Source organism: Pedobacter ginsenosidimutans (assembly GCF_001442625.1).
In the GTDB taxonomy this organism is placed as follows: domain Bacteria; phylum Bacteroidota; class Bacteroidia; order Sphingobacteriales; family Sphingobacteriaceae; genus Pedobacter; species Pedobacter ginsenosidimutans.
Map to the genome: position 1 here is coordinate 57672 of NZ_LMZQ01000010.1, position 57671 is coordinate 115342.

A 57671-nucleotide genomic window follows, 5' to 3' on the forward strand; every position below is an offset into this window, starting at 1 on the left:
TGAAACAATAAATGCCAGGCAAAAAACAGCAAAAAGCGAGGTAGTGTAAGGTAATTCTTTATATAATGCAATTTGTTTAAAAAGGACGTCGATTACCCCAAAACCGACAAAAACCATAATGGGGTAGAGCAGGCTTCCTTTACTACCTTCTTCCTGACCAGATTTTCGAAGAAAAGTTAAAAAAATAGCCGCAAAACCGATCGCCAGGCCAACAATTTTCAGGTTATTAAAATCTTCTTTAAAGATAAAATAAGCCGCTAGTATCGGGATAAATAGTGACAAACGTTGTGCGATATCGGTTTTAACAATACCAAGGTTTTTTACCGATGCAGCAAGGAATAAAAATACCGATGGCAATAGGATAGCCAGGGCAATATAAATAGGCCATGGTGCGGTAGAGGTGATCAGTTTAACATCGGGCTTAAAAAAAAGAAAACATAAGCTTAATGCAGCAAAGTAATTAATGGTAACGGCTTGAATAATACTGATTTGGTACCGTTTTGCCAGCTTTAATAAAACAGCTACGGTAACACTACAGCAAATGCTTAAAATAATGTAGATCATTTATTTGATTTCGTTTAGATAGATAGAGAGTTTGTCATTTCCGATTTGTACTGTTTCCTGCAGATTTCCATTAATATTTGGAGAAGAAACCCCATCGCCCCAGCTGGTAGATGAAGTAAAAATACGTGCTTCATCCCATAGGTTAGTATTTAAAAATTGATTTAAAATATTGGCGCCACCCTCAATAATTACCGATTGTATATCCATCAGGTAAAGCTGAAAAGCGATTTTTTGCGCTAAATAAAAGTGCATATCTTCCATCTGGATATAATGGATATTTTCAATAACATCAGTTTTAACCTCATTAAAGATAATGGTTTTGGCTGCTGTATTGAAGATATGATTCGTTACTGGCACCTGAAGGTTCTTGTCTATTACCAAACGGATAGGGTTTTTGCCTATCCATTCTCGGGTGGTTAAATGTGGATTATCCATAATGGCAGTCTGTTTCCCGATCAGGATTGCATCTTCTTCGCCACGCCATTGATGCGCCAAACGTTTGGCCAAAACTCCGCTTATCCATTTCTGGTGACCATCTTTTGTTGCAAAATAACCATTCGCAGTTTCAGCCCACTTTAAGATGATATAAGGTCTTTGTTTTTGTATCCTGGTAAAAAACCTTCTGTTGAAATAGCGGCATTCATCATCCAAAATTCCACTCACCACTTCAATTCCTGCATTTCTGAGTTTTTCGATGCCTTTACCATCAACACCTGAAAAAGGGTCTCTATTGCCAATCACTACTTTCTTTAGCTGATGTCTTACCAATAAATCGGCACAGGGTGGTGTTTTGCCAAAATGGGCACATGGTTCTAAATTAACATAAGCAGTAGCCTGTTTCAAGAGATTTTCGGCCTCATTACCATGTTTATCAAAAACAGCTTTAACGGCATTGGGTTCGGCGTGCGATTTTCCATATTCCTGATGATATCCTTCTCCAATAATTTTGCCGTCTGCAACAATAACACAGCCAACCATTGGGTTCGGACTAACATTCCCTAAAGCTATGGCTGCTAGGTCAAGACAGCGTTTTATATAAAATTCATCGCTCATTAGGGCAAAAGTAGTAAAAAAAGAGTCATGGCCTTATCAAAAGAGAACCGTTATCATCCCAATTAAGTAATTTTGTAAATATGAAGATAGGAGAATTAGCGGCACATTACGAACTCGAACTTGAGCCTTTATACGATAGTAATGAAGCAAAAGCATTATTTAGTGTTGCTGCCGAGCAAGTTTTGGCTTTATCTTCAGCTAAACTGATCATGCAAAAGGATATCGATATCAGCTTTATCAATATGCAGAAGCTTTTGAGCATCCTTAACGATTTGCAGATCGGAAAACCCATTCAGCATATTTTGGAAGAAGCCCATTTTTATGGCGCAGTATTTAAAGTTAATGAACAAGTGCTTATCCCGAGGCCAGAAACAGAAGAACTGGTAGATTGGATCATTTCAGATAACAGTTCGCGGTTTTTAGTTAACACTAACTACAAAATCAGTATTCTTGATATTGGAACCGGCTCTGGATGCATTCCCATCACACTTAAAAAACATTTGCTAAAAGCTGAAGTATCTACATTGGATGTTTCTGCTAATGCGATTGCTGTAGCCAAAGAAAATGCAGAACGGATCAATGTGAAAATCAAATTTATTGAAGCAGATATTTTGACTTTCAAATCTGAAGAAAAATTTGATGTCATTGTAAGTAATCCTCCTTATATCAGGGATTTAGAGAAATCGGATATGCATAATAACGTATTGGTATACGAACCACATTTAGCATTGTTTGTTCGTGACGAAAACCCATTAATATTTTATAAAGCTATTGCTGATTTTGCAAGAACAAACTTAAAACCTAACGGGCAACTTTATTTCGAAATCAACGAATATTTAAGTAAAGAAATGATTGAAATGTTAGTTTCTAAAGGATTTATTGATATTAAGTTAAGGAAGGATATGCAAGGAAAAGACAGGATGGTAAGAGCAGGTATTTAAGATGTTTGAAGTCCGAGGCAGGAGGTCAGAAGATTTGTTGTTGAGTAGTAAAATACTCGACGTTTGTCCTCCTGAACTTGTTTCAGGATATATAATTAAAGGTGCTTTAGTCTTTCTGCTCTTCAACTCCTCGGATGAAACTGCGTAATTACCTCTCTTAAGTAATCTCTATCAATATGCGTATAAATTTCTGTGGTGGTAATACTCGAATGGCCAAGCATTTCCTGTACGGCGCGTAAGTCGGCCCCTCCTTCAATTAAATGTGTGGCAAAGGAATGCCTTAAAGTGTGTGGACTGATTGTTTTCTTTAGTCCTGTCGCTATGGCCAGGCTTTTAATCAGGTTAAAAATCGAAATACGTGAAAGTTTAGCGCCAAAACGGTTTAAAAAGATGAAATCTTCATGCCCTTTTTTAATGTTAGCATGCACACGTACTTGGTTGATGTAAATATCGAGCAGTTTTAAGGCTACGCTTCCAATGGGAACTAAACGTTCTTTATTTCCTTTTCCAATTACTTTTATAAATTCGATATGTGGGAACACATTTGAGATCCTTAGTTCGGTTAATTCTGTTACACGCAAGCCACAGCCGTATAACACTTCCATAATGGCTTTATTGCGCATGCCCTCAGGCTTTGAGGCATCTATGGCCGCAATAAGTTCATTAATCTCGTAAATGTTTAATGTGTCTGGTAATTTTCTGCTGAGTTTTGGTGCTTCAAGCAATGCTGTAGGATCATTTGAAATTACATCTTCGAGCATTAAATAGGCGAAGAAAGCTTTTAATCCCGATATTACCCGGGCCTGTGTACTGGCTTGCATACCCAGTTCATTCAACCAAGAGATAAAGGATTTTAGATCACTTATATTGACGTCAGTTAGTTTGGGTTCTTCGTTTAAAAATTGAAAATATTGGATCAATTTATCAATATCACCCAGATAGGCATCAACAGAATTACCAGATAACGACCGCTCTAGCTTTAGATATGATTTAAATCCTTTAATATATGACGGCCAAAGCATGCTTTTATTTGAGATTTTTTATAACATTGCAACGTTACAACATTATATTATGAAAATACAAATTATTAACGGACCAAACTTAAACTTATTAGGTGTACGCGAACCTTCTATTTACGGAAATACCAGTATCGAAGATTATATTAAAGAATTAAAAACGGTTTATCCGGATATCGAAATTGAATACTATCAAAGTAATGTTGAGGGCGAAATTATTAATAAACTGCATGAAGTTGGTTTTAGTTATGATGGGGTAGTGCTTAATGCAGGTGGTTATACCCATACTTCCGTTGCCATTGCTGATGCGATTGCAGCTATTAAAACTCCTGTGGTTGAGGTGCACATATCCAATATTTATGCCCGCGAAGAATATCGTCATGTTTCTTTAACCGGTAAAAACTGCCAAGGTGTTTTAACTGGATTTGGTATGAACGGTTATCGTTTGGCTATTGAAAGTTTGTTGATCTAGATTTCTTATAAATATGCTCAGAAATCTATTATTAATCGCTCTGTTATTTTGTTCTCTTTTTTCTTCTGCGCAAGATAATAATCCTAAGAAAAATGTACTCAACGAGCAATCGGTTGTGAGGGGAGAAGATGGCTTGGTTTATCCTTATCAAGTTTGGAAAAAGCTGATGGCCACCGGCAAATATGGATTACGCGATCGGAAAACAAAAACCGAAAGCGGAAAGCCAGAGTACGTAATTGTTGAGTTAACCGAATCCCAGAAGGTTGCCTACTTTGAAAGTATAACAAAGCCAACACCAAGCGATGTTTTTATGCTTGATCAGGTTTTTACAGGAGTAAAAGTTACGGATATGAACGGCCAAAAATTCGATCTAAGAAACTTGAATGGAAAGACATTGGTGCTAAATTTTTGGTTTACCGGCGGAAATACAGGAAAAATATTAATTCCCCAACTAAACGATCTTTTTGATGAATTTAAAGACAATAAAAATGTTGTTTTTTTATCAATCTGTAATAATGATAAAAATCAAATCAAAGATTTTTTAAAAGAAACTCCATTTAAATTTAACATTGTAGATGATGCACGTAATATAGCTGAAAAATATAATGTTAATCGCTATCCGACAACTGTTGTAATAGATAAAAATAATCAAGTAAAATTTAGTAGTGTAGGTGTTTCTTCGAGTACAGGCTATTGGATAAAAAAGGCCATTGAAGAATCGTTAGTACGCTAAGTTAACTTGGAAAAGTATTTAATCTTCTTAATAAAAAATGCCCAGACAACACTGTTGTTATACACTCCAGCATGTTGGCTATACGCTTTTTGAACGGCTTTCCGTTTTTTGTTCGTTTTTGAAAGCGATTTAAGGAAATGCCAGTGGCCTTTGCTCACCGCTATTGTAAATTTAGGTTTGCCGGTAAGCAAAAAGTGCCACCATGCAATAAAATCTATAAACATCCTGATTGTTATTCGGAAAATGGCATCACCTGCAGGTAGGTTTTTCTGCATGATGATGAGGTTGTTTCTGAAGTTGAGATAAGTTTTAAAAGGATTCTCCGTTTGCAGTGTTCCACCACCAACATGATAAACTTCGGCATCCGGACAGTACATAATCTTGTAATTGAGGTTCTTTAAACGCCAGCACAGATCTATCTCCTCCATATGAGCAAAAAGATCGGCATCTAAACCACCCGCTTCTTGCCAGCATTTGCTTTTAACAAAAAATGCAGCTCCGCTGGCCCAAAAAACTTCCGTTTTATCATTGTACTGGTCATTGTCAAACTCATATACATTAAACAGTCTGCCACGGCAGAAAGGAAAAGAATAGATGTCCAGATAACCTCCGGCAGCACCTGCATACTCAAATTGTTTCTTGTTTAACTGCCATTTAATTTTAGGTTGTGCTGCAGCAATCTGTACATCGCTTTCCATTAAATCAATTACGGGCTTTATCCAATTGGGGGTTACCTCTACATCCGAATTGAGCAGGATAAAATAATCAGCCTCAACACGTTCTAAAACCTTGTTATAGCCTCCTGCAAAACCGTAATTCTGGTCGTTTTGGATAATTTTAACGGTAGGAAAGTTTTCTTGTAAAAACAAAACTGAATCGTCGGTGGAGGCGTTATCTCCCACAACAATTTGCAGATTATCATATTCAGAAAGCAAAATTCCGGGTAAAAATTGCTTTAAATATGCTTTTCCATTCCAGTTTAAAATTACAACAGCTACTGATGGGTTCATTCTTTTTCTTATTCGGGTTTAAATTTCCAGCGTTTATGGCTCCAAAGCCAGTATTGAGGCTGTTCTTTAATAATATTTTCTAAAAACTTAAAGTGCAGATTCGTAATCGCAAACTCATCCATGTTAGCTGGATCGAGGCACATAGGTAAAACTTCTACATGGTAATAACCTTTTTTAACTACGCTAACTTTAAAATAGTATATTGGTCTTTTAGTAGATTTTGCAATTTTTTCTACTCCTAAAAGTGCAGCAGTTTGCTGGTGTAAAAAATCTACAAAATATTTGGTTTCTTCTCTGGTTGGTGATTGATCGCTTGCAAAACACAAAAGTGTAGGCTCATTTTTATAGGTGGCCATACCACGGAGCGTCTGTCTCATGGCTATGAAAACATTGCCATATTTTGTACGCATACAATCAAACCAGGTTTCAAAAATTTTGTTGTTGATGGGTTTATAAATCACCATGGTTTTGGCAGAAATACTAAGTCCTAAAGCTAAAGTGCCTAATTCCCAGTTACCATAGTGACCAGTACAGGCAAGTACACTTTCTCCAGTTTTAAAATGAGTTTCTAGTTGTTCTAAGCCCGTAAATTTTACCCGTTTTAAAGTTTCAGCCTTCGAAATGCTGGTCATTTTAATAATTTCGAAAATAAGTTCAGCCAGATAGCGGAAGAATTTTTTCTCAATAGTTTTAATTTCGGTGAGTGATTTCTCAGGAAAGGATTGTGTTAAATTCTGTCTGACAACTTTTTTTCTATAGCCTATTACATAATAAAGCAGATAATATAGTAATCTTGCAAAAAAAAAGAGCAAAGACAAAGGCAGCAGCGATAACAGGTATAAAAAAAATACGCTAACGTGCGCAATCCCTCTTTTAATCATTATTTTTAAAACGTTTCAACTACAAACATAAATTTTCAAATGCAGAATACAGCTATACTTCCATTATTTTATCTTCCACCAGTGGGCTATTTTAGTTTATTACAAAAGCTGGAGGTAGATTTTTTAATCGAAAAACATGAACATTTAGCTAAGCAAACTTACCGCAACAGGGCCAGTATTTATTCGCCAAACGGAAAACTCGATATTACCGTTCCTGTGGTTAAAGGTTCAAAAACACACACGCAAATGAAGGATGTGCGGATTAGCTATGATTTTAAATGGCAACGTTTACATTGGTTGAGCTTAGAAAGTTGCTATAGAAGTTCTGCCTATTTTGAGTTTTATGAAGATGAACTTTCGCGGTTTTACAATCAAAAATTTGAAACTAGTATCATTATCCGTAGCATTTATTGATAAATAACCGCCACTATTATGGCATCCGTAAGCTAAAGCGGCAAATAAAATTGCGATACTGTATATTATATTTTTCATGTTACTATTAAATTGTAATTGTTAAAAATTGTCATCCTGAGCTTGTCGAAGGACAAATGTTTTTTGTTTTCACCAATTAAAGGTCTTCGACAGGCTCAGACTGACAGCACCTCATTAAGCTAAAGATATCCTTTCTGCTCCCTCGAACGGGGACTGGATTCTTGTCCAAACTTTACACTCCGACTAGGGACTAACCTCCTCCCGCTCTTCCCTTAATATCATCGGTAGCTGTATTTCTAGACCGGGCCGATTTCACATTCTGGTTTCCGAAATTGTAGCTGATGCTGAAATTTGCCCTTCGGCTGGTGTAGCGGTTCACTACGTTCATATTGATGTTCTGATAAACCAGTTTCCCCTCCCAATGATTGGTAAGTAAAATATCATCCATATTTAAACGTAGTTTAAGCTTTTTATTCATTAAAGTTTTCTGGATTCCGGCATTTAAAGCGCCCTGATAAATGGTGGTTTGCTCTACACCCGAAACCCGTGGGGAGTTCAGCCATGCACTAATTTCGATACTAAAGTTTTGAGGTAAGGTAAAGGAATTGGAAGTAAAAACATTTACCGCAGCCTTTCCCGCACTGTATGTAGCACCTTCAATATTTCCATCATTAAATTTGCTGTAATAAACACTAACATTATTTTGAATATTCCACCATTTCGTAACCTTAACAGGAACATATAAATCGGCAGCGTAATTCTGGAAACGGCCTAAATTCTGGCGGATTACGCTGATTACCCGGGTAGCATCATCCTGTTTACTAATTTGCGTAATCATATCACGGGTATTCGAATAGCTCAGCGAAAAAGAAGCTTGTTTATAACTGTAACTGATCTGGTAATTATCAGTAAACTGAGGTTTCAGATAAGGATTTCCCTGATCAACCGCCAGAGGGTCCATGTAAAACACAAATGGATTAAGCTGTTGGTAATTCGGATGGTCTACCCTTCTGCCATAAGAGTAACGGATGTTATGGTTTTCACTGATCTTCTGATTAACAAAAACCGTTGGAAAAACAGATAGATAGTTCCGGTCTACTTCTTTCTGGTCGGTTACAGAAGTGCCATTAGAATGTGTGTGCTCCGCCCTTAAACCCACCTGAACCTGAAATACCTTCCATTCTTTAGAGAAACTACCATAAATGGCGTTGATATTTTCTTTATATACAAAGTTGTTCGATTTACCAAGATCATTTTGCCATACGCCAGATATCAACTGTTCAGAAATAAAATCGTTATTCGTAACTACATAACTGCTTTTTAACCCCGTTTCAATTTTCATCGTTTTAGAAATCGGCAAAGTGAAATCCGTTCTGGCGGCATACACGTTAATCTCCGCATCCGTATTATTTCTTAAACTGGTTTGGTTGGTTGGGTTGCCGTTTGCATTTAAATAATTGGCTAAAAAATTTTCATCTTTTTTATTGCTGAAACCCGAATAATCCACATCGAAAGTAAGGCTCTTCCCTTTTTTATCGAAATCGTGTTTAATGTTAAAGTTGGCTGTTAAATTACCCACAGGCGAACTCGAGTTGGCATCCTGTAAAATATAGCTGAGGTTCGAAGTTCCATTCTGCACCGCATTAATATTGGTATTGCTAAAATTGGTCAGTTTGGTGTTTACCGTATTGGCATCCAACATCACCCCGAAAACTGTTTTCTCAGAAGCATAATAATCTGCGCCTAGTTTCCCCTGAAAACCAACACCTTTATTTTTACGGTCGAAATTTTGCGTAAGTGAACTGGCCAAACCCTCAGATAAAGTGGTACGGGTTAAAAAGGTATTGTTAAACTGGGCTTTGCGTGCTACGGCACCATTTCCAAAAATGTTCCATTTACCTTGCCTGTGATTTAAGTTCAGGTTTACCGCGGCACGGAATAAATCGCTGGGCGAATCGGGCATAATGCCCTGCCCGGTATTAACAGAAACCGTACCATTGGTACCATAAGCTTTGTTGCGTTTTAGTCTGATGTTGATGATCCCGGCATTTCCGGCAGCGTCGTACCTGGCAGATGGATTGGTAATGAGTTCGATGGTAGAAATCTGATCGCTGCTCATATTGCTCAACAATGTGGTAACATCAGCACCCGATAGGAAATTCGATTTCCCATCGATCATCACCATCACACCACTTTTATTATTCAGTTTAATCTGGTCGTTTTGGCGGTCGATCTGCACGCCTGGGGCTTTCTCTAACACTTCTAAAGCCGTGCCTCCAGTTGCAATAATGCTATTTTCTACATTCAGTACCGTTTTATCGATCTGATGTTCAATAAAAGGTTTTTTGCCCTGAACGCTTACTTCTTTTAATTGTTTGCTTAAACTTTCGATACCAATGGTTGGCAATTTTAAATCACCATTGACTGAAAAGTGATCCGTCTTTTTACGCTTAAAACCAACGATCGAGATTGACAGCAGATACTCACCGTTTTTTAACTGGTCGATTGTAAAAGCGCCCTCGATATTGGTCGATACACTTTTAACCACCATGGTATCAGGATAGTTTAAAATCCGAACAATGGCAAACGACACCGGGACAGTCTTTTCATCGACGATTTTTCCCGTCAAAGTATTTAATTTTTGGGCAAAAGAAGCCCTACACGCTATTAAGCATGCAACTAGCGTAAGTAATATTTTCATGATTTCTTCTTTTTAGGCGTTCTATTTTTAATACTGAGACAAATCTGTTATTGCGAAACACAGACGACCCGGAACCTCTGCCTTCAAGCTTAGCCCCTGTGCTTTAGACTAAGGACTAAAAAATTAACCCCCGGCTCTTCCCTTAATATCATCTGCTGCTGTTTTCCGGTCTGGGTTTGATTTTAGATTTTGGTTGCCAAAACTATAACTGATATTGAAAGATACCCTTCTACTGATGTAATTATTCTGCACCCTTAAATTCACATTCTGATAATCGAGCGTTCCTTTCCAGTAGTTGGTTTGAAAAATATCATCAACATTTAACTTAAGTTTTAAAGCTTTGTTCAGAAAACTTTTCTGCACACCAATATTTAAAGCATACTGATAAATAGTGGTCCGTTCTAAACCCCTAACTTTTGGTGAGTTTAACCAGAAATTGGTTTCAAATGCCCAGTTATCGCCCAAAACAATCGAATTTACAGTATTAAAATTGTAGAATACTTTACTTAAAGCAAAGGGTGCGCCTTCTAAATTATCATCATTGAATTTATTATAAGAAACCCTAAAATTGTTTTGCAAATTCCACCATTTGGCAATGGTTACCGGAACAGACAAGCCCGCAGAGTAGTATTCCCCGCTGCCAATATTCCCTTGCCCAACAGTAACTATTCTGGTGCTATCGTTTTGTGCGGTTTTACTATCTAAAATTAAATCTTTTGTTTTAGCATAACTCAATGAAAAAAATAATCCGCTTTTATAATTGTAACTCACCTCAAAATTATTGGTAAACTGGGGTTTTAAGTATGGGTTTCCCTGTGCTATGGTATAAGGATCCATGTAAAAATTAAATGGATTTAACTGCTGGTAATTTGGTCGGTCTATCCGTCGGCCATAGGTGTAACGTAGATTACTACTTTCGGAAATTTTCTGATTAATAAAAACTGTTGGAAATAATGATAGATAATCTTGCTTTACCGATGTATTATTGGTTACCGATGTTCCGGTAGATTGGGTATACTCTGCCCGTAAACCAGCCTGAACTTGCCACTTACCCCAATCTTTCGATAAATTTGCATAAGCTGCATTTACGTTTTCTTTGTAAATAAAATTATTGCTTTGCCCTACAACATTTTGCCATTCATTATTTACCAATGCCAATGATAAAAAATCGTTATTTGTTTTAACATAAGCACTTTTCAGTCCTGTTTCTATCTTTGCAGTTTTTGAAATCGGCCAGGTAAAATCTATTTTTGCAGCATAAATATCAATCGCCGTTTTACTATTATTTTTAATCACTGTATTATTATAAACAGCACCTTTATCATCGTAAAAATTGGTATTAAAATTTTCCAGTCCTGAATAATCAAAGCCAGAATAATCGGCATCAAAGTTTAAACTTGCACCCTCTTTTTTAAAATCATGCCTGATATTAAAATTTGCACTATAATTTTTATTTGGGGTATTCGCATCAGAATATTGGATTAACGAATTATTACCGGCAACTCCATCCTTAATTTCGTTTATAAAGGTTTGAGAGAAATTATCCAATTTACGTGTACTGGTACTGCCATCGAACATAATTCCTATCGTTGTTTTTTCAGCTGCATAATAATCTGCACCTAATTTTGCGGCCAACCGCGATCCTGTATATATTTTTTGAAAATTCTGGTTAAACATACTCTGTAAACCATTGGCATTGGTGCTCCTTTCTAAAAATAAATTCGAAAAATTATTATTTTTTGAAGCATTTGCATTGGTGAAAAAATTCCACTTTTCTACACGGTGATTTAAATTGAAGTTAAGCTCCGATCCGTAAATATTGGTGGGTAAGTTAGCCCTTATTGCATTGCGATAGGTTGACGAGACATTTCCGTTGGTGCCAAATGCCTTATTCTTTTTTAGTTTGATGTTGATGATGCCCGCATTGCCGGCAGCATCATATTTAGCCGATGGATTGGTAATAATTTCGATAGTAGCAATCTGGCTGCTACTTAAGCCATTTAGATAAACCGTTAAATCGGCACTCGATAAAAAGTTGTTCTTCCCATCAATCATCACCATTACACCCGATTTATTGTTCAATAAAATCTGATCATTTTGCCTGTCTAACTGTACACCTGGTGCCTTCTCTAAAATTTCAAGCGCGGTACCGCCTGTTGCAATAATGCTGTTCTCTACATTCAGTACCATTTTATCGATCTGATGTTCAATAAAAGGTTTTTTGCCCTGAACGCTCACTTCTTTTAATTGTTTGCTTAAACTTTCGATCGTGATGGCAGGTAATTTCATGTCTTCGTTAAGCGAAAAACGGTTAGTTTTTTTACTTTTAAAACCCACTATAGAAATCGACAATACATACTCGCCGCTTTTCAACTGATCAATTGCAAATTCTCCTTCAATATTGGTCGATACGCTTTTAACCACTGTGGTATCAGGATAATGCAGCACCCTAACAACCGCAAACGATACCGGAACAGTCTTTTCATCAACAATTTTCCCTGTAAGTTTATTTAATTTTTGGGCAAAGGAAGCCCCACATGCCATAAAGCATGCAACTAGCGTAAATAATGTTTTCATGGCTTTTTTCTTATAGGTACTTTTATGATGTTTATCGGATCGTATTATTCAGGCGCTATACCCAATTCTTCCTTAACTTCCTTAATCCGGTTTGATACGGAGTCCTGATAAAGGGTATCATTAGGTTTATCTTGCTTCAAATGGTCTAAATCACGTAGCTCCTGCTCTAACTTTTCCTTTTTTAACGCCTCTTCTTTTAATTTTGCAACGCATTTCAAACCATCATCCGTCATAATCCATACACTAGAATCGTTGTGGTCGTTTTCGCTGTCATTACATTCCCAGGTCCAGTAATTATTAACATAGCGGTAAGCATCCTGCTTTAAAATTAATTTTGTACCCACCGGAATTTCAAGATTTAACCTTACTTCCTGGTTTCTCCAAATGGTTCCCTTTCTCAATTGAAACCGCGGACTAAAAATCAGTTCAGCATCTTTCACTACATAATTGTAGCTAATGTTCTGTGCATTTTGCAAGGCACTTTGAAAAGTTTTACCCTGCGATTCGTACTTCTGTGTTAAACGGGTAACACCGGTTTCACTTTTGTTAATATCAATGCGGATATGGTTCGGTGAAACAAAAGGTCCGTCTTCAAAATCATCAACTACAATCTGGTGGCGATTATTCGCATCAATGTGGTAAGCCACGCTATCTTCTTTGCTGAAATATTTACTTTTATCGATATTAATGGTATATACCGGATAAGCTTTCAGGTCGGTTGTTTGTGTTAACTCTGCATGTTGCTTAAATTCTGACGAAATCTTGGCTGCCTGATAACCCGTTACCGCTACACCAGCCAACCAGATAATTAACAAAGCGAAAGAAAGTGTTTTATTAATGGCCTGTTTGTTAAAAGCTACCCTGATCGAGAATAACACCAGGGCTAAAACCGGTACAAAGCAAACAATAAATACACCAAATAAAATCGCCCCCCTATTGCCTTCATTTATAATGGAAAAGGGAAAATATTCATAAATACTGGCATCCCAAAATCCCTGAAAAGCGGCCGTACCTATAATTAAAGTAATTAAAAAGAGTACACCAAACACAACGATAAAACCCGCAATTACTTTAAAAATAACCTTTCCGGTGCCCGAGATAAACCGGCCAAGCCATTCGAAAAACTCTCCGATAAAATTCCCTAAACGGGCAAATATAGGCTGAGCATGTTTATTTACTTCGCCCAAACGTTCCTTAACGGCCTGTAGCTCTTCATCTAAGTTCTTTTGGAAACCCTGAAGATTTGCCGGTTCGCCTTTCATTTCCATCCTTTCGATACGCGATTTGGCCTTTGGCATGATGATCCAGAGTATGGCATACACCAATAATCCAAATCCACCGGCAAAGCTGATCAGTAACGTAGCCAACCTGATCCATTTAGGATCGGCGTTTACATAATGTGCAATACCTGCACAAACACCGGCTACTACGCGGTCGTCCATATCGCGGTATAGTTTTTTCTCCTTGTATTGGTATTGATAGTTATTGTTGATCACAGGTTCTTCTTCACCTTCCTCTACCGTATCAAAATCCTGCACCTTGCCCATTTGCGCAATCACCGAATTTACGTTGGCCGAATCTACCACTTGTTTTTTCTGCTCTTCCAATTGCTCGGTTAACAGTTCGGCAATCCGGTTTTCGATATCCGTTACAATTTCAAGGTCATCTGCATGGTTGGCAAAATACTGTTTTACTTCGTTCAGGTAGGCCTTTAAGAGTTCGTAAGCACTTTCTTCAATATGAATAATCGTGTTCCCTATGTTTATGATGATGGTCTTTTCCATTTCCTTTTTAATATTTATGAATTGGCTCCTTTTTGTGAAATACCTACAGCATAAGCCAGCTCCTGCCAGGTTTGATCTAGTTGTGATAAAATACCCCGACCATCTTCGGTTAAGGTATAATATTTACGCGGTGGGCCTGAGGTAGACTCTACCCAGTTGTAGCTTAACAAACCGTTGTTTTTAAGCCTCGTTAATAATGGATATAATGTACCCTCAACCACCAATAGCTTTGCCGTCCTTAATTCGGCAATAATATCCGAAGCATATATTTCGCCCCGTGAGATGATTGATAAAACACAGTACTCCAGAATTCCCTTCCGCATTTGTGTTTGCGTATTTTCTGCTATCATAATACAAAGATATATGTTTTATATACTACCATGCAATACATAGTACTAAAATAAATTAAAGTAAAATCATAAAACACTGATTATCAGTTAAATAATTTTAAATAAAATTTTGTGTTTTGGAAACAATTCTGTAAAAGGTGGAAACTTTTAATACTTTTTAGAAAAGCAAGGCCTTGTAATGCTTCGGTTTATGCAGTCCTGCTGTTGCCCATAGTCCCGATTTATAATGCTTTAAAAACAAATATTTTGATAAAATCGGGAGCTATTTGGCGCCATCAGGTTTAAGGTGTAGAGGGTTGGCGTTACTATTAACGGTTTTTGGAATAATGCCAGAACAGTCCCTTGTAAATAAACCCGACAGAGCGGGTAGCCCGCATCCCGATTTTTCATCGGGAGAGGACTACAAGCGATGGCGGGACTGCAGCTCCCATGAAAAACAGGACGCAGATTTTCTAAAAAAAGAAATTTGTAGTAACTGTTATAGCTTTCCAAGATCCGCTTGCACACATGCCTATTCAGGCTTCTAGGAATTAAATATATAAATACTATAGATTTAATATATTTTAATAATTTTGCAGCGTCTTAACTTATTTTCATGAAAAAATCTATTGCCAGCATTGTTGCTGAGGCAAACGAAAGCGGCGAAGGAACGCTCAAAAGAACCTTAGGCCCCATTAATCTTATTTTAATTGGCGTAGGCTTAACGCTTGGTGCAGGTTTATTTTCAATTACAGGTTTGGCCGCAGCCAATCACTCTGGCCCGGCAGTTACCCTATCTTTTGTTATCGCGGCATTGGGCTGTGGTTTTGCAGCTTTGTGTTATGCTGAGTTTGCATCCATGATCCCTGTCGCAGGCAGTGCCTATACTTATTCTTATGCCACCATGGGCGAACTCTTCGCCTGGATTATAGGCTGGGATCTGGTATTGGAATATTCTGTGGGTTGTGCTACCGTAGCCATCAGCTGGTCGCAGTATTTAACCAGGTTTTTGGCCAGCTTGCATATTTATCTCCCTCCGCAATTAACCTTATCCCCTTTCGAAACCGCTAAACTTGCCGATGGCTCTACCGTTAATGGTATTGTTAATATCCCTGCAGCATTGGTGGTGGTATTAATGACAGCCATATTAATCCGTGGCACCAAAGGTTCTGCCATTGTAAATGGAATTATTGTATTTCTTAAAGTTGGTGTGGTATTGGTTTTTATTGCGCTGGGCTGGCAATATATCGATCCTGCAAACTACCACCCATACATCCCCGAAAATACCGGAACATTTGGTCAGTTTGGCTGGAGCGGTGTTTTACGTGGTGCTGGTTTAGTGTTTTTTGTATTTATCGGCTTCGATGCCGTAGCAGCTTCGGCACAGGAAACAAAGAATCCAGCGAGAGATTTACCAATTGGTATTATTGGATCATTAGTAGTTTGTACGGTTCTTTTTGGTTTGTTCGGGCATGTGATGACTGGTTTGGCCAATTATAAAGAATTTGCCAACAGTGGTGCCCCGGTAGCCATTGCCATCGAAAAAACACCTTATGCCTGGTTAAGTCAGGCTATTATTTTAGCTATCCTTATCGGTTATACTTCTGTAATTTTAATCGATTTAATGGCACAGTCGCGAATGTTCTACTCCATTAGTAAGGATGGCTTATTGCCAAAGATGTTTTCTGATGTACATACTAAATTTAAAACGCCGTACAAATCGAACATTATACTATGTGTATTTATTGGACTTTTTGCTGCATTTGTCCCCATGAATGTGGTAGGCGAAATGACAAGCATTGGTACCTTGTTGGCCTTTTTAATGGTTTGTGTTGGCATCCTGATCTTAAGAAAAACAAATCCCGAAGCTAAACGTCCATTTAAAGTTCCTTTTGTGCCCTTAATCCCTATTTTGGGCATTTTAACCTGTATTGCCATGATGATATTTTTACCATGGGAAACTTGGGTTAGGTTAGCGGTCTGGTTAATTATTGGTTTAGCCATTTACTTCTGGTACGGTAAAAAGAATAGCAAATTAAAAGCACAGCAAAACAAGGAAGAGCAATAGCTAAACTCATTACTATGCATATAACACGCTTAAGCTGTTTGATTTTCTATACAGCTTAAGCGGCTATTTATCACCCAATTGTATTTAAAAAAGAATAAATATCAGTCTAATAACAAAAAAGCAGAAGTTATTAACAATTCAACATTTTTTTAGGCTTTTGGCTTGGGATTTGTCTTAAGAAAATTAACCCTTTTAAACTCATTCCTATGCTTATTAAATTAGACACATCAGTTTTCAGGCTTTTCAGGCACAAAGCAGAAAGCGAAAAAAAAAGTATTACACCACTTACAAGAGCGCAATGGATTACTGCCGATAGAATCGTAATAGCAGCAATATTTATTGCAACAATTGTTGGCGCAATCTTATTTTAAATTTCCGATGGTTGATCAAAAATCTTCAGAAATCATTTCCTTGTTCATCACCACTGCGGCCATTGTTCCTGCAGCTGTAATGATAGATAGCGACCTGAACAAGGTTGCACAGTCTCCTGCGGCATAAACGCCTTTGGCAGTGCTTTGCTGCTGCTCATCTACTTTTATTGTTTTTAAATCTGTTAATTCAAAACCGAGCTGCTCGTTGAAGTTACAATGTTGTTCAACATCCGATTTAACATATATTGCTTTTAAGGCTATTTTTTTGCCATTTTTGAAAACAACATCTTCAAGATAACCATTATTGTGCAGTAGTTCAACAATTTCATCTTCTATAATGTTGATTGATTTGGATTTCAGTTTTTCAGTCTGCTCGGCGCTTAGCTGTGATTTACCGTTGGTTAAAATCGTTAGATCTTTATTCCAATGATTCAGGGTTTTGGCCATCTCAAATGTATGTTCGCCATTCATTAACAGGCCTATTTTTTTATTCTTCACCTCGTAACCATGGCAATAAGGACAATGTATAGCAGAAATAGCCCAGCACTCGGCCAAACCTTTAATATCAGGCAGCACATCTTTTAAACCTGTGGCCAACAATATTTTTCGTGTAGTAAAATTTTCGCCGTTTTCTACGCCAACATTAAAACCTCCATCTATTTGCCTGGCCGAAATCGCTTTCCCCTCTAAAAATCGAACTGTCAGATATTTCAGTACTTCTGCTTTAGCAGCTTTAGCAATATCGGCAGGCTTATCGCCATCGTGTGTTAAAAAATTATGAGAATGTGGGGTTTGCCTGTTGCATGGTTTACCGGCATCGATTACCAAAACATTTCTGGTCGCCCTACCCAAAGTTAATGCGGCAGATAAACCAGCATAACTTCCTCCTATTATAATTACATCAAAATCCATATCTAAATCTTTTAATACAAAGATCTGAAAGGAATCATTAAACGCAACAACATTGCATTAAATGAATGTCATTTTATTTTTCGGAAGATTGTTGCCTTAATAAAGCTTCCATAATATAGCCGTTCCTCAACAATCAGGTAATTGGCTTTGAAAAAGTAAGGGTTCATATCGATAAGCTGATTTGCTTCTACTATGCCCAATAATTTAAAAAAGCCGTACATCAATCTGAGCAACAACCATTTCCACCAGTTTCCATTGATTTTATTGAGTGAAAAATCGACCAAAAACCACAATCCATCTTTCTTTAAATACGCGTTTAATTGGTCGAATACTTTTACCGCGCGTTGTTCCTCAAAGTTATCAAACAGAAAGGGCGTTAAAATTACATCAAATACTACATCAGTTTTAAAATCCTCAATACCAATGTTTACAAATTCAACGTGGTTACTTTTATAATTTCGTTTCTGTGAAAGCGCAATCATTTTGGCAGATATTTCTACATAAACGATCTTTAATCCACCAGAATAAATCTTCGCGAGCTCTTCTAAGATCCACCCGGTTCCTCCACCTACAATTAATATAGTGTTACCCTCCTGAATATATGGAAGTTGATTGATCTGTGCATTTACCTGAGATTTAAAAAACACCAAACGGCTTAAAGTATCGTAATGACTGGCTATTTTATCGTAGTTGTTAAGCATAGTATCAAGTAACGAGAATCAGGTATCAAGATTGAACTTTTCAAATATAAAATTAGCTTTGGTTTTTATGCTTTAATCTTTCAGTTTAATGAACAAACTGCATTCCGATTATTCCGCATATCGCCTTAAATAAGATCAGTCCATCAATTACCATCAGATAATAAAGAATGTTTTTTCTTCGGTGCATGGAATAGGCCACGTAAATGGTGAGAATGAATGGTAACACATTAAATAAAACCTGTGGCAATCCAAAACCTTTGTAACTGGCAAATATGCCTAAAGAAACTAAACCTATAATCAGCAATGGAATCAGGATACTGAAAATTGTTCTGCGCAGGCCATAACGTACTACGAATGTTCTTAAATGTTTATTGGCATCGGTTGGGTAATCTTTAATATCAAAAATGATTGCGTTTACCGTACAGAACATCCAGTTTTTAATAAATAGCCAGGTCCACAATACAGAATCGTGGTAGCCAACTCCAGTTTCAATTTTAAGCATAATCAATGGCAGCACATTGGCACAACAGGCCCACACAAAACCGATTACAAAAGCTTTTAACCAGCCTGTATTGCGCAGATTAAATTTGAGAAAAGATCTGGGCAATAAACCATAATATAAGCCGCCAGCAGTGATGATGATTAATATTGCGATCCAATAACTGATCGGCAGGCCCATAATATGCTGAAAGTTTCGGTAAAGCAGGTTTATAGCCAACAGCATACAAATAATAAAAAGCACAGCCTGACTCCAGTTAATAAACTGTTTATGTTTGAAGTACCACTGGTTGCGCGGATTGGTTGCAGATGGTTTGGTAGAAACCTTATTATAAGCGTAGGTATAATAGATGGTTGGCGCCAGAAACAGCAACAGGTAGTAATTTAATGAATTAAGTGGCAGCCTTAGTTGGAAAGTAGCCTCGAGTGTTAGGGCAACAGCCAGAATACCCACGAAGTAGTTTCCAAAAAAAATGAACCTGATAATTTTACCGAACATTTGTCGCAATTTTTCAGCTGGCAATTTCGGATATATAATTGAATAAGGTAAACAAATAAAACATAAATTACCTTCTATTTAAACTTACGATCAACCACTTCTGTGGAGAAAATATACTTGAAGAGAAGTGATTTTCTGCTATCTTGAAACCAGTAAGAAAAACCAACAAAAATGATATTGATTGTAACACCACTTACACTCAGTCCAATAGAAAAATAATATGGAAGAACAAAAAGACAACTTAACTCCACCTGTAGACAACACTCCAAAGGTGACCGGAATTGGCGGCATTTTCTTTTTTTCCGATAATCCACAGGAAACGAAAGACTGGTATGCTAAAAATTTAGGATTTGAAATGAGTGCATGGGGTACTTCGAGTTTCGAATCCAGAAACCTCAATAATCCTGATGAGATCGAATCACTTCAATGGAGTCCGTTCAAAAAAGGGGATGAATATTTTTCGCCATCCAAAAAAGATTTCATGATTAACTATCGTGTACAAAACATTGAAGGACTCGTAAACAAACTCAAAGAAAACGGTGTAACCATACTCGATGAGGTTGCAACTTACGATTATGGGAAATTTATCCATATTATGGATGGAGAAGGCAATAAAATTGAGTTGTGGGAGCCTAAATAGCATTTTTTTGTCATTCTGAACGCAGTGAAGAATCTTTTTAAGATACTCAGGATCAAACATGATCAGTGCGCTATGTTAGGGATTCTTTACTGCGTTCAGAATGACAGCGCTCAATAAGTAGTTTTTATAGCAGATGCTGAAATAAATTCAGCATGACGACCGCATTATAGAAAGATTCTAAGAAGTCTTTATATTTCAGATAATTTGAACTTGATTTACAACAAAAAAGCCTCTCAATAAATTGAAAGGCTTTAGTTGTGGGAAATGATCCCGATCCGAATCGGGACGACCCTCCCGGTGTAAAGGAGTCCTTAAACCAGCTGAACTAATTTTCCTCAAGAGCATAAAAAAAGCCTCTCAAATAAATTGAAAGGCTTTTAGTTGTGGGAAATGAGGGGTTCGAACCCCCGACCCCCTCGGTGTAAACGAGGTGCTCTGAACCAGCTGAGCTAATTTCCCTTTGGTTTTCTTATCAAACTAACTCATCTTTTTAGATCCGACCCTCCCGACTGATAACGTCGGGATGCGCTGAACCAGCCGAGCTAATTTCCCATTCGGGTGTATTTCAAGTTTTTATAAAAAAGCCTTCCAGTTGTACTGAAAGGCTTGGTGGGAAATGAGGGGTTCGAACCCCCGACCCCCTCGGTGTAAACGAGGTGCTCTGAACCAGCTGAGCTAATTTCCCTTTTATAATTTTGTCAAACTTAATGTCCCATCCTCCGTTTGGGAATGCAAATATAGCGCTATAAAACTGTTCTGCAAATCTTTTTTTCTTTTTTTTCAACTTAGCAAAGTTTCGAGGATTTTGTGCGATTGTACCACCCCGAAGGACGCTGTGTGTAAGGTATAGAAAACCAATATCTTATCTAACAAAAATCGTCGCTGTGCATTGCTCATTTTTATTTCAGAAATTTTTTCGAGTGGTGTATTAAAAAGTAAAATAAACCCGATAGCATCTTCTAACAGGAGATAATTGGAGTGGATTGGCAATCTGGAAGTAAACTCACCCTCCTGCAGATCGAAATAAATCTGATCGTTTCTCCTTTTCTCATTAGGCGAGAAACCCAGAAAACGGGTAAGTTTTAATAAAAACGACAAATGAAAATTGGGATTGATCTCTTCAATTTCATCAAACCAGGCAATCGAATTAAAAATATAATCGAATAAACTCTCATCCGCTGATTGTTGCCTGATGCTTTTATACAGCACCTCATTTAAAAAAATAACGATACTGGTTTTAATCATATCGTAAGGGATGCTTTTAAAAACAGGCGTTTGCCGAACTTCAGATACCCTTTGGATATTGGTATTTGCTTTATGATAAACCACCATATCCAACAAATGGAGCGATTGCAGCATGTTCATCTTAATCTTCGCTTTTGGCTTTTTAACACCATTAATGAGATAAGACTGCATACCGAATTTATCGGTAAGCACCTGCACTACTACACTGCTTTCACTGTAATTGGTGGTCTTTAAAACAATGCCCCTAACTTTGTACAACATCCGATTAAAACAATTTTTTCAAAAGTATGTTATTTGTGCAAATTTAATTGCGCAAAAAGTAATCACGTTTTACAAATAAGATTAGTTTTGCCGTTAATATTATTATTAAACTAAGCTGCACATGTGGGTTAAGCTATCGAGATTTATTCTTCAGAACCGTATCGCAATCATCGTATTTTTTTTATTGGGCACAATTTTCATGGCTTATCAGGCCAAAAATGTAAAACTCTCCTACACAGGAAGTAAAATCCTGCCTGTTACCGATAGCGCATTCGTAAAATACAACGCCTTTAAAAAGACCTTTGGCGAAGATGGAAGTGTAATGGTGGTGGGAATACAATCGCCTGATATTTTTAAAAAAGAAGTTTACAACCAATGGGTCCAGCTTTCTAACGACATTCAGAAATTAAAAGGCATTAAACAGGTTTTATCATCAGGAAGGATTTTTCAACTGGAAAAAGATACTGTAAACCAAAAATTTGTTTTAAAGCCGCTCCCTGGTGGTTTGGTTAAAACCGATGGTGAGATGGATTCGATCAAGAACACCATTTATAGCAATCCTTTTTTCGAAGGCCTGGTTTACAACCGTCAGAATGCCACCTTAATGGCCATCACTTTTGATACCAAAATCTTAAATACTGCTGAACGTAACCCCATTTTAAAAGAAATTGAAGCAAAAGCCAAAGCTTTCCAGGCCGCAACAAAGATACAGGTGCATATTTCGGGTTTACCTTATATCCGTACCGCGGTAAGTAAATTGGTAAGTAACGAATTCGTATTGTTTTTGGGCTTATCTATTTTGGTTTCTGCGCTAATCTTATTGTTTTTCTTCAAGAAATTTTATGCCGTGTTCTTCCCTATTTTAGTGGTTGTGATGGGTGTGATCTGGAGTATCGGCACATTGGTACTATTTGGTTTCGAACTGACTATTTTAACAGGGTTGATTCCGCCGCTTATTGTGATCATCGGTATTCCAAACAGTATTTTGTTACTGAACAAATACCAGAATGAACTTAGAAAAGACGGCGATAAACAACGTGCCTTAAGCGTAACCATTGAAAGAATTGCCATTACCACGCTAATTGCAAACATTACCGCAGCCATTGGATTTGGTGTATTGTATTTTACAGGAAGTGAGTTATTGATGCAATTTGGCAGTGTAGCCTCTATAAACGTAATGATTACCTGGTTAATGTGTTTATGTTTAATCCCAATTATCTTCAGTTATTTGCCAGCGCCTAAACTTAAGGCACAAAACCACGTTGAAGAAGGATTTTTGCATAAATTATTAGTCAAAACCGATACGCTCGTGCAGCACAAAAGTGGGCTGATTTATATCGGAACGATTATCATATCCATCATTGCCTTTATCGGTGTGATGAAAATCAATGTTAATGGTTATGTGGTTGATGACCTGCCTAAAAACTCGGAGATTTTAACGGATTTAAAGTTCTTTGAGAAAAATTTTGAAGGTATTTTACCCTTGGAAGTAAGTGTAGATACGAAGAAAAAGAACGGAGTATTCAATTTAACCAATCTGAAAAGGATGGAAAAACTGGAGAAAATGATTTCTTCCTATCCGGAGTTTTCGCGTTCCATTTCAGTTAATATGGGCTTAAAATATGCTACTCAAGCCTTTTATAATAACGATTCTACGTTTTTTCGTTTGCCAGATAATTTAGAAAAGAACTTTATCCTGGCCTACATCGCCAATGGCGGCAAGGGAAATGCAAGTTTGCTAACCAATTTTATCAGCAAGGGTAATCAAAGTACAAGAATCAGTTTTCAAATGGCTGATGTTGGCTCAAAACGTTTAGACGCTATTATGGCCGAATTAAAACCGCGGATCGACAGTATTTTGCCTCCGTCTAAATTTGATGTAGAACTTACGGGATCGAGCATTATCTTTTCTAAAGGGACAGATTATATGTTAAAACATCTGGTTGAAAGTATTGCCCTCGCCATCGTATTGATCTCTCTTTTAAGGTTGGCACAATTTAAGAGTTTGGGCATTATGTTTATCTCCTTACTACCAAACATTGTTCCTTTAATTATTACCGCAGGGATTATGGGTTATTTTGGAATTTCCTTAAAACCTTCAACCATATTAATTTTTACCATAGCTTTTGGCTTGGCTTCCGATCAGACTATTTATTTCTTAACGCGTTACCAGCAGGAATTAAACCTGACCAATTTCAGCGTACCAAAAGTAATTACCGATACGATTACCGAAACAGGCGTGAGCATGACACACATCGCATTAATTTTATTCTTCGGCTTTGGAATTTTTACGGCATCCACTTTCGGAGGAACGGTAGTACTGGGCTTGCTCCTATCCATAACCCTGTTGGTAGCTTTAATTTTCAATTTAACTTTATTACCAGCCCTGGTATTATGGTTAGATCAAAAGAAAGTAAGGAAACCGGTATCTGATGAAGAATCGGCGAAAAACATTGGTGAGTTTGACCATTAATTGAGTTTGGAGTTTTCAGTTGGCCGTTTGGATTTTATATCCTATAAGGTTTTAAAAACCTTATAGGATTCTTATATTTATAAAAAATTGCCATGAAATATTTCGACAAATTTCATCCCGACAATTTTTACCATATCTATAATCACGCTGTAGGAGATGAGAATCTTTTTAGAAAGCATGATAATTTTGTTTTTTTCTTAAGCAGATATGATAAATACATATCCCCTATCGCTAAAACATTTAGCTATTGTTTAATGCCTAATCATTTTCATGTATTGATACAGGTGAGAGATGAAAAGGCAATCAGACTGCTATCAAAAAATGATGATGATGAATTTGATTTCCATAAATTTATTATGCAACAACTTAGCAATTTTCTAAATAGTTATGCCAAAGCATTCAACAAACAACACAATAGAAAAGGCGCTTTATTTTTAGACTTCACTCGAAGAAAAGAAATCAAGGATGAATTTTATTTCTCTAGGTTAATTAATTACATACACCAAAACCCAGTGCATCATGGCTTTTGCAAATCAGCATCGGAGTGGGATTATTCTTCTTACAACTCAATAATTTCGATCAATAAAAATTCAAAACTTGAAAGAAATGCTGTTTTTGATTGGTTTGGGGGAATTGAAGAGTTTATAGCATTTCATCAAAAAGAGGGGTCCATAGATTTAGACCTATAAGGTTTTAAAAACCTTATAGGTCTTTAGTATCTACAAAACAACCAAGCCCACATTCCAACCTAACCAACCTGTATATCTCGAATTGTTAAAGGAGAAATCTTTATGTTTTTCCTGCAACAATCCAAATTCACCAATTTTGGTGTTTTGTTTGGTATAATAAACATTAACGGATGGACCGCCTTGTATGGCCAGCCATTTATTGATCCTGATATTTATTGGCAGCTCAAATTTATTCAGCAGGTTGAGGTAATCCCAGCTCCCCTGGTAAACATACTGGCTACTTATTTCAGGGTTTAAGGAAACGCTTTTAAACAATTTCATTTCCTTTCCAAAACCCAGTCCACCGGTATATATCTTTTCAGCTGATTTTTTGTTCGTGCCAAACATTAACATATTGTATAAACGTTTGCTGCCACCTTTATAAGCTATATTAAAATTAGTGCTTTCATTGGTGCTGAAACTAAATTTATGATAACCTTTTAATGCAATATTGATGAGTCCAATTGAATAGCCATCATTTTCATTCGAAACATTTAATATCCCAACTTGGGCGCCTTTTAAGTTTTTGGCATAATTAATTGCGCCAATTTGCAATCCACTAGCAGTTTGTCCGGTAAAATTGGTAAGCACGGCCAGATTTATCCCACTGCTTTCTTTATTGATGTTGGCAATGCCACCAATCTGTATTCCGCTTGTTCTACCAGCTACTATGTTACCACCAACTCCAATCTGAACACCCTTCGTCTCTTTATTAACCAGATTTAACGCACCTGTTTGCCAACCCTTTAAGGTTCCGCCTATTGTATTAAGTCCTAATGAAAGTTGAATACCTTTCACATCTTGATTAACATGATTATAAATTCCACCTACTTGAAAACCCTCGAAACTCTTACCTACCCGGTTATAAGCCAAGGCAACCTCGGCCGCACGAACATCGCCGATTACATCATTAAAAAAACCAGCAATCTGCACTCCACGAACATTTCCACCAACCAGGTTAAAAGCTCCGGCAAACTGAAAATATTGGACATTACTCTTGTTGATATTGAAAATAAAACCAATTTCGCCTCCATCTACCCCTGCACTATAAGCGCCAATAACATTAAGCGAAAACTTGTTTACCACCTGACCGCTCAACGAACCATGAGAATTTAAACCTGGAATAAGCGAAAACTGAAAAGGGGCTTTTGAGATAAAACCACCGATATTGATCGACTGGATTTTTTGTTGTGCGGTAACCAAAGCATTACCAAGCCAGGTATTTTCTACATCACCCAAATTTCCGCCGATAAACCTTTCGCCTGAATTTTCTTTTCTATTGGTAATGTTCACTTCAGCCAAAAAATGGGTAACGGTAGACTTATAATTTTCTTTACTTACCGTTAGCGATATAGGTTGTGTAATATTTTTTAACCGCATCGAAAAATAACCGTTCCCATCTGATATTTCGGAAACCAAAAGGTTTCGTTCGTAAATACTGGCATCCTGGATTGGTTTATTGGTCTGTTTATCTACCACCTGGCCCGTAATGGTATAAAGTTCAGGATCGCCAACCGATTCGTTAACCAACAAAACCAGTTCGAGCGGTGCATACCTGATAATCACAAAATTACCTGATTGGCGGTATTCGAACCTATGATTTAATATTTTATCCAGTGTTTCGGCAATATTGAGGTTGTTTTCGCGGATGCTGATCAAACTATCAACCGGCAATATATTGCTGTTATAAGAAAACCTGAAGCCACCTTTCTCTTCTATCATCGCCAATACAGCACTCAATTTTTGTCGTTCGATATTGAGAGAAATATTTCTGGACAAATTCGATTGAGCCCGCACCAAGCAACAGAAAATAAAGAGAAAAAGGACAGTAATTTTGAGCGTACGCATTGGTTCTTATTTAAGTTTAATCGTATCCTGCCCGTATTCAACTCGTATTTTAAAAGTTTCAGCTATAACTGTCAGGATTTCTTTAAGCGATTCATCTTTAAAAGTTGTGCTTATAGGGAGTGTTTTTAATTCAGGATTTACAATAACGATATTGGATTTAAATTTTTGATTAAGTACGGCAACTAATTCACTAAGCGGGGTTCCATCACAAAGCAATTCATTCGAATAATAGTAATTGTACAATTTACCCTGATTTTCTCCTTTAGATAAATGCCGCTGATTTTGACTTACTTCTACTTTCTCTCCTGCAGTTAAACGCACACTGTCATTTCGATTGTTCACTTTAACGATTCCACTTTCTACAATTACGACAACAGCTGCCCCATCACTTTTCACATTAAATGCGGTGCCTACAACAGTTACCTGAACATCATTAACACTAATGATAAATGGTTTCGACTTATCGGCGCTGACTTTAAAAAAAGCTTCGCCCCTTAGTTTAACATCGCGGGTTTTATTAAAAAACCCGCCTATAAAAGATATAGAAGATTGTTTATTCAGTATAGCGGTAGATCCGTCAGGCAATACCTGCGTTAAAGTATTTTCGCCACTATTAACATTTATTTTATTGCCGATTAAATTATTGTAGAAAAATAAGCCGGCACTAAAAAATATAAATACCACAGCTACCCAACGTAAAATAAATGTATAGCTGATCGTTTTTTTTTCAGTTTCTAAACGAGCATTTAACCGATCTAAAGCCTGATGTTCGTCAATTTCGGGATCAATCTGCAGCTTGCTTTTCTCCAATATCGTTCTGAAATCTTCTAATTGTTTGAGGTGATTGGGGTTTGATTTTGCCCAGGCTTCAACCTGCTCACTTTCAGGCGCAGTAGCTTCCCCAAGCAAGTATTTTGCAAGCAGATCATCGTTAATATGTGTATAGTTTTTATCCATAAGCTTATTTCAATAAAATAAAAATGAGGATCAGAAAATCTACTACCCTAAGGCGCAAAATCTTTAAAGCCTTCCCCATCTGGTTTTCTACCGTTTTAATAGAAATATTTAGTGCATCGGCAATTTCCTGATATTTCATCTGGTCGAACCTGCTCAACTGAAATACATTTCTGCATTTTTCGGGCAGCTCGTTTATTGCCGAATGGATATTCTTTTCCAGTTCTGTTGCCATGATTTCTGTATTTAAGTTTCCTGTATCGTTTTTCACAGCATCGGCATAATGAACGTTAAAATTCGATCTCACTTTTTGATGTTTGAGGTAGTTTAAACTTTCGTTGTGCACCGAACGATAAAGAAACGGTTTTAAAAATCCATCTGTTTTAAGTTGCGCTCTTTTCGTCCAGATGCGCACAAACACATTCTGAACAATTTCTTCGGCATCATCTTTTTCTTTAATTATGGTAAAAGCATAGGCATGCAGGCTTTTGAAATGCTTTAAAAACACTTCGTCGAAAGCCTGTTTATTACCGCTTTTAATTAATCCAATAAGATTGGTGTCGTTACTTTCCATAAAGCTAAACCTGCAAGGTTTTTAAAACCTTACAGGTTTTAGTTTAAATCTATGTTGTTAAAATCGATTTCAATTTACGCCTAATTATAATTTCTTTTAAAAAGCCGGGGATAATTTTATCCAACATCACCAAAAAACGATTTGCAAAACCAGGTATAATTTCTTTCTTGCCTTTAAGCATACCATCCATGGCTGCTTTGGCAACATAATCGGCCTCTAAGATAGTAGCCTTGGCGAAACCTTTTAACTCATTATTCATCACTAACAGCTCGGGTTTCGTATTAATGCCACCAGGACTAAGTAAACTAATATGCACATTTGTACCGCTCAATTCGAGCTGCAAACAACGGGTAAAATAACCGATAAAAGATTTGGTTGCCCCATAAACCTGTTTTTTTGGAACGATAAAATGTCCGCCCAAACTGCCAACATTTAAAATATAGCTTGCCTCACTTTTATCGATATGGTTTAAAAATAACCGCGTAAGCAAAACCGTATTGGTAATGTTGAGGTCGATCTGTGTTCTGTAAAAATCGACATTTTTATCTTCAAACCAACTCCAGTTCCCTAAACCAGCATTATTGATCAAAACATTTACCTCGATCTTATTCGCCATTAATTTTTCGAAAATTTCGCTGGCGGAGGTATTTTTGGTCAAATCCATTTCGATGCAGAACACCTTACTGTTAAAGTTTACACGCAGGTAGTTTGCTAAATGTTCTAGTCCACTATTTGGTAGCGAAACCAATACCAAACCTAAACCACGTTTGGCCGATTCGATAGCGAAAGATTTCCCCAGGCCCTCGCTTGCACCTGTAATCAATACTGTTAATTGTTTCATTTTTATGTTTTTTATATACCGTCTCCGTATGTCGCAAAGTGATTCCTTTGGAATAACGGGGACGCAGGCTGTCGATTTTATCTACTTTTGAATCCCGCTACCCACATTACAAATGTGGTTCCCGATCATCCTCGTTGCAAACGAGGACGATAATTTTAACCTAATTAGATTTAAAGTGATTAATAGTTTTGCCTAAACCTATTGCAAAAGGCGTTATCCGATAATTTAGTTCGGCAATGGCTTTATTGCTCGAATATTGCTGATTACATTTCAACCTGTCAGCAAACTCTGGCAGAAAAAATGGGGTGAGGTTAAAAAGCTTCGATTTTAAAGCCTCCAGCAAACTGTAAGCCTTAATAATGCCTACCGGGATTTTATATAAACTTCTTTTTTTACCTGTGATCTGCCTTAATGTACCGAAAAAACTATTAAAAGAAACATCAACACCGCCCAAAATATACCGTTCGCCATTCCTGCCATTCTGCATGGCCGCAATATGCCCATCTACCACATCATCTACAAAAGCATAGTTGGCAATTGTTTTTCCATCGCCAGGAATAAAATGCCATGTACCTTTTATATAACCTGTAACCATTTTACTCACCGTATTACTATCCGTAATTGGTCCATCGCCATATACTCTTGATGGGTTTACTATTACCACTTCCAATCCCTTTTTTACAAATTCTTTCACCTCTAATTCAGCGAGGTATTTTGTGCGCTCATAGCTGATCGGGAAGCCGACTGCCCTTGGGTCGTTTTCTGAAACTGGCAGGTTTAGTGTTGGTCCCCACACCCCGCAAGTTGAGGTATGCACAACTTTTTCTACACCCAATTTTAATGCACAGCTGAGCACATTTCTAGTCCCGATTACATTCACATCGTAAAAATCCTGCTCATACCGGCACCACATTTTGGCCATGGCTGCAGTATGGTAAACCTGATAACAATCTTTCATTGCGTTTTCCAAACTTTCAGGTTCCAAAACATCGCCTTTTACAAACTGGATATTTCGGTGCTGAATAAGAAAGGGATGGTTAACATTTCTGCAAAGTGCTACTACATCATAGCCCATCTCTGCAAGGGTAAAACTTAACTTCCGGCCGATAAAGCCTGATGCACCCGTAACCAAAACCCTCAGGTATTTATTTGCTACTGTTTCCATATTAAACCCTCTCCATTCTAATGGTGTACAAGGAGTGATTTACAACTACCAGTTTACATATTCCGTTTTCGAAATGGTAGTCGTTATAATTCCCATCGGGAAGATTGATCCGGTACTGATGTGCCCCGTTTTTCTGAATGGGAATAAAACACTGAAAGTTGTCTGAGTAAATTTCGGGAATATTAACAGGCTCTTTGGTATACAAGAGCATCATATTATAACTGATGGGCTGATTTATTGTACTGATTTTATCGCCTGTTTTAAGCTGATAAACATTATTTACCCAACTTGTTTTCTTAGCCTCTTTTGCATTGCCATTCACTACCCGATTTACATTTGAGTTAAGGAGCCTGCCATTTTTAAAATGTGCTACATCTTCCGTTTCTACATCAATTTTGAAAACAAAACGGGTTTGTACTTTCGATGTTATTTTTAGATAAACATTATCGCCATCGTCTTTCTGCTGGAAATACATCTGACCGATTACTTCGCCATTACGCTTGATGTTAAATTTACTTTGCTGTGCAAAAGCTGATGAAAATGAACAGATAAGAAAGAGCAGCGAAGCAACACTTTTTGGATGGACTGGGTTTTTGGAAGAAAATGTTTTATAGGTTTTTGGAGCAAAATATTTCTTGCAGAGCCAAATAATTAATGCAGGAATCATAGTTATCTCTATTTGTTATTTAGAGCTAATACAACTCACAAGAAATTTACCCCTATGTGGATTTTATTTTTTTCATGGCCTTGGGTTTAAACCCAAAGGCTATGAGGGTAAGGTTTATTCGGATGCAGGCTTTTGATCCTCTTCATCTACCGGAACTTCGACCGTTGGATCGGTAATGATTTCGGCATTACCATCATTATCCTTTTTGGCAAATAAAATGGGATATAACAGCCACAGCGCACCAATAATAACCAGCACGCCTGCCAGCATCTGTAAATAGATACTTCCTTTTACCTCATTTGCATCCAAAATTTTATAGGCGATAAAAGAAAGTACGCCAGCTATGAGGATGAAAACGGCTTTTTGCAATTTTAAGAGCTTAATCATGGGTTCTTTCTTTTTAGTGTTACAATATGGATTAAAACAAAAATAAGCCCGATTAGTTCGAGCAAGCCGCAGAAATAAAAAGCATAAAGTACGAAATCCCGGTCTGAAGGGTTTATTACCGCAACAATTGGCAAGGCAATTACGGCAACAATCATCAATGTAAGCCCGATATTAAATAATTTCACATTAAAAGTATTTACATCAAAACTACCAAAATTCAGTCAATTCTGTTAACTTTGCAACCTTTAATTTTTTGAGGTACTTGATTGATGTATAGCGAATTTAAACAATTGGAACTTGCCAAAATAGGGCAAGAAATACTGGATTTTTGGAAAAAGGAAAATATCTTTGAAAAAAGTATTTCTTCCCGTCCTAAATCTAATCCGTTTACTTTTTACGAAGGGCCACCGTCTGCTAATGGCATGCCGGGGATTCACCACGTAATGGCGCGTGCAATTAAGGATATTTTTTGCCGCTATAAAACAATTAAGGGTTATCAGGTTAAGAGAAAAGCCGGTTGGGATACACATGGCCTACCTGTTGAGCTTGGAACTGAAAAGGAATTAGGGATTACCAAAGAGGATATTGGTAAAACTATTTCTATTGAAGACTATAACGAAGCCTGTAAAAAAACAGTAATGCGCTACACTGATGTGTGGAACGACCTGACTGAAAAAATGGGCTATTGGGTAGATATGGATGATCCATACATTACCTATAAGTCGAAATACATGGAATCGGTGTGGTGGCTTTTGAAGCAGATTTACGATAAAGGATTAATCTATAAAGGTTATACTATCCAGCCTTATTCTCCAAAAGCCGGAACAGGATTGAGTTCGCATGAGGTAAATCAGCCTGGAGCTTACCGGGATGTTACAGACACAACGATTGTTGCTCAATTTAAGGCAATAGCGAATACGTTACCTCCGTTTTTACAAACATTTGGAGACATTTACCTGATGGCGTGGACTACTACTCCATGGACTTTACCATCAAACACTGCTTTAACGGTTGGACCAAAAATCGAATATGTTTTAGTCAAAACGTTCAACCAGTATACATTTTTGCCAACGAATGTAATTTTGGCAAAAAACCTGGTTGGCAAACAGTTTAGTAAAATTTTCTTTGAAAGCAATGAAGTTGAAGATTTTACAAATTTTAAAGCTGGCGATAAAAAAATCCCCTATCAAATACTTGCCGAATGCAAAGGGAGTGAATTGGTTGGAATTAGATATGAACAATTATTAACTTACGCACTGCCATACCAAAATCCTGAAAATGCATTTAGAGTAATTTCTGGAGATTTTGTAACTACTGAGGATGGTACCGGTATTGTTCATACTGCCCCTACTTTTGGCGCGGATGATGCTAAAGTAGCTAAAGAAGCCATTCCGGAAGTACCACCAATGTTGGTATTAGATGAGAATGACACCCCAGTTCCATTAGTAGATTTACAGGGTAAATTTACCCAACATGTTGGCCCTTTTGCAGGCAAATATGTAAAGAATGAATATTACAATGCTGGCGAAGCACCTGAAAAATCGGTTGATGTAGAAATTGCTATTTTATTAAAAGAAGAAAATAAAGCTTTTAAGGTAGAAAAATATGTTCACAGTTACCCACACAGCTGGAGAACTGATGAACCACTTTTATATTATCCTTTAGATTCGTGGTTTATTAAAGTTACAGATGTTAAAGACAGAATGTTCGACCTTAATGAAACCATTAACTGGAAACCAAAATCGACTGGCGAGGGTCGTTTTGGAAACTGGCTAAAAAACGCTAACGATTGGAATTTATCACGTTCGAGATACTGGGGAATTCCTTTGCCAATCTGGAGAACTGAAGATAAAAAAGAAGAAGTATTAATTGGCTCTGTTGAGGAACTTTATAATGCCATTGAAAAATCTATAACAGCTGGTTTCCAGAAAGAAAATCCTTTTAAGGGGTTCGAAATCGGAAACATGTCTGAAGAGAACTATGATTTAATCGATCTACATAAAAACGTGGTCGACAAAATTATTTTAGTATCTCCATCGGGCAAACCAATGAGCCGCGAAAGTGATTTAATTGATGTTTGGTTTGATTCTGGTGCTATGCCTTATGCGCAGTGGCACTACCCTTTTGAGAATAAAGAAACAATTGATGGAAATGAAGATTTCCCTGCAGATTTTATTGCCGAAGGCGTAGACCAAACGCGTGGCTGGTTTTATACCCTACATGCGATCTCTACATTGGTTTTTGATAAAGTAGCGTACAAAAATGTAGTTTCGAATGGGCTGGTACTAGACAAAAATGGACAAAAAATGTCTAAACGTTTAGGGAATGCTGCTGATCCATTCCAAACCATTAATGAGTATGGTGCTGATGCTACGCGTTGGTACATGATTTCTAATGCAAATCCTTGGGATAACCTAAAATTTGACATTGATGGAATTGCTGAAGTGCGCCGTAAATTCTTCGGTACGCTTTACAATACCTATGCTTTCTTTGCCCTGTATGCCAATATCGATAAATTCGAGATCGACAAAAACAACCTGAGCAAAGTTGAAGACAGAACGGAATTAGACCGTTGGATTTTATCGTTGTTGCAAACCTTAATTAACGAAGTTGATGAAAGTTACAACACTTACGAACCAACAAAAGCTACCCGCGCTATTCAGGCTTTTGTTGATGAACATTTGAGTAACTGGTACATCAGGTTAAGTCGTCGCCGTTTCTGGAAAGGCGAAATGACCGATGATAAACGTGCAGCTTACGAAACATTATATACTTGTTTAGAAACCTTAGCACAGTTGATGAGCCCTGTTGCACCTTTCTTTGCCGATTGGTTATACAGAAACTTAACCGTTACCGATGCACATGCGGAACAATCTGTCCACTTAACTTTATGGAAAGAGGCTGATCAAAGTTTGATTGATACCGATTTGAACGAGCGTATGGTTTATGCCCAGGATATTTCATCGATGATTTTATCGCTGCGTAAAAAATCGGGCATCAATGTTCGTCAACCACTTGAGAAAATCTTAATTCCATCTTTAAGTGGCGATTTCGAACAAAAAATATCAAAGGTTGCGGATTATATCCTTTCTGAAACGAATGTAAAACATATCGAGTTCATTACCGATACACATGGTATCGTTAAGAAAAAACTGAAACCAAACTTTAAATCGTTGGGTAAAAAAGTTGGAAAAGATATGAGCCTGGTTAAAGAGGCTTTAGAAAATTCAAATCAGGATGATATCCAACGTCTAGAAAATGATGGCTTCATAATCGTAGTTGGCAATAACGGCGAAGAATTTACCATCAATTTAAATGATGATGTAGAAGTTTTTGCGGAAGATATTCCGGGATGGCAGGTAACCAACCTGGGCAGTTTAACTGTTGCTTTGGATGTTACCATCTCGGAAGAGCTGAAACAAGAAGGTATTTCGCGCGAATTGGTTAACCGTATCCAGAACTTGCGAAAAGAATTAAACTTTGAAGTAACAGATAGGATTAAAGTTTCGTTACAAAATGATAACTTGGTAGCCAGCGCAGTTGCCAAAAACAAGGATTACATTTGCGCGGAAATATTGGCCGATGAATTTGAATTAACAGATACTGTAAATAATGCAAACAAAATCGTTATCGACGATGTTGAGTTAAGCATTTCAGTAACTAAAATATAAATCCATATATTAGAAAATTAGAAAAAGGACATGGAAAACAGCAACAAAACACGCTACTCAGACAGTGAATTACAAGAATTTAAAGAATTAATTCAAGATAAATTACGCATGGCGAAAGAGGAACTTAACTCTTTAACCACTTCTTTGAGTAATCCAAACGCAAACGGAACAGAAGATACTTCAGGTGCGTACAAAACATTAGAAGACGGTTCTGCAACAATGGAAAAAGAGCAGATCAATCAATTGGCTGCACGTCAGAAAAAATTTATAGACAACCTGGAGAATGCATTGGTGCGTATCGAGAACAAAACTTATGGTATTTGCCGCGAAACCGGAAAATTAATCCAAAAAGAACGTTTACGCGCTGTTCCTCATGCAACTTTAAGCATGGAAGCTAAATTAAAGCAGAGTTAATGAAGGGCTATACAAAACCTTTAATTGTTATCTTTTTAGTTTTACTGGCCGATCAGCTGGTGAAAACCTGGGTTAAAACGCACATGTACCTTGGTCAGGAGTTCCATATTATTGGCAAATGGTGTATTATCCATTTTACCGAAAATAATGGAATGGCCTTTGGGATGGAGTTTGGTGGTGAATTTGGCAAATTAGCCTTATCACTTTTCCGTATTGCAGCTGTTGCAGGAATTGGTTATGGCTTACATTACCTAATTAAGCATAAATATCACCGCGGTTTAATTCTAAATGTTGCACTGATTTTTTCTGGCGCACTAGGAAACATTATTGATTCTGTATTTTACGGAAAGATTTATGGTTACGAAAACTGGTTTCACGGTCGTGTAGTAGACATGTTCTACTTCCCGATTGCAGAAGGCCACTTCCCTAGCTGGATACCAATTTGGGGAGGCGAAGAGTTTGTTTTCTTCAGGCCTGTTTTTAACCTTGCTGACGCTGCCATTTCAGTAGGCGTGATACTGATCCTCATCTTCCAGAAAAACTACTTTAAAGAAGATGTAAAAGACGATGTGAGTATCAACAGTGAGATTGTAGAAGATTAAATTTTGCGTCTCGTCATGCTGAACTTGATTCAGCATCTTAAACGTTTGAAATATACAAGCCCATTTCTTAATTGAAATGGGCTTTTTTATAGAATCTTCATTGCTGAGGAGGCTTTTTCAGCCGACGAAGCAATCTTTATTGTAGGACTCACAAATACCAACAGCAATAAGGTTTTGGAAAGCAGGTACAGAAGCAGATATTTAAATTAGTTCCCGCTATCCTTTCTGCCAATACAGCTTGTGCTTTAACTCCCTTTCATCAGAAAAATTAAGGCCGATAGCTATCGAATGACAGATTTATAAAATCGGTCGTCATCTCGACCGTAGCAACGCGGAGTGGAGAGATCTTTGGGCCATATTAAAAGATCTCTCCACTGCGGTCGAGATGACGATTTATCTTAACCTGTCACCAACTCCTTTGTTTTTTTCTAAAACTGATCGCTCAGGATGACAACCATCACTACAGTATTCCAATTTTTTAAAATATATTTGGTATACAAAAACCAAATATATCATGAAACTTTACTACGCCCTTTTATTATTAGTTATTATTAGCAGTTCTGCATTTGCCCAAAAAAGCCTTTTTAACGGGAAAAATCTAAACGGTTGGCATGTAGATGTACCTGCCATGGACAAAAAGCCTGATACCATTAATCCGTTTATTGTACGCAATGGTATGTTGGTAAGTTTAGGTACACCAGGTGGACATTTAATAACCGATAAAATTTATAAAAATTACCAGTTAACGGTACAATACCGCTTTGCTGGCAAACCAGGTAATTGTGGTGTTTTAGTTCATGCATCAACACCTAGGGCACTGTATGGTATGTTTCCAAAATCACTGGAAGTGCAGATGCAACATAAAGATGCTGGCGATTTCTGGTGTATCGAAGAAGACATTACAGTGCCTGATATGGTTACCAGACGTGGGCCTCAAGAAAACTGGGGTGTAAATGGGAATAAACTCCGTCGAATTAAAAACCTAACAGACGACAGTGAAAAACCTCTTGGCGAATGGAATACCATGGTTATTCAATGTTTGAATAACGAAGTTAAAGTTTGGGTAAATGGTACACTGGTAAACTATGGTACAAATTGCACAGCGAGTAGCGGGCAGATTGCTTTACAAGCAGAAGGTAGTGAAGTAGAATTTAAACAATTGGATTTAAAACCAATTAAAGTGTTGTCTAAATAAGAAAAACGCTTTACTCAATCCTTAAACAATAAACAGATCAGATATCCTACAAAATAAGCGAGCAGGTCGTAAATACTAAAAGAAGTGCCCAATACAGTACTCATTAATTTGTTGTTTTCCCAACCAAACCAGGTAACATAATTTGCCTTTTGGAGGAACTCGATTACGAAAGAAAAAATTAAGACACCTAATGCTAACTGCTTATTTTTGGTTTTAAGGAAAATCCTAAAGAATGCGTAAATCAGGATAATAACCAATACATCTCCGCCAAAAGGCCTGACAAAAGCATCATGAAGGTATTTGCCAATTAAGATTTCTACGATGAGAATCGCGAGAAAAATAAAGAGAAATTTTAAGCTGAACGTTAATTTCATTTTTCAGGCATAAAAAAGAAGTCAAGTTTTTTATAGCACATTGGCCATTAAAACTTGACTTCTTTATCTTGACTTTCTATAAATATTTAAGTCCCCTTTAGGTGATTTAGGGGTTAGATACCCAATAATAATCTAGCCGGATCTTCTAACAATTGTTTCACACGAACCAAGAAACCAACCGACTCACGCCCATCGATAATTCTGTGATCGTAAGATAAAGCAACGTACATCATCGGGCGGATTACCACCTCACCTTTTTCAGCTACCGGACGCTCAACAATGTTGTGCATACCTAAAATAGCCGATTGTGGTGCATTAATAATTGGAGTCGACATCATTGAACCAAATACACCACCGTTAGTGATGGTGAATGTTCCGCCAGTCATTTCTTCGATAGTTAATTTGCTATCACGTGCTTTTAAAGCCAATTCTAACACCGATTTTTCAATCTGAGCTAAAGTCATGCTTTCTGCATTACGGATTACCGGAACCACTAAACCTTTTGGAGCTGAAACCGCGATAGAAATATCAGCGAAATCGTTGTAAACCAATTCTTCACCTTCAATACGGCCATTAACTGCAGGGAAATCTTTTAATGCTTCAGTAACGGCTTTTGTGAAAAAGCTCATGAAGCCTAAACCAACACCAAATTTTTCTTTAAACTGATCTTTATATTTTCCGCGTAAATCCATAATCGGCTTCATGTTAACCTCGTTAAAAGTAGTTAACATTGCGGTTTCATTTTTAACAGCAACTAAACGTTTTGCAACTGTTCTACGTAGTGGAGACATTTTCTCACGACGTTCGCCACGGCTACCTGCAGGAACAGCAGCTACAACCGGAGCACTTGCTTTAGGTGCTTCTGCTTTTTTGCCAGCCTCAGCTTTAACAGCATCGTCTTTAGTAATACGACCGTCAACACCAGTACCTTTTACAGCAGCAGCATCAATTCCTTTTTCCGCAAGAATTTTACCGGCAGCAGGAGAAGGAGTTCCTGTAGCATAGCTTTCGCCTGATTTTTCGACAACTGGAGCCGCAGTTTTATCTTCAGCAACAACAGCCTTTTCTTCAGCCTTTGGCGCATCAGCTTTCGCCAGAGCTGCACCACCATCTTCAATTTTACAAACTACTGCGCCAATGGCTAATGTATCGCCTTCAGCTGCTATGGTTTTTAAAGTTCCAGCTTGTTCTGCAGTTAATTCGAATGTTGCTTTATCCGATTCTAATTCGGCAATAACTTCATCCATTTCAACAACATCGCCATCGTTTTTTATCCAACGTGATAAAACAACTTCGGTTATCGACTCACCAACAGGTGGAACTTTTATCTCTAAACTCATTTTTGTAATGTTATGTTTTCTATTGTTAAAGGTTCAATGTGGTAAAGTTGAAATGTCCAGGCTGCTTAACCTTATACCTCAAACCTTACGCCTTAAACCTCATTTAATCTATCTGAACTAATTTTTTTGTTGCTTTTTTGGCGATATCCTTTACATCATCCGTCACCGAAATCTCTAACGCTTTTGCTAAAATATAAGCCTGTTGATTAGCATGTTGTTTTGCAAAACCTGTTGCAGTACTGCTGCTTTCTCTTCTCGAAATTACATCGATGCCTTTTAATGCTGTTTTGTACAACCTGCGGAACAAATATGGCCATGCGCCCATGTTCTCCGGCTCTTCTTGTACCCAGAAAACTTCTTTAGCATTTTTATATTTTTTCTGGATGGCTTCCATCTGATCAACAGGAGTTGGATATAATTGCTCTACACGAACCAGCGCTACATGTTTCAATTTATCAGCCTGTTGTTTTTCCAATAACTCGTAGTAAATTTTACCGCTACAGAAAACAATACGTGTTACATCTGCAACTTTAACATTTACATCATCAATTACTTCTTTAAAACCACCTTCGGTAAATTCTTCTAATTTAGAAACACAAGCAGGGTGGCGCAATAAACTTTTAGGTGTAAATACCACCAAAGGTTTACGGAAATCGCGTTTAAACTGACGGCGTAAAACGTGGAAGAAGTTAGCCGGAGTAGTACAGTTTGTTACCTGCATGTTATAGTCGGCACAAAGCTCCATAAAACGCTCTATACGTGCTGATGAATGCTCTGGTCCCTGACCTTCATAACCGTGAGGCAATAACATCACCAAACCGTTTTCGCGTTGCCATTTAGTTTCGGCACTTGCAATGTACTGATCGACAACAATTTGTGCCCCGTTAAAGAAATCGCCAAATTGTGCTTCCCAAATGGTTAAAGCATTCGGGTTTGCCATTGCATAACCATATTCGAAACCTAAAACACCGTATTCTGATAAGTGTGAGTTGTAAATATCAAATGGTGCCTGTTGATCTGAAATGTTAGCCAATGGTACATATTCTTCCTCACTATCTTCAAGCGTTAATACCGCATGACGGTGAGAGAATGTTCCTCTTTCTACATCCTGGCCGCTTAAACGAACACGTTTACCTTCTGACAACAAAGTACCATAAGCCAGCTGCTCGCCCATTGCCCAATCGAAAACATTGGTTTCGTTAACCATTTTGCCACGTTCGGCAAATAGTTTTTCGATTTTCTTGAAGAACTTTTTATTAGATGGCAAAGCAGTAATACGCTTACCAATTTCCAATAAAGTAGATTTTTTAACCGCAGTAACAGGAGAAGATTCGAAATCTTTAGGTGTAGCCATACGCAAATCTGCCCATGCGCCACCAAATTTAACTTCGGCATTACCTGCAACAAATTCTTTAGCTTCGTTTAAGCGTTCCTGCAAAATGCCACGGAAATCTTTTTCCATTTCTTTTGCCAAACCAGCCTCTAACTTACCCTCTTTGGTTAACTGATCAATATAAATTTCCCTTGGATTAGGGTGTTTTTCGATCGTTTTGTATAATAATGGCTGCGTGAATTTAGGCTCATCAGACTCGTTGTGGCCGAAACGACGGTAGCAAAGGATATCAATAAAAACATCGTTTTTATATTTCTGACGATATTCCATTGCCAGGTTGATTGCATAAACCAAAGCCTCAGGATCATCACCATTTACGTGAAAAACCGGAGATAAAGTTACTTTAGCAATATCGGTACAATAAGTACTGGTACGGGCATCTTTATAATTGGTGGTAAAACCAATCTGGTTATTAATTACCAGGTGAATGGTTCCACCTGTTTTGTAACCTTCAAGGCCTGCCATCTGAATTACTTCGTAAACAATCCCCTGGCCCGCAACTGATGCATCACCATGAATCAAAATTGGTGCTAAACGGCTGTTATCACCACCATATTTGAAATCGATTTTCGAGCGGCTCATTCCTTCTACCACACCATCAACGGTTTCTAAGTGCGATGGGTTAGGACATAAACTTAAGTGAACACTTTTACCCGAAACGGTAGCTACATCCGTAGAGTAACCTAAGTGGTATTTTACGTCACCGCCAAATGGCGTATCTGGATTGTAGCTTTTACCTTCAAACTCAGCAAAAATATCTTTATATGTTTTTTGCATGATATTGGCCAACACGTTTAAACGACCGCGGTGGGCCATACCAATTACAAATTCTTCAATACCTAATTCAGCACCTTTTTCGATTACTGAATCTAAAGCAGGGATTAAAGCTTCTGCACCTTCTAACGAGAAACGTTTTTGGCCCAAAAATTTTGTACCCAAGAAATTTTCGAAACTTACCGCTTCGTTTAATTTCCGGAGAATGCGTTTTTTCTCATCGATTGAGAAATTAGGGGTATTACGTGCACTTTCCATTTTTTGCTGAATCCAGTTCAACACTTCAGGTGTACGTAAAAACTTAAATTCGGCTCCGATAGAACCTGCGTATGTTTGTTTTAAAAAGGCTACAATGTCTTTCAATTTTGCCGCACCAATACCAATCTCAACACCCGAGTTGAATACGGTTTCTAAATCAGCATCCGATAATCCAAAATTTGCAAGATCTAATGTTGGTAAATGTTTACGCCTTTCGCGAACTGGATTGGTGTGCGTAAATAAGTGACCGCGGCTACGATAGCCATCAATCAGATTTAAAACATTAACCTCTTTTAAAAATTGTTCAGGAGTTTCTGCTGTTACTGCAGGCGCTTCCGATCCTCTTCCAAAATCGAAACCTTCAAAAAATTTCTGCCAACCAAATTCAACAGACTCAGGATCTTGTTGATAGGATTGATATAAAGACTCTATATATTCGGCGTTTGCGCCATTAAGATAAGATAATTTATCCATTATTAACTATTTACTATAAGCATTACAAAATTAGAATTTTACCTTATATAAATGGCAAAAATCTCGATTAAAATGAGAATTATTGAATGAGAAAATTATTGAATGAGCGAATGACAAAAATACCACCTGTATTAATCGATAAAATTTCAATTCCATCATTCAATACCCAAATCATTCAGTCGTTACAACTATGATGCCCAAGTTAAGGAGTAATTGCCTTTTGGGTCGAGGTTTTTGATATTTTTATCAAGATCGAAAACACTTTTTGATTTCTGATCGTTACCTACACCTGCTACATTTGCCCAGTTCCCCCAGTTGCTTGCAGGGTTATAATCAATCAGCTTTTCTTCAAAATAGGCTGCGCCAAAAATCCAGCTTACTTCTAAATTATTGATCAGATATAAGGCAGCGGTTTGTCTGGCGATATTCGAGATAAAACCGGTTTGATTTAACTCCGTCATCACCGCATCTACCACGGCAAAACCTGTTTGTGCATTCTTCCATTTACTAAAATTGTCTTGCTCATTCACAATATCAACCAACCCCTGACTGCCAAATCCATCTGGACTAAAAAAAGTATTGCCATATTTTTTGAACATGAAACGGAAATAATCTCTCCAAAGCAAGCCTAATAAAATATGGTTGAACATGGCTTTTGTATTGGGCACACCTTCCATCTTTTTAATTTCCCAGTATACTTTTCGTGGTGATAAACTACCCATGGCCAGCCATGCCGATAGTTTTGAAGCCAGAATTAAATTCTTGGTTGTTGCAGCTTGCTGCATAGCCACAATCACTTTTTGAAGATGCGCCAAACCCTCAGCCTCGCCACCAACAAATTCAAAATCAGAACGTTGGTCTTTTTGCTGTGGCAACAGATTAAGCTCTTCTAATGAAGATAATGTTCCCCAGTCAATCACTTCGGCTACATTGATCCTATCGGGTGCCAAAAAACAGGGCTTGATAATCGAATCGCGTTCAATTTTCTTTTTAAACTGGTTAAAAGCGTCGGGAATATCTTTAATGGGAAAAGGCAAATCTTCCTTATTATACAAGGTATGGCCGATAAAATGTTTGAGGTTGATGCGTAATTTCCAAAGTGCATTTTCTACCAAAGTTGAAACATGCGTTTCTTCGCGTGCCACTTCACGGTGATGGTAAACTTCAGTAATCTCATATTCCTGAACGAGTTGAGGAATAATATCTTCAGGGTTGCCTTCGGCGATAAGCAAGTTACCACCAATCTGTTTTAAAGAATTGCGTAATCCTAAAACACTTTCTAAAATAAATTGCGCTCTAATATTACCTGTTTTTAACGTACCGTATTTTGTTTCGCCAAAAGAACGGCGATCTAGAATGTAAACAGGCAAAATCGAATCAGACTTAGCAATCGCCTCGACCAGCATTTCATTGTCATGCAAGCGAAGATCATTTCTAAACCAGACTAAAATTTTTTTGGACATCTTTTATCGAAAAGGGTGTAAGAACGCGTTTACAAATTTATCTTATTTTTCCTCTTCATCAAACCCCTAAATAATTCTTTACAAATAGGTAACAAAAGAATTAAAACTGAATTAATATCGTTTTAAATGAAGCCATAAAAACCCTTTTGTATCTTTAGTGTTTTAAAAATATGGCAAAAAAGATTCTGATTACCGGAGCGACAGGACTTGTGGGTACTGAGCTGAAAAAACATTTGCTAAGTAAAGGTTACGGGGTGAATACACTTTCGCGAAAGAAAAACAATGATCCGAATAATTTTGTGTGGGATGTTTACAAAGGAACTATTGATGCTGGTTGTTTGAATGGTGTAGATGCTATTATTCATTTAGCAGGAGAGCCAGTTGCCGATAAAAAATGGACTGATGAACGGAAAAAACAGATCATCGATAGCCGTGTAAAATCAACAGAATTACTCTTTAAAACCATTAAATCTAAACCCGACAACCAGCTAAAATCGTTTATTTCTGCTTCGGCAGTTGGTTTTTATGGCGATTGTGGTGATGAAATTTTAACCGAAGAAAGTCCAAACGGTTACGGGTTTTTAGCTGAATGCTGTAAACTTTGGGAAGATGCGGTAGACCAAGGCAAAAAGCTAAGCCTCCGGATTGTAAAACTCCGTACCGGAATCGTTTTAAGTAATCATGGCGGCGCCTTACCACAACTCGATAAACCAATTAAGTTGTTTGCCGGAGCAGCTTTAGGTACAGGTAAACAATGGACTCCCTGGCTGCATATTGATGATATGGTAGAAATGTACATCGAAGCCATCGAAAACCTTAAAATGGAGAATTGTTATAATGCCTGTGCTCCTTTTCCAGTCACGAATAAAGCGCTAACCAAAGCCCTTGCCAAACAGCTGCATCGTCCTGTTTGGCCGATCAAGGTTCCGAAAAAGGCATTAGAATTGTTATTGGGCGAGCGTGTTGAAGCTGTTTTAATGAGCAATAATACCTCGGCACAAAAAATTCTGGATGCAGGATTCAAATTTAAATTCACCCATTTGGAGGATGCTTTGAAGGATCTGTACAAATAGGTTTAACCGATTAACTGACCCGTCACCCTGAACCGAGCCTTAGCGAGCTCACCGAAGGTAATTTATTTCAGGGTCTTTCCAGGATAGATGCTGAAACAAGTTCAGCATGACGTAATTAATTAATTTCTAATTCCCATCAATGACTTCAATATCAATCATTTGGTTTCGCCGCGATTTACGTTTAGCAGATAATGCTGCTTTATATCACGCTTTAAAAAGCGATTATCCTGTGTTGCCACTTTTTATTTTCGACAAAAATATACTGGATAAACTACCAAAGGATGATCCCCGCGTAACTTTTATTTACCAAACCATTGAGGATTTAAAAAAAGAACTTCAGCTACATGGGTCAGATTTATTGGTAAAATATGGCAAGCCTGAAAAAATATGGTCAGAGATTTTAAAAGAATATGATGTTAAGGGTGTATATGCCAATCACGACTACGAACCTTATGCCCGCGAACGTGATGATAACATGGCCGAATTTTTAACCAGCGAAAAAATAGCCTTCAAAACGTATAAGGATCAGGTTATTTTTGAAAAAAATGAAATTTTAAAAGCTGATAAGACACCTTACACTGTTTTTACACCTTTCTACAAACAATGGCATGCCAAACTAAATGATTTTTATGTTAAGGCTTATCCGACTAAAAAATATCTTAAAAATTTATTGCAAATCAAACATCTACCCTACCCAGGCTTGAATGAAATGAGCTTTAAAAAGAGCAAGCTGGATTTTCCGAAAATCAGTTATAAAAACAAACTCGATGATTACGCAAAAGAACGCGATTTCCCTGCTTTAGACGGCACCACACATATCGGACTGCATTTGCGTTTTGGAACATTGAGCATTCGGAAAGCTGTAAAAGATGCATTGGAAGCGAAATCGACTGTCTGGCTTTCTGAATTGGCCTGGCGGGAATTTTACATGACCATCCTTTGGCATTTCCCCTACTCAGCTTTCGATTCTTTTAAAAAACAATACGATAAAATTAAATGGCGCAACAACGAAGATGAGTTTAAAGCCTGGTGCGAAGGCAATACTGGTTACCCTATTGTAGATGCCGGCATGAGGCAGCTCAATGAAACTGGCTGGATGCACAACCGCGTACGCATGATTGTGGGCAGTTTTTTAACCAAACATTTACTCATCGATTGGCGCTGGGGAGAAGCTTATTTTGCAGAAAAGTTATTGGATTACGAAATGGCAAGCAATGTGGGCGGCTGGCAATGGGCAGCCGGATCAGGAAATGATGCCGCACCGTACTTTAGGGTTTTTAATCCCGAGCTTCAAACCAAAAAATTCGACCCTAAGTTCGAATATATTAAAAAGTGGGTGCCGGAATTTGGGACAAAAAAATATGCCCAACCAATAGTTGAGCATACCTTTGCGAGGGAAAGAGTTTTAAAAGTTTTTAAAGAGGCTTTATCTAATTTGTAACCTTTACAATTTCTATATCAAAATCTAAAGGCTGAAGCCCATTACCCAAGTCTGTGGGAATGATTAAACGTAGTTTACCTCCAGATGTTACTTTTCCTGGCAATATTAATTGCCAGCCTTTGTATAAATTACTTAAAACATCGGTAAAAGTTCCATCGGTACTCGTTTGCAAAACTGTTCCATCTAAATAGCGAACCGTGTAGTTAGCAACTATTGTAGAGTTCACATTAATTACATCAGTTCCTGTTCCAGCGGTGGTAATACTATAGCGTGCTCTAGAAGGATCTTTAATCAGTGTTAAATTATTGTTGGTAATAAATTTATTGATCTCAAATTCGTCTATTTCGTGTCTTTTCGCTCCAGCATATATCCCTAAATCAACAAGGATATTTTCATTTGATCCAATATTTAAAAAACTTACGCCGTTCCTGCCAAAAGCCATGCTAGAAGGCATAATTAATGTTGCTTTGCCTCCTCTTTTTAATTTGGTTAACACTTCTCTAATTGGTGTAAATACATATGATACACTATTGATCGTAAATCGGTCTGTATAACCCAAAAAGGTACCTGGAATCATTAAATCAGATGTTTGATTTAGCACCTGCCCAGATAAGGTTTTAAAAGTATAAGAATAATAAACCGAATCTTGGTTTTTAATAACATCACCAGTACCAGGTGTAGTAACTTTATAATAGTAGCCTTTTGTATCCTTATCAAAGCTAAGATTATTCTTTTTAAGATAAGCCTGGATAGCGGCATCATCTACACTTTCAATAGACTCATATTCTTTTTTACATGAGCTGAAGATTGTAGTAGCCAGTAAAAGTGCGAATAGGCTAAGTTTAGTAAATTTGTTCATTTATTATTGTACGTCTGTAAGTGTTATAGTAAAATCGAGTATTGAATTTGCTGGAACCAGAGATGATGGAGATCGCGTTCCATAAGCGTAATATGAAGGTATAATTAATCTGATCTTACCACCTTTTTGTATTTTCTGAATTCCGATCTGCCAGCCTACGATCACATTTCCCAATATAAATGATATAGGAGTACCATTAGTGGTATCGAAAACAGTACCGTTTAACAGTTTACCTTCATAATTGGAGGTAATTTTAGTAGAAGCTTGATAAGTTACACTTCCTGCCCCAGGCTCTAATATCTGATAAAATATACCACTGGCATCTTTCGTAGCCTGGATATTATTCGTCTTAACAAAAGCACTTATTGCAGCAGTATCGGCCTTAAATTGTGGAGTAGGATCGTAATCATCTACTGGTTCATTTTTCTTACAGGCTGCCAAGCACCCTATAAGGCAGATCATGAGTATAAAATATTTAAACTTAACCATCATCCGCAAAAATAAGCTTTTAATACGGATGCTACAATTTTTAACCTATTTTAACAAATATGCTACTGCAAAACGTAGCTGATTAATAGCCTTCATTACTGTACATTCGAAAGTTGTATGGTAAAATCTAATACCGAATTACCTGGAATAGGACCTACCGAGTCATTTCCATAACCCAAACCCGGTGGCACGATCAACCTGATTTCTCCACCTTTTTGGATTTTGGGAATACCGATTCTCCAACCTGATATTAGTTCGGCAAGATTAAAGGTCTGCTCTTTGCCATCGCCATTATCAAATACAGTTCCATCTAATAACCTACCTTCATATTTAATGGTTATTTTGGTGTTATTTGGATAAGTAAAAGAACCTGTACCCGGTTTAATGATCTGATAATATAAGCCAGAATCGTCTCTAACTGCATTAATATTATTTTGCTTGATGAAATCGGCAATCTGTTTTTCAGGGTCCTCATCTTTTTTACAAGATGAAACTGCAACTACACATAAAAAGAGTATGGTAAGGGATCTAAATTTAATCATGCGCGAAAATAGGATTTTAATAGCACAACCCTAAAAACTAAGCTAATTTTTCAAATATGATGAAGCAATCTTAATGCGATCGCGATACCCCATAGTTATAAGATTGCTTCGTCATTCTTCCTCGCCATGACGAACTTTCTTTTGGAATCTATCAATGTTAGGAACAAGCATTTGTTAAAATTCAGATTAAGGTGTTTCGACAGGCTCAACATGACGAAATAAGATGAAAACAACTCATACGATAAATACACTATTATTACAAACCAAAAAAGGTTTAGGGTCTGAGTTAATGCACCCAGGTCCTAAACCTTAAACCCTACACCTTACTCCTCTTAAAAGATATATTTGTTCGCCTCAATAAGCTGTTGCGCAACTCTTTGGCGGGCATCTTTAACATTAAACGGCTCTACTTTTGTAAAGCGGCGCAAACCAACCAGCATCATACGTTGCTCATCCCCCTCAGCAAAAGCCCAAAGTGCTTCTTTACCTGCTTTGGCTATACCATCAACCGCTTCTACTAAATAAATTCTTAACAGATCTAATTGACCTGCAATGGCTTCCTCTCCGCGGGTACTTGCTAATTTTTCTGTTCTCAACAATGCCGATTCGAGCACATAAACATAACTCGCCATATCGGCAATGTTCATTAAAATTTCCTGCTCTTTGCTTAAAGTCATCATTAATTTCTGAACCGCGGCACCAGCCACCATTAAAGTTGCTTTTTTCAAATTCGAGAGCACCTTTTTCTCTGCAGCAAACAAGGTAGTATCTTCTTCACCAAAATCAGGAATGCTCATTAATTCGGCTGCAACTGCTGTAGCTGGCGTCATTAAATCCAGTTCGCCTTTCATGGCACGTTTTAGCATCATATCAACGGTTAACAAACGGTTAATTTCGTTTGTTCCTTCAAAAATCCGGTTGATGCGTGCATCACGGTACGCCCTGTCCATTGGTGCATCGGCACTAAAGCCCATGCCACCGTAAATCTGCACACCCTCATCCACAGTATAATCTAATGCTTCAGAGCCCCACACTTTTAAAATGGCACACTCTACCGCAAATTGCTCAACAGATTTTAACCTCGCTTTACCAGATTCCATTCCACCTGCAACCAGTTGATCGTAAGTATCATCGATATTTTGTCCAGCACGATAGTTCGCTGCATCAACAGCGTAAAGCTTAGAAGCAATCTCTGCAATTTTAAAACGGATGGCGCCATATTTAGAAATCGGGCGGCCAAACTGGATCCGCTCATTCGAATAATTAATCGCTGTATTTAAAGTTGCTTTTGAAGCACCAATTGCTGCCGCTGATAATTTGATACGGCCAATATTTAAAATGTTAACCGCTATTTTGAATCCATTTTCTCTATCGCTCAACATGTTCTCAACCGGCACGGGACAATCGTTAAAGAAAACCTGACGGGTTGAAGAACCTTTAATACCCATTTTATGCTCTTCGGGATTCATAGTGATGCCACCGAAATTTTTCTCCACAATAAATGCGGTTAAGTTTTTATCATCATCAATTTTAGCGAAAACAATAAAAATATCGGCAAAACCACCATTTGTAATCCACATTTTTTGTCCGGTGATGATATAGTGTTTGCCATCGTCGCTCAGCGTGGCTTTGGTTTTTCCAGAGTTCGCATCCGAACCTGAGTTTGGCTCTGTTAAACAATACGCTGCTTTCCATTCGCCAGAACCTAGTTTTGGAATATATTTTGCTTTTTGTGCATCGTTACCGTAATATAAAATCGGTAGCGTACCAATCCCGGTATGAGCAGAAAGTGCAACGGCAAAAGAGTGGCCTGCACCTACTACATCAGCAACCAGCATGGAAGTATTGAAGTTTTTACCAAAACCGCCATATTCTTCCGGTACCGAAACGCCTAAAATGCCCAGCTCACCAGCTTTGGTTAAGAGTGTTGGCATTAGCTCAGGATCTTCCTGTTTGTCAATTTTATCTAAATTGGGATAAACCTCAGCAGCCAAAAAATCGCGACAGGTTTGCGCAATCATCTGCTGCTCTTCATCAAATTCTTCAGGAATAAATACTTCCTGATAAGTGGTATCCTTAATTAAGAATTCACCGCCTTTAATTGTCTTTTTTTCAGTTGTTTCCATTGTTATGAGATTTGAGAAATGAGATTTGAGATTTGAGACCTGCCCAAATTCAAACTCAAATCGTTTATTGTTTCATGAGATAATTAGATTTGAGACATGAGATTTGAGACCTACTCAAATTCCAATCTCAAATCTTTATTGTTTATTTTGAGGTATGAGACGTTAGGTATGATACCAATTACCTTCTCATCTCTATTGTCTCATGTCTTTTTATTAATTTTCTTCTCCAGCATCTGCTGAAAACCGTAAGTCATTTTTTGTAACTCATCAATCTGAGTGAGTAAAGGATCTAAAATTTCAGATTCAAGAATTGCGAGTTTATTAGCGATTACCAATTGAGTTTGCAGTTCATAAGAAGAACCATTTGCTATTCCCAAAAAGTGATTAAACTCTTTAGTCGAATTTCTTCCTGCTCCTTCTGCGATGTTAGATGGAATTGAGACGGCTGCTCTTCTAGATTGACTAATCAGTCCAAAGCGTTCATCATTTGGAAAAGTTGAAGTTGCTTTGTAAACATTAACAGCTAAATCAATTGCTTTATTCCAGATTTTCAACTCTTTTAAATTATTCATTTTTTATAAAATTTATCTGCTCAGGTATAAACGGATGCATTTTCTCAAATCTCACATCTAATATCTCAATTCTAAAGAAGCTCAAATATCCCTGCGGCACCTTGCCCGGTTCCTACGCACATGGTTACCATTCCGTACTTTTTGTTCTGTCTTTTTAGCTCGTTCATAACCTGTACGGTCAGTTTTGCTCCTGTACAACCCAGCGGATGCCCCAATGCAATTGCACCACCATTTACGTTAATTACATCAGGATTTAAATCCAATGTTCTGATTACGGCTAACGATTGTGAGGCAAAAGCTTCATTCAGCTCAATTAGGTCGATATCTTCTTTTTTCAAACCTGCTTGTTTCAACGCTTTTGGAATAGCCTCAATTGGTCCAATCCCCATAATGCGTGGCGGAACTCCTGCAATACCATAGCTTACCAACCTGGCAATCGGTTCTGCATTTAATTCTTTCATTTTCTTTTCAGACACCACCAAAACAAAAGCTGCTCCATCAGATGTTTGCGATGAATTACCTGCGGTTACACTTCCAACCGCATCGAATACGGGTTTCAGTTTGGCCAATTTATCTAAGGTAGTATCTGCACGTGGACCTTCATCGGTATCGACCACGTAAGAACGGGTTTTCTTTTTAAGGTTGGCATCAAGGTAATTTTCGTTTACCGTGATTGGCAAAACACCATCTTTTAAATGACCATTTTTTATAGCATGAATGGCTTTCTCATGAGATTTTAACGAAAAAGCATCCTGATCTTCACGGCTCACATTATATTCTTTAGCTACTGCTTCGGCTGTTAACCCCATACCCCAATACCAGTCTGGATTGTTTTTTGCAACTTCTGCATTAGGAACGAGTTTCCATCCCCCAAAAGGCATTCCGCTCATTACCTCTACACCACCGGCAATAATACAATCGGCCATACCGGCTTTAATTTTAGCAACTGCTGTTGCAATGGTATCTAAACCCGATGCGCAGTAACGGTTTACGGTAACACCAGGAACTTTATCGGTATCCAAACCCATTAGCGAAATCATGCGGCCAATATTTAAGCCCTGCTCTGCTTCCGGAGTAGCGTTACCCACAATCACATCATCAATCTGTTCGTTGTCTAAATTCGGAACCGATGCCACTAAAGCCCTGATTACTTCTGCGGCTAAATCATCAGCTCTTGTAAAACGGAATACGCCACGGGGTGCTTTGCCCACTGCTGTACGATATCCGGCTATAATATATGCTTCCATTGTTTAAGATTTGAGATCTGAGATTTGAGATTTGAGACCTGCCCAAATTCAAACTCAAACCGATTATTGTTTTTTTAGATATGAGATTTGAGACGCTAGATGTGAGACCAATTACTTTCTCAAATCTAATATCTCACATCTCCACTCTCAACTTAATTCCTCAACGGTTTCCCTTTAGTAATAATTGATTGGATCCGCTCTAGCGATTTCCTTTCGCCAGCAAGGGATAAAAAGGCTTCTCTTTCCAGATCCAATAAATATTGCTCGGTTACTTCAGTTGGAGCCGATAAATCGCCGCCGCACATTACATAACCTAGTTTTTCGGATATTTTTTTATCGTGTTCAGAAATGAAATGCCCCGCATACATGCTGTTTGCGCCAGCATAAACAATTCCCAATCCTTGTTTTCCTAATACTTTGATATCGTTCCGTTGAACAGGTTTCGTATAGCCAGCATCAGCCAGCTCTATTGCTTTAGCTTTTGCATCTGCCAATAAGCGATTTCTGTTCATCGAGATTGAGAATTTATCCTTTTGCAGATAGCCCAGTTCGTAAGCCTCGTAACCCGAAGTAGAAACTTTGGCCATTCCAATGGTTAGAAAACGGTCTTTCAAGGCATTCTGCACAATCTGATCATCTTTATATTCATCAGATGCACGTAAAGCAAATTCTTTTGTTCCGCCACCACCAGGGATAACGCCCACACCAAACTCAACCAAGCCCATATAAGTTTCGGCCGAAAGCTGAACATGATCGGCATGTAAACTGAACTCGCAACCACCACCCAGGGTTAAATTATGAGGTGCCACCACAACCGGGATAGAAGAATAACGGATGCGCATTGAAGTATTTTGAAACATCCTGATCGCCATGTTCAATTCATCCCACTCCTGCTCTACCGCCATCATAAAAATCATACCCACATTTGCCCCAGCAGAGAAATTTGCACCATCGTTGCCGATTACCAAACCACGGTAATCTTTCTCGGCCATATCAATCGCTTTGTTTATTCCAGAGATCACATCACCGCCAATAGTATTCATTTTAGTGTGGAATTCTACATTCAGAATGCCATCGCCCAGATCGATAATCGAAACACCTGAATTTTTCCAAAGGGTTTTATTTTCGCGAAGGTTATCTAAAATGATAAACTCATCCGTTCCCGGTAAGGCTTTATAACTTTTAGAAGGGATATCGTAATATTTTTTAATGCCGTTTTCTACTTTATAGAATGAAGTATTTCCGGCATCGAGCATTTCATGCACCCAAGCCGCAGCTTTATTGCCATATTGCTCCATTCCTTCGATGGCTTCTTTTACGCCAACCGCATCCCAAAGTTCGAAAGGACCAAGTTCCCAACCGAAACCTGCACGCATGGCATCGTCGATACGGTACAATTCATCAGAAATTTCAGGGATACGATCGGATACATATTCAAATAAGCCAAATGAAGAATGGCGGAACAATTCGCCGGCTTTATCTTTTCCTTTAGCAAAAATCTTCATGCGTTCACGAAGGTTTTCAATCGGCTTAGTCATTTCTAAGGTGGCCGATTTTACTTTTTGCTGCGGTTTATATTCTAATGTTTTTAAGTCAAGCGCAAGGATTTCGGTTTTACCATCAGCAGATTTCGTTTTTTTATAGAAACCTTGTTGGGTTTTATCCCCAAGCCATTTGTTCTCTTCCATCTTTTGCACATACGCAGGTAGTTTAAACAAATCGTGTGCTTTATCATCCGGACAGTTATCATAAAGTCCTTTTGCAACTTTGATCATGGTATCTAAACCAACCACATCCGAAGTACGGAAAGTAGCCGATTTTGGTCTACCTAAGGCTGGTCCGGTAAATTTATCAACCTCTTCGACTGTCAGATCCAGTTTCTCAACCAAATGCAAAAGTGCCATGATGGAATAAACACCTACACGGTTGGCGATAAAAGCTGGCGTATCTTTACATAAAACAGTTGTTTTTCCTAAAAACTTATCGCCATAATGCATCAGAAAATCAACAATTTCAGGTTGCGTGTGTGGCGTAGGGATAACCTCTAACAATTTTAAATAGCGCGGTGGATTAAAAAAGTGTGTACCACAGAAATGCGATTTAAAATCATCACTCCTTCCTTCAGCCATTAAGTGGATAGGAATACCTGAAGTATTTGAGGTAATCAATGTACCTGGTTTGCGGAATTGTTCTACCTGTTCGAAAACTTTTTTCTTGATATCAAGATTTTCAACCACGACTTCAATTACCCAATCGTAACCGGTAATTTTCGGCATATCATCGTCGAAATTCCCAGTTTTGATCTTATTTAATGCTTTTTTGGTATAAACTGGAGATGGGTTTGTTTTTACGGCTGTTTGCAAAGCTGTATTAACAATCCGGTTTTTTACAACTGGGTTATCCAGTGTTAATCCTTTTGCCTGCTCTTCAGGGCTCAGTTCTTTAGGGGCAATATCTAACAACAAAACCTCTACACCAATGTTGGCGAAGTGGCATGCGATACGCGACCCCATAATACCCGAACCTAAAACTGCAACTTTATTAATGCTTCGTTTCATTATCTATTTGCTTTTCATTAGTCTGATAGAACCATTTATGTAGCAACCTACCAAACAGTTTTGATTGTTATATTTGTTAATCAACAGTATAGGCTACCGTGATATCATTTAGTTTTATCAATAGATTAATAAAAGTCTCTTTCTCCTTTTTAGAGAAATGCTCATCGAGATATTCATTAAATTTCCGAACAACACCTTTGGCCAATTGTTTTTTCTCTTTGCCGAAATCAGTTAGAAAAACCTTTACCGATCGTTTATCGCCTGCAGATGTTTCACGGTAAATGAGGTTGGCCTCTTCCATATTATTTAACATGCGGGATAAACTGGTCGCTTTAACCCCAAGCAAGCCAGCTAAATTTGAAACTGCAGTTCCCTCGGCATCATCTATATTAATAAGCATGTAACCAATGGCCTGGGTGATCCCGAAACTAGATGCCATTTGATTGTACTTATTAAACATATTTTGCCAGGCAAACTTAACGTGGTAATCTATGGTTTGTTGTTGTTTCATTTTTGTTAATTTATTATGCTTGCATAACAAAGCTAATGAATGTATTTTGTTAATGCAATAGAAAAATTCAAAATATTTGTCAAATTTTTCTTATCATAGTCATACACAAAATGAAAACACTTAATATGTTAAAAGTTAGAGGAATTCTCCTGTTTAGCCTATTTATTTTATGGGCTACAATTTGTAAAAGTCAGGTATCTTATTTCGGAGCTGCTCTTTTAAACAGTCAAAAATTAGAGACATTTAAAAAAACAACAACTTTATTTACTTTACAGTATGCGGATTATGCTGATCTGGAAAAATTTGATCAGGCGATTAAAAAAAACTGGACGATTACACCTTATAAAATTATTAAACCCGAAGAGCTTGCCCGTTATGATACACTTGCTAATTACTCCTTTTTTTATTTCGATGGATATGCCGAGAAATTGGATAGTACAACTAACGTAAATGTGGTTTATGCATTAAAATTAATAACGCCATCTAAAAAACCCAAGGTTAAGGAAGAAAGCATATTAGCAACAGTTACACTTTTTGCTGATCGGAACACCAATCTGCTGATTGAAACGCAGGATCAACAATTTGGATCAAAAAGAAGTATAAAAAATAATATTTTATCAAACTTCTATAACAAGTCTGGTTTCCTCAACTGGTCTCCAGGCTTTTTAACTGGTTATTTAAAACAGATCAATGATGGATTGCTCGCAAATGAGAACTGTACTTTAGATTACCAATTTTACAATAAAGTACGCTTACCTGAATTAGCAAAGGAAACACTGTACGTACCCGAATATATTAAGGAAGTGTTTTCTTCAAGGCTGGCACTTTTACCACCATCAGGCATAATTTCTGAACCTTATAATTATAAACTCAAATTTGTATCATATAAGGTGCTTGATAGTTTAATTTTGAACAAAGAAACTCATATTAAATACGTGGTTTACACACAACGTTCGGATGATAAAATTATAAGCGTTTATGATAGCAAAGACGATAAAATCATTTATCAGCGTTTTTATCCGCAATCACCAAACTTTGAAATGAATGATTTAAGCGAGATTAAAAAGGTAATTGTTTCACTTAAATAAGTTTTTTTTTTAAAGGGGAACCATCTCGACTTCATTGCACTCTGTTACTATTGATAGATTCTATCCGGGCAGTCGTCATTCCCGCGCAGGCGGGGGAACCACCAAGTGCTTAGCGAAGATAATCTTAAAGCTTATTGCATTAAGATTCCCAATCAAGCTGGGAATAACAAATCCTCGGAGCCGAGACGACTAGAGTCAGGTGGTTTTGGGATATAAAAAAAGCGCCCCAATAAATCGGTGCGCTTTCATATGTGTATTAAAACAGACTAGTAAAGGGTAAACTCTACACGACGGTTTTGTTGACGACCAGCCGCTGTTTTGTTGGTAGCAATTGGTTGACCCATGCCATAACCTGTAGCCTCAATACGTGATGCATTTGCACCTTGAGAAACCAAATAAGCTTTTACAGATTCTGCTCTATCTTTCGATAAACGCAAGTTTAATTCTTTTGAACCTGTATTATCTGTATGACCAGCTAATTTTAAGCTAAAGTTTTTCTGGATTAATAATGCAGCAACTCTGTTTAAAGAAGTATAAGATTTAGAACGGATGGTTGCTTTACCTAAATCAAACTCTAAGTTTTTAATCGCTTCGTTAACAACTTTACGATCTTCTTCTGTTACGATTACTTTTTCTACAACTTTTTCTGGTGTTTTTAATGGACAACCAGAACCATCAACAACAGTACCAGCTGGTGTATCAGGACATTTATCCAATTTATCTGCAACACCGTCACCATCGCTATCTTTTAAGATATCGTTTAGTTCCGAACGTAATTTTGCATTATCAGCTTTTTGGGCATTTAAATCAGATTTTAAACCTTCTGCAGTTTGTTTTGCTTTTAAAGCTTCATCATAAGTTAAAGCTACCGGGTTGTGGAAAGCCAATTGTTTTCCAGTACCTAACGCAAACTCTAAACCAGCATAAGCGTAATTGTATTTATCATTTCCGTTTTTGTAGTAACCATCTAAGTTATCACCATCAACAAAGTTAATTGTCCAACCTAAATCTAAATTAACCGCATCAGAAATTTTAAATTTAGCACCTAATCCAACAGGAATAATTAATTCGTTGATGTTATCGCCACCACCAAATTCCGAAGTTCCCGCTGCGGTAGTAATTGTAGGTTTGTAAGCTGCAATACCAGCACCAGCTGAAGCATAAAGTTGTAGAGTGTTCTCTTTTTTAAACATATCGATATTGAACATGTTTACCACAGCATTTAAACTTCCTGAATAAGATAATTCAGTGTCAAAAGCTCTTACCGGAGAATTGTTTACCAAACCACTTTCGTAAGGCTCGGTATTATCGCCTTTTAATTTACCACGAACTCCATCTAAACGAAGAGAGAAATAAGGTGTAAATTGTTTTTTAATGTAAAGGCCATAACCCAAACTTGATTTGTTATTACTGAAATCATTTTTTCCACCTAATGGTGATAATGGTGTAAGTACACCAGCGTTTACACCGATAGACCATGTTCTGAAGGTTGTTGTTGAAGTTGCTGGGCTTTCTTGAGCTGAAGCAACCGACCCGATTAATAAACCAGCGAGGGCAACCGGTAGGGTTTTAAATAATTGTAGTTTCATAAATTTTCTTTTAACGTTGAATAAGCGTTGGTACTCGTATTACAATAGCCATACCAAAAATACAAGCATGTAAAAATACTTATCAACTTTTCAACACTAAATCGCTGGTGCAATACACAGACAAAACTAAAAAACAAGTTATAAATAGTAAACGCATGGCTTTTAATCTGCCTAAACCTTATTGGTCTTCCAAAATCAAAATCTTTAGTCTCGGGCTTTAGTATCCCTATTTCCTGTTGACATTTTACGAATGGTTGGGTGAGTCACTCCTGCGAATCACGTGTAAATATTTT

50 protein-coding genes and 2 tRNA genes (1 of these 52 only partly in view) are annotated in these 57671 nt (G+C 37.6%); 16 read left to right on the forward strand and 36 right to left on the reverse strand.

Annotated features, from left to right (window positions below):
- Both ASU31_RS14815 and ribD read right to left on the reverse strand, forming a co-directional pair.
- A protein-coding gene (locus tag ASU31_RS14815; RefSeq protein WP_057933075.1) for a DMT family transporter crosses the window boundary here: on the reverse strand, window positions 1-564 show its 5' portion. Its footprint begins 306 nt before the window's first position; the window shows 564 of its 870 coding nt (coding positions 1-564); the start codon lies at window positions 562-564; its stop codon lies off the left edge, out of view.
- Complete coding sequence (ribD, locus tag ASU31_RS14820) at window positions 565-1617, reverse strand: bifunctional diaminohydroxyphosphoribosylaminopyrimidine deaminase/5-amino-6-(5-phosphoribosylamino)uracil reductase RibD (RefSeq protein ID WP_057933076.1); 1053 nt, start codon at window positions 1615-1617, stop codon at window positions 565-567.
- An 80-nt stretch (window positions 1618-1697) separates the two neighbouring features.
- On the opposite strand from ribD, the gene prmC reads away from it, so the two are divergent.
- Window positions 1698-2558: a peptide chain release factor N(5)-glutamine methyltransferase gene (prmC, locus tag ASU31_RS14825; RefSeq protein WP_057933077.1), complete on the forward strand. Its 861-nt coding sequence runs from the start codon at window positions 1698-1700 to the stop codon at window positions 2556-2558.
- Between the two features lie 122 nt (window positions 2559-2680).
- On the opposite strand, the gene xerD is transcribed toward prmC, so the two are convergent.
- A complete protein-coding gene (gene xerD, locus ASU31_RS14830; protein ID WP_057933078.1) occupies window positions 2681-3580 on the reverse strand; it encodes a site-specific tyrosine recombinase XerD in 900 nt (299 codons plus the stop codon).
- Window positions 3581-3629: 49 nt separating this feature from the next.
- On the opposite strand from xerD, the gene aroQ reads away from it, so the two are divergent.
- Window positions 3630-4046, forward strand: coding sequence for a type II 3-dehydroquinate dehydratase (gene aroQ, locus ASU31_RS14835; RefSeq protein WP_057933139.1), 417 nt, complete (start codon window positions 3630-3632; stop codon window positions 4044-4046).
- 13 nt (window positions 4047-4059) lie between these two features.
- Window positions 4060-4779 carry a TlpA family protein disulfide reductase gene (locus tag ASU31_RS14840; RefSeq protein WP_057933079.1) on the forward strand — a complete coding sequence of 240 codons (720 nt, stop codon included), beginning with the start codon at window positions 4060-4062 and terminating at the stop codon, window positions 4777-4779.
- Here the strand turns inward: ASU31_RS14840 and ASU31_RS14845 are convergent.
- The gene (locus tag ASU31_RS14845; RefSeq protein ID WP_057933080.1) at window positions 4776-5789 is read right to left on the reverse strand and encodes a glycosyltransferase family 2 protein; all 1014 of its coding nucleotides are present in this window, start codon (window positions 5787-5789) and stop codon (window positions 4776-4778) included. The two genes, ASU31_RS14840 and ASU31_RS14845, sit on opposite strands and share 4 nt — an antisense overlap.
- A gap of 8 nt (window positions 5790-5797) precedes the next feature.
- Window positions 5798-6670, reverse strand: a complete 873-nt coding sequence (locus tag ASU31_RS14850) for a lysophospholipid acyltransferase family protein (protein ID WP_057933081.1) — start codon at window positions 6668-6670, stop codon at window positions 5798-5800.
- Between the two features lie 39 nt (window positions 6671-6709).
- Between ASU31_RS14850 and ASU31_RS14855 the strand changes: the two genes are divergently transcribed.
- The gene (locus tag ASU31_RS14855) at window positions 6710-7084 is read left to right on the forward strand and encodes a WbqC family protein (RefSeq protein ID WP_245224543.1); all 375 of its coding nucleotides are present in this window, start codon (window positions 6710-6712) and stop codon (window positions 7082-7084) included.
- A gap of 268 nt (window positions 7085-7352) precedes the next feature.
- Here the strand turns inward: ASU31_RS14855 and ASU31_RS14860 are convergent, their stop codons facing one another.
- The 4 genes from ASU31_RS14860 to ASU31_RS14875 form a co-directional block, all read right to left on the reverse strand.
- Window positions 7353-9803 carry a TonB-dependent receptor domain-containing protein gene (locus ASU31_RS14860; protein WP_057933082.1) on the reverse strand — a complete coding sequence of 817 codons (2451 nt, stop codon included), beginning with the start codon at window positions 9801-9803 and terminating at the stop codon, window positions 7353-7355.
- Window positions 9804-9926: 123 nt separating this feature from the next.
- Window positions 9927-12380, reverse strand: coding sequence for a TonB-dependent receptor domain-containing protein (locus tag ASU31_RS14865; RefSeq protein ID WP_083505373.1), 2454 nt, complete (start codon window positions 12378-12380; stop codon window positions 9927-9929).
- A 44-nt stretch (window positions 12381-12424) separates the two neighbouring features.
- A complete protein-coding gene (locus tag ASU31_RS14870; RefSeq protein ID WP_057933084.1) occupies window positions 12425-14164 on the reverse strand; it encodes a PspC domain-containing protein in 1740 nt (579 codons plus the stop codon).
- Window positions 14165-14178: 14 nt separating this feature from the next.
- The gene (locus ASU31_RS14875) at window positions 14179-14514 is read right to left on the reverse strand and encodes a PadR family transcriptional regulator (protein WP_029275299.1); all 336 of its coding nucleotides are present in this window, start codon (window positions 14512-14514) and stop codon (window positions 14179-14181) included.
- Window positions 14515-15109: 595 nt separating this feature from the next.
- On the opposite strand from ASU31_RS14875, the gene ASU31_RS14880 reads away from it, so the two are divergent.
- Both ASU31_RS14880 and ASU31_RS27720 read left to right on the forward strand, forming a co-directional pair.
- A complete protein-coding gene (locus ASU31_RS14880) occupies window positions 15110-16561 on the forward strand; it encodes an amino acid permease (protein ID WP_057933085.1) in 1452 nt (483 codons plus the stop codon).
- A 206-nt stretch (window positions 16562-16767) separates the two neighbouring features.
- The gene (locus ASU31_RS27720; RefSeq protein ID WP_167346189.1) at window positions 16768-16932 is read left to right on the forward strand and encodes a hypothetical protein; all 165 of its coding nucleotides are present in this window, start codon (window positions 16768-16770) and stop codon (window positions 16930-16932) included.
- A gap of 15 nt (window positions 16933-16947) precedes the next feature.
- On the opposite strand, the gene ASU31_RS14885 is transcribed toward ASU31_RS27720, so the two are convergent.
- The 3 genes from ASU31_RS14885 to ASU31_RS14895 all read right to left on the reverse strand — a co-directional run bounded on the left by ASU31_RS14885 (window position 16948) and on the right by ASU31_RS14895 (window position 19542).
- Window positions 16948-17844, reverse strand: coding sequence for an NAD(P)/FAD-dependent oxidoreductase (locus ASU31_RS14885; RefSeq protein ID WP_057933086.1), 897 nt, complete (start codon window positions 17842-17844; stop codon window positions 16948-16950).
- 68 nt (window positions 17845-17912) lie between these two features.
- Entirely contained in the window at window positions 17913-18545 is a 633-nt protein-coding gene (locus ASU31_RS14890) for a class I SAM-dependent methyltransferase (protein WP_057933087.1), read from the reverse strand.
- Window positions 18546-18630: 85 nt separating this feature from the next.
- Window positions 18631-19542: a UbiA prenyltransferase family protein gene (locus tag ASU31_RS14895; RefSeq protein ID WP_057933088.1), complete on the reverse strand. Its 912-nt coding sequence runs from the start codon at window positions 19540-19542 to the stop codon at window positions 18631-18633.
- 220 nt (window positions 19543-19762) lie between these two features.
- On the opposite strand from ASU31_RS14895, the gene ASU31_RS14900 reads away from it, so the two are divergent.
- Window positions 19763-20182, forward strand: coding sequence for a VOC family protein (locus ASU31_RS14900; RefSeq protein ID WP_057933089.1), 420 nt, complete (start codon window positions 19763-19765; stop codon window positions 20180-20182).
- Between the two features lie 384 nt (window positions 20183-20566).
- On the opposite strand, the gene ASU31_RS14905 is transcribed toward ASU31_RS14900, so the two are convergent.
- The 3 genes from ASU31_RS14905 to recO form a co-directional block, all read right to left on the reverse strand.
- Window positions 20567-20641, reverse strand: a tRNA-Val gene (locus ASU31_RS14905).
- A gap of 148 nt (window positions 20642-20789) precedes the next feature.
- Window positions 20790-20867, reverse strand: a tRNA-Val gene (locus tag ASU31_RS14910).
- Window positions 20868-20962: 95 nt separating this feature from the next.
- Window positions 20963-21688: a DNA repair protein RecO gene (gene recO, locus ASU31_RS14915; RefSeq protein ID WP_057933090.1), complete on the reverse strand. Its 726-nt coding sequence runs from the start codon at window positions 21686-21688 to the stop codon at window positions 20963-20965.
- Between the two features lie 121 nt (window positions 21689-21809).
- Here recO and ASU31_RS14920 point away from each other — a divergent pair, with 121 nt between their 5' ends.
- Together ASU31_RS14920 and ASU31_RS14925 are read left to right on the forward strand one after the other, a co-directional pair.
- Window positions 21810-24161: an efflux RND transporter permease subunit gene (locus tag ASU31_RS14920; protein ID WP_057933091.1), complete on the forward strand. Its 2352-nt coding sequence runs from the start codon at window positions 21810-21812 to the stop codon at window positions 24159-24161.
- Between the two features lie 92 nt (window positions 24162-24253).
- The gene (locus ASU31_RS14925) at window positions 24254-24850 is read left to right on the forward strand and encodes a hypothetical protein (RefSeq protein WP_057933092.1); all 597 of its coding nucleotides are present in this window, start codon (window positions 24254-24256) and stop codon (window positions 24848-24850) included.
- A gap of 30 nt (window positions 24851-24880) precedes the next feature.
- Here the strand turns inward: ASU31_RS14925 and ASU31_RS14930 are convergent, their stop codons facing one another.
- The 8 genes from ASU31_RS14930 to ASU31_RS27520 form a co-directional block, all read right to left on the reverse strand.
- Entirely contained in the window at window positions 24881-26737 is a 1857-nt protein-coding gene (locus ASU31_RS14930) for an STN and carboxypeptidase regulatory-like domain-containing protein (protein WP_157258027.1), read from the reverse strand.
- Between the two features lie 6 nt (window positions 26738-26743).
- Window positions 26744-27694 (reverse strand): FecR family protein, encoded by a 951-nt coding sequence (locus ASU31_RS14935; RefSeq protein WP_057933094.1) that lies wholly within the window; start codon window positions 27692-27694, stop codon window positions 26744-26746.
- 4 nt (window positions 27695-27698) lie between these two features.
- Window positions 27699-28265, reverse strand: a complete 567-nt coding sequence (locus ASU31_RS14940) for an RNA polymerase sigma-70 factor (protein WP_083505374.1) — start codon at window positions 28263-28265, stop codon at window positions 27699-27701.
- A gap of 49 nt (window positions 28266-28314) precedes the next feature.
- Window positions 28315-29106, reverse strand: coding sequence for an SDR family NAD(P)-dependent oxidoreductase (locus tag ASU31_RS14945; RefSeq protein WP_057933095.1), 792 nt, complete (start codon window positions 29104-29106; stop codon window positions 28315-28317).
- A 160-nt stretch (window positions 29107-29266) separates the two neighbouring features.
- Window positions 29267-30271: an SDR family NAD(P)-dependent oxidoreductase gene (locus tag ASU31_RS14950; RefSeq protein ID WP_057933096.1), complete on the reverse strand. Its 1005-nt coding sequence runs from the start codon at window positions 30269-30271 to the stop codon at window positions 29267-29269.
- A 1-nt stretch (window position 30272) separates the two neighbouring features.
- On the reverse strand, window positions 30273-30938 hold the full coding sequence (locus ASU31_RS14955) for a DUF6134 family protein (protein ID WP_057933097.1): 666 nt from the start codon (window positions 30936-30938) through the stop codon (window positions 30273-30275).
- A 114-nt stretch (window positions 30939-31052) separates the two neighbouring features.
- A complete protein-coding gene (locus tag ASU31_RS14960) occupies window positions 31053-31325 on the reverse strand; it encodes an isoleucyl-tRNA synthetase (protein ID WP_209434996.1) in 273 nt (90 codons plus the stop codon).
- On the reverse strand, window positions 31322-31510 hold the full coding sequence (locus tag ASU31_RS27520; protein ID WP_131031924.1) for a hypothetical protein: 189 nt from the start codon (window positions 31508-31510) through the stop codon (window positions 31322-31324). The genes ASU31_RS14960 and ASU31_RS27520 overlap by 4 nt, the downstream gene beginning before the upstream one ends.
- A gap of 84 nt (window positions 31511-31594) precedes the next feature.
- Here ASU31_RS27520 and ileS point away from each other — a divergent pair, with 84 nt between their 5' ends.
- From ileS to ASU31_RS14980, 4 genes are all read left to right on the forward strand, one after another.
- Complete coding sequence (gene ileS / locus ASU31_RS14965) at window positions 31595-34996, forward strand: isoleucine--tRNA ligase (RefSeq protein ID WP_057933098.1); 3402 nt, start codon at window positions 31595-31597, stop codon at window positions 34994-34996.
- Window positions 34997-35026: 30 nt separating this feature from the next.
- Window positions 35027-35410, forward strand: coding sequence for a TraR/DksA family transcriptional regulator (locus ASU31_RS14970; RefSeq protein WP_025144123.1), 384 nt, complete (start codon window positions 35027-35029; stop codon window positions 35408-35410).
- Entirely contained in the window at window positions 35410-36012 is a 603-nt protein-coding gene (locus ASU31_RS14975; RefSeq protein ID WP_057933099.1) for a lipoprotein signal peptidase, read from the forward strand. Before ASU31_RS14970 ends, ASU31_RS14975 begins: the two co-directional genes overlap by 1 nt.
- A gap of 514 nt (window positions 36013-36526) precedes the next feature.
- A complete protein-coding gene (locus ASU31_RS14980; protein ID WP_157258028.1) occupies window positions 36527-37207 on the forward strand; it encodes a 3-keto-disaccharide hydrolase in 681 nt (226 codons plus the stop codon).
- 14 nt (window positions 37208-37221) lie between these two features.
- On the opposite strand, the gene ASU31_RS14985 is transcribed toward ASU31_RS14980, so the two are convergent.
- The 4 genes from ASU31_RS14985 to ASU31_RS15000 form a co-directional block, all read right to left on the reverse strand.
- The gene (locus tag ASU31_RS14985) at window positions 37222-37581 is read right to left on the reverse strand and encodes a ribosomal maturation YjgA family protein (RefSeq protein ID WP_057933101.1); all 360 of its coding nucleotides are present in this window, start codon (window positions 37579-37581) and stop codon (window positions 37222-37224) included.
- Between the two features lie 113 nt (window positions 37582-37694).
- Window positions 37695-38921 (reverse strand): 2-oxoglutarate dehydrogenase complex dihydrolipoyllysine-residue succinyltransferase, encoded by a 1227-nt coding sequence (gene odhB, locus ASU31_RS14990; protein ID WP_057933102.1) that lies wholly within the window; start codon window positions 38919-38921, stop codon window positions 37695-37697.
- Between the two features lie 103 nt (window positions 38922-39024).
- A complete protein-coding gene (locus ASU31_RS14995) occupies window positions 39025-41820 on the reverse strand; it encodes a 2-oxoglutarate dehydrogenase E1 component (RefSeq protein ID WP_057933103.1) in 2796 nt (931 codons plus the stop codon).
- 188 nt (window positions 41821-42008) lie between these two features.
- A complete protein-coding gene (locus tag ASU31_RS15000; RefSeq protein WP_057933104.1) occupies window positions 42009-43283 on the reverse strand; it encodes a DASH family cryptochrome in 1275 nt (424 codons plus the stop codon).
- A gap of 170 nt (window positions 43284-43453) precedes the next feature.
- Here ASU31_RS15000 and ASU31_RS15005 point away from each other — a divergent pair, with 170 nt between their 5' ends.
- On the forward strand, window positions 43454-44356 hold the full coding sequence (locus ASU31_RS15005; protein ID WP_057933105.1) for a TIGR01777 family oxidoreductase: 903 nt from the start codon (window positions 43454-43456) through the stop codon (window positions 44354-44356).
- A gap of 139 nt (window positions 44357-44495) precedes the next feature.
- Window positions 44496-45797: a cryptochrome/photolyase family protein gene (locus ASU31_RS15010; protein WP_057933106.1), complete on the forward strand. Its 1302-nt coding sequence runs from the start codon at window positions 44496-44498 to the stop codon at window positions 45795-45797.
- Here the strand turns inward: ASU31_RS15010 and ASU31_RS15015 are convergent.
- From ASU31_RS15015 to ASU31_RS15050, 8 genes are all read right to left on the reverse strand, one after another.
- The gene (locus ASU31_RS15015; protein WP_057933107.1) at window positions 45787-46656 is read right to left on the reverse strand and encodes an FKBP-type peptidyl-prolyl cis-trans isomerase; all 870 of its coding nucleotides are present in this window, start codon (window positions 46654-46656) and stop codon (window positions 45787-45789) included. The genes ASU31_RS15010 and ASU31_RS15015 overlap by 11 nt on opposite strands.
- A 3-nt stretch (window positions 46657-46659) precedes the next feature.
- Window positions 46660-47118 carry an FKBP-type peptidyl-prolyl cis-trans isomerase gene (locus ASU31_RS15020; protein ID WP_245224544.1) on the reverse strand — a complete coding sequence of 153 codons (459 nt, stop codon included), beginning with the start codon at window positions 47116-47118 and terminating at the stop codon, window positions 46660-46662.
- Window positions 47119-47240: 122 nt separating this feature from the next.
- The gene (locus tag ASU31_RS15025) at window positions 47241-47687 is read right to left on the reverse strand and encodes an FKBP-type peptidyl-prolyl cis-trans isomerase (RefSeq protein WP_057933108.1); all 447 of its coding nucleotides are present in this window, start codon (window positions 47685-47687) and stop codon (window positions 47241-47243) included.
- A 332-nt stretch (window positions 47688-48019) separates the two neighbouring features.
- A complete protein-coding gene (locus ASU31_RS15030) occupies window positions 48020-49813 on the reverse strand; it encodes an acyl-CoA dehydrogenase family protein (RefSeq protein WP_057933109.1) in 1794 nt (597 codons plus the stop codon).
- Between the two features lie 200 nt (window positions 49814-50013).
- Entirely contained in the window at window positions 50014-50385 is a 372-nt protein-coding gene (locus ASU31_RS15035) for a four helix bundle protein (protein WP_057933110.1), read from the reverse strand.
- Between the two features lie 71 nt (window positions 50386-50456).
- The gene (locus ASU31_RS15040) at window positions 50457-51632 is read right to left on the reverse strand and encodes an acetyl-CoA C-acyltransferase (protein ID WP_057933111.1); all 1176 of its coding nucleotides are present in this window, start codon (window positions 51630-51632) and stop codon (window positions 50457-50459) included.
- Between the two features lie 152 nt (window positions 51633-51784).
- Window positions 51785-54190, reverse strand: a complete 2406-nt coding sequence (locus tag ASU31_RS15045; RefSeq protein ID WP_057933112.1) for a 3-hydroxyacyl-CoA dehydrogenase/enoyl-CoA hydratase family protein — start codon at window positions 54188-54190, stop codon at window positions 51785-51787.
- A 76-nt stretch (window positions 54191-54266) separates the two neighbouring features.
- On the reverse strand, window positions 54267-54701 hold the full coding sequence (locus ASU31_RS15050) for a MarR family winged helix-turn-helix transcriptional regulator (RefSeq protein ID WP_055903221.1): 435 nt from the start codon (window positions 54699-54701) through the stop codon (window positions 54267-54269).
- A 110-nt stretch (window positions 54702-54811) separates the two neighbouring features.
- On the opposite strand from ASU31_RS15050, the gene ASU31_RS15055 reads away from it, so the two are divergent.
- Window positions 54812-55789: a hypothetical protein gene (locus ASU31_RS15055; protein ID WP_057933113.1), complete on the forward strand. Its 978-nt coding sequence runs from the start codon at window positions 54812-54814 to the stop codon at window positions 55787-55789.
- 266 nt (window positions 55790-56055) lie between these two features.
- Here the strand turns inward: ASU31_RS15055 and ASU31_RS15060 are convergent, their stop codons facing one another.
- Entirely contained in the window at window positions 56056-57378 is a 1323-nt protein-coding gene (locus tag ASU31_RS15060) for a DUF6089 family protein (RefSeq protein WP_057933114.1), read from the reverse strand.
- Window positions 57379-57671 lie beyond the last annotated feature (293 nt).

Coding starts and splice junctions, on each gene's coding strand:
- ribD (WP_057933076.1), bottom strand. CDS start 1,617: ATGAGCGATGAATTTTATATAAAACGCTGTCTTGACCTAGCAGCCATA.
- prmC (WP_057933077.1), top strand. CDS start 1,698: ATGAAGATAGGAGAATTAGCGGCACATTACGAACTCGAACTTGAGCCT.
- xerD (WP_057933078.1), bottom strand. CDS start 3,580: ATGCTTTGGCCGTCATATATTAAAGGATTTAAATCATATCTAAAGCTA.
- aroQ (WP_057933139.1), top strand. CDS start 3,630: ATGAAAATACAAATTATTAACGGACCAAACTTAAACTTATTAGGTGTA.
- ASU31_RS14840 (WP_057933079.1), top strand. CDS start 4,060: ATGCTCAGAAATCTATTATTAATCGCTCTGTTATTTTGTTCTCTTTTT.
- ASU31_RS14845 (WP_057933080.1), bottom strand. CDS start 5,789: ATGAACCCATCAGTAGCTGTTGTAATTTTAAACTGGAATGGAAAAGCA.
- ASU31_RS14850 (WP_057933081.1), bottom strand. CDS start 6,670: ATGATTAAAAGAGGGATTGCGCACGTTAGCGTATTTTTTTTATACCTG.
- ASU31_RS14855 (WP_245224543.1), top strand. CDS start 6,710: ATGCAGAATACAGCTATACTTCCATTATTTTATCTTCCACCAGTGGGC.
- ASU31_RS14860 (WP_057933082.1), bottom strand. CDS start 9,803: ATGAAAATATTACTTACGCTAGTTGCATGCTTAATAGCGTGTAGGGCT.
- ASU31_RS14865 (WP_083505373.1), bottom strand. CDS start 12,380: ATGAAAACATTATTTACGCTAGTTGCATGCTTTATGGCATGTGGGGCT.
- ASU31_RS14870 (WP_057933084.1), bottom strand. CDS start 14,164: ATGGAAAAGACCATCATCATAAACATAGGGAACACGATTATTCATATT.
- ASU31_RS14875 (WP_029275299.1), bottom strand. CDS start 14,514: ATGATAGCAGAAAATACGCAAACACAAATGCGGAAGGGAATTCTGGAG.
- ASU31_RS14880 (WP_057933085.1), top strand. CDS start 15,110: ATGAAAAAATCTATTGCCAGCATTGTTGCTGAGGCAAACGAAAGCGGC.
- ASU31_RS27720 (WP_167346189.1), top strand. CDS start 16,768: ATGCTTATTAAATTAGACACATCAGTTTTCAGGCTTTTCAGGCACAAA.
- ASU31_RS14885 (WP_057933086.1), bottom strand. CDS start 17,844: ATGGATTTTGATGTAATTATAATAGGAGGAAGTTATGCTGGTTTATCT.
- ASU31_RS14890 (WP_057933087.1), bottom strand. CDS start 18,545: ATGCTTAACAACTACGATAAAATAGCCAGTCATTACGATACTTTAAGC.
- ASU31_RS14895 (WP_057933088.1), bottom strand. CDS start 19,542: ATGTTCGGTAAAATTATCAGGTTCATTTTTTTTGGAAACTACTTCGTG.
- ASU31_RS14900 (WP_057933089.1), top strand. CDS start 19,763: ATGGAAGAACAAAAAGACAACTTAACTCCACCTGTAGACAACACTCCA.
- recO (WP_057933090.1), bottom strand. CDS start 21,688: ATGTTGTACAAAGTTAGGGGCATTGTTTTAAAGACCACCAATTACAGT.
- ASU31_RS14920 (WP_057933091.1), top strand. CDS start 21,810: ATGTGGGTTAAGCTATCGAGATTTATTCTTCAGAACCGTATCGCAATC.
- ASU31_RS14925 (WP_057933092.1), top strand. CDS start 24,254: ATGAAATATTTCGACAAATTTCATCCCGACAATTTTTACCATATCTAT.
- ASU31_RS14930 (WP_157258027.1), bottom strand. CDS start 26,737: ATGCGTACGCTCAAAATTACTGTCCTTTTTCTCTTTATTTTCTGTTGC.
- ASU31_RS14935 (WP_057933094.1), bottom strand. CDS start 27,694: ATGGATAAAAACTATACACATATTAACGATGATCTGCTTGCAAAATAC.
- ASU31_RS14940 (WP_083505374.1), bottom strand. CDS start 28,265: ATGGAAAGTAACGACACCAATCTTATTGGATTAATTAAAAGCGGTAAT.
- ASU31_RS14945 (WP_057933095.1), bottom strand. CDS start 29,106: ATGAAACAATTAACAGTATTGATTACAGGTGCAAGCGAGGGCCTGGGG.
- ASU31_RS14950 (WP_057933096.1), bottom strand. CDS start 30,271: ATGGAAACAGTAGCAAATAAATACCTGAGGGTTTTGGTTACGGGTGCA.
- ASU31_RS14955 (WP_057933097.1), bottom strand. CDS start 30,938: ATGATTCCTGCATTAATTATTTGGCTCTGCAAGAAATATTTTGCTCCA.
- ASU31_RS14960 (WP_209434996.1), bottom strand. CDS start 31,325: ATGATTAAGCTCTTAAAATTGCAAAAAGCCGTTTTCATCCTCATAGCT.
- ileS (WP_057933098.1), top strand. CDS start 31,595: ATGTATAGCGAATTTAAACAATTGGAACTTGCCAAAATAGGGCAAGAA.
- ASU31_RS14970 (WP_025144123.1), top strand. CDS start 35,027: ATGGAAAACAGCAACAAAACACGCTACTCAGACAGTGAATTACAAGAA.
- ASU31_RS14975 (WP_057933099.1), top strand. CDS start 35,410: ATGAAGGGCTATACAAAACCTTTAATTGTTATCTTTTTAGTTTTACTG.
- ASU31_RS14980 (WP_157258028.1), top strand. CDS start 36,527: ATGAAACTTTACTACGCCCTTTTATTATTAGTTATTATTAGCAGTTCT.
- ASU31_RS14985 (WP_057933101.1), bottom strand. CDS start 37,581: ATGAAATTAACGTTCAGCTTAAAATTTCTCTTTATTTTTCTCGCGATT.
- odhB (WP_057933102.1), bottom strand. CDS start 38,921: ATGAGTTTAGAGATAAAAGTTCCACCTGTTGGTGAGTCGATAACCGAA.
- ASU31_RS14995 (WP_057933103.1), bottom strand. CDS start 41,820: ATGGATAAATTATCTTATCTTAATGGCGCAAACGCCGAATATATAGAG.
- ASU31_RS15000 (WP_057933104.1), bottom strand. CDS start 43,283: ATGTCCAAAAAAATTTTAGTCTGGTTTAGAAATGATCTTCGCTTGCAT.
- ASU31_RS15005 (WP_057933105.1), top strand. CDS start 43,454: ATGGCAAAAAAGATTCTGATTACCGGAGCGACAGGACTTGTGGGTACT.
- ASU31_RS15010 (WP_057933106.1), top strand. CDS start 44,496: ATGACTTCAATATCAATCATTTGGTTTCGCCGCGATTTACGTTTAGCA.
- ASU31_RS15015 (WP_057933107.1), bottom strand. CDS start 46,656: ATGAACAAATTTACTAAACTTAGCCTATTCGCACTTTTACTGGCTACT.
- ASU31_RS15020 (WP_245224544.1), bottom strand. CDS start 47,118: ATGATCTGCCTTATAGGGTGCTTGGCAGCCTGTAAGAAAAATGAACCA.
- ASU31_RS15025 (WP_057933108.1), bottom strand. CDS start 47,687: ATGATTAAATTTAGATCCCTTACCATACTCTTTTTATGTGTAGTTGCA.
- ASU31_RS15030 (WP_057933109.1), bottom strand. CDS start 49,813: ATGGAAACAACTGAAAAAAAGACAATTAAAGGCGGTGAATTCTTAATT.
- ASU31_RS15035 (WP_057933110.1), bottom strand. CDS start 50,385: ATGAATAATTTAAAAGAGTTGAAAATCTGGAATAAAGCAATTGATTTA.
- ASU31_RS15040 (WP_057933111.1), bottom strand. CDS start 51,632: ATGGAAGCATATATTATAGCCGGATATCGTACAGCAGTGGGCAAAGCA.
- ASU31_RS15045 (WP_057933112.1), bottom strand. CDS start 54,190: ATGAAACGAAGCATTAATAAAGTTGCAGTTTTAGGTTCGGGTATTATG.
- ASU31_RS15050 (WP_055903221.1), bottom strand. CDS start 54,701: ATGAAACAACAACAAACCATAGATTACCACGTTAAGTTTGCCTGGCAA.
- ASU31_RS15055 (WP_057933113.1), top strand. CDS start 54,812: ATGAAAACACTTAATATGTTAAAAGTTAGAGGAATTCTCCTGTTTAGC.
- ASU31_RS15060 (WP_057933114.1), bottom strand. CDS start 57,378: ATGAAACTACAATTATTTAAAACCCTACCGGTTGCCCTCGCTGGTTTA.